This is a genomic window from Arthrobacter sp. NPDC058192, assembly GCF_042883665.1.
Classification (GTDB): Bacteria; Actinomycetota; Actinomycetes; order Actinomycetales; family Micrococcaceae; genus Arthrobacter.
This window is the reverse complement of the sequence record NZ_JBHVVJ010000011.1, coordinates 13933-70404: the sequence shown is the minus strand read 5'-3', so window position 1 is coordinate 70404 and position 56472 is coordinate 13933. Positions and strand designations below refer to the sequence as shown.

Annotated in this window: 48 protein-coding genes and 1 pseudogene (1 of these 49 only partly in view); 23 read left to right on the top strand and 26 right to left on the bottom strand. The window is 63.9% G+C overall.

Translation table 11 applies throughout. The features are described from left to right. On the top strand, window positions 1–791 hold the 3' portion of the coding sequence (locus tag ACFVVK_RS12510; protein WP_390267248.1) for a DNA cytosine methyltransferase. 622 nt of this gene lie to the left of the window's left edge; 791 of the gene's 1413 nt are visible here — the last part of the coding sequence; its start codon lies off the left edge, out of view; its stop codon occupies window positions 789–791. Window positions 792–984: 193 nt separating this feature from the next. Further along, a complete protein-coding gene (locus tag ACFVVK_RS12505; protein ID WP_390266998.1) occupies window positions 985–1392 on the top strand; it encodes a very short patch repair endonuclease in 408 nt (135 codons plus the stop codon). 86 nt (window positions 1393–1478) lie between these two features. Here ACFVVK_RS12505 and ACFVVK_RS12500 read toward each other — a convergent pair whose 3' ends face one another. Together ACFVVK_RS12500 and ACFVVK_RS12495 are read right to left on the bottom strand one after the other, a co-directional pair. Next, window positions 1479–2207 (bottom strand): YDG/SRA domain-containing protein, encoded by a 729-nt coding sequence (locus ACFVVK_RS12500; RefSeq protein WP_390266995.1) that lies wholly within the window; start codon window positions 2205–2207, stop codon window positions 1479–1481. Between the two features lie 353 nt (window positions 2208–2560). Next, window positions 2561–4321, bottom strand: coding sequence for a hypothetical protein (locus ACFVVK_RS12495; RefSeq protein ID WP_390266992.1), 1761 nt, complete (start codon window positions 4319–4321; stop codon window positions 2561–2563). Between the two features lie 508 nt (window positions 4322–4829). On the opposite strand from ACFVVK_RS12495, the gene ACFVVK_RS12490 reads away from it, so the two are divergent. Together ACFVVK_RS12490 and ACFVVK_RS12485 are read left to right on the top strand one after the other, a co-directional pair. Further along, a complete protein-coding gene (locus ACFVVK_RS12490; RefSeq protein ID WP_390266989.1) occupies window positions 4830–5426 on the top strand; it encodes an NYN domain-containing protein in 597 nt (198 codons plus the stop codon). A gap of 24 nt (window positions 5427–5450) precedes the next feature. Next, complete coding sequence (locus ACFVVK_RS12485; protein WP_390266987.1) at window positions 5451–5828, top strand: hypothetical protein; 378 nt, start codon at window positions 5451–5453, stop codon at window positions 5826–5828. Between the two features lie 127 nt (window positions 5829–5955). On the opposite strand, the gene ACFVVK_RS12480 is transcribed toward ACFVVK_RS12485, so the two are convergent. Genes ACFVVK_RS12480 through ACFVVK_RS12470 form a run of 3 tightly spaced genes read right to left on the bottom strand, consistent with a single transcriptional unit; the run spans window position 5956 to window position 12179 of the window. Beyond that, window positions 5956–9108, bottom strand: coding sequence for a DEAD/DEAH box helicase (locus tag ACFVVK_RS12480; RefSeq protein ID WP_390266984.1), 3153 nt, complete (start codon window positions 9106–9108; stop codon window positions 5956–5958). Continuing rightward, a complete protein-coding gene (locus tag ACFVVK_RS12475) occupies window positions 9098–10978 on the bottom strand; it encodes a phospholipase D family protein (protein ID WP_390266981.1) in 1881 nt (626 codons plus the stop codon). Before ACFVVK_RS12475 ends, ACFVVK_RS12480 begins: the two co-directional genes overlap by 11 nt. Then, window positions 10971–12179, bottom strand: coding sequence for a DUF6361 family protein (locus ACFVVK_RS12470; RefSeq protein ID WP_390266979.1), 1209 nt, complete (start codon window positions 12177–12179; stop codon window positions 10971–10973). The genes ACFVVK_RS12475 and ACFVVK_RS12470 overlap by 8 nt, the downstream gene beginning before the upstream one ends. 337 nt (window positions 12180–12516) lie before the next feature. On the opposite strand from ACFVVK_RS12470, the gene ACFVVK_RS12465 reads away from it, so the two are divergent. From ACFVVK_RS12465 to ACFVVK_RS12455, 3 genes are read left to right on the top strand one after another with little or no spacing between them, the layout of a single operon-like run. After that, a complete protein-coding gene (locus ACFVVK_RS12465) occupies window positions 12517–14082 on the top strand; it encodes a type I restriction-modification system subunit M (protein WP_390266976.1) in 1566 nt (521 codons plus the stop codon). A 5-nt stretch (window positions 14083–14087) separates the two neighbouring features. Beyond that, complete coding sequence (locus ACFVVK_RS12460) at window positions 14088–15329, top strand: restriction endonuclease subunit S (protein WP_390266973.1); 1242 nt, start codon at window positions 14088–14090, stop codon at window positions 15327–15329. Next, window positions 15326–18427, top strand: coding sequence for a type I restriction endonuclease subunit R (locus tag ACFVVK_RS12455; protein ID WP_390266970.1), 3102 nt, complete (start codon window positions 15326–15328; stop codon window positions 18425–18427). Before ACFVVK_RS12460 ends, ACFVVK_RS12455 begins: the two co-directional genes overlap by 4 nt. Before the next feature lie 778 nt (window positions 18428–19205). On the opposite strand, the gene ACFVVK_RS12450 is transcribed toward ACFVVK_RS12455, so the two are convergent. From ACFVVK_RS12450 to ACFVVK_RS12420, 7 genes are all read right to left on the bottom strand, one after another. Beyond that, window positions 19206–19688, bottom strand: coding sequence for a hypothetical protein (locus ACFVVK_RS12450; protein ID WP_390266967.1), 483 nt, complete (start codon window positions 19686–19688; stop codon window positions 19206–19208). Window positions 19689–19798: 110 nt separating this feature from the next. Beyond that, on the bottom strand, window positions 19799–20947 hold the full coding sequence (locus tag ACFVVK_RS12445) for a hypothetical protein (protein WP_390266964.1): 1149 nt from the start codon (window positions 20945–20947) through the stop codon (window positions 19799–19801). Between the two features lie 95 nt (window positions 20948–21042). Beyond that, window positions 21043–21249, bottom strand: coding sequence for a hypothetical protein (locus ACFVVK_RS12440; RefSeq protein WP_390266961.1), 207 nt, complete (start codon window positions 21247–21249; stop codon window positions 21043–21045). 266 nt (window positions 21250–21515) lie between these two features. Next, window positions 21516–22733: an MFS transporter gene (locus tag ACFVVK_RS12435; protein ID WP_390266958.1), complete on the bottom strand. Its 1218-nt coding sequence runs from the start codon at window positions 22731–22733 to the stop codon at window positions 21516–21518. 40 nt (window positions 22734–22773) lie between these two features. After that, complete coding sequence (locus ACFVVK_RS12430; protein ID WP_390266955.1) at window positions 22774–23760, bottom strand: aldo/keto reductase; 987 nt, start codon at window positions 23758–23760, stop codon at window positions 22774–22776. A 100-nt stretch (window positions 23761–23860) separates the two neighbouring features. Further along, a complete protein-coding gene (locus ACFVVK_RS12425) occupies window positions 23861–24283 on the bottom strand; it encodes a cupin domain-containing protein (protein WP_390266952.1) in 423 nt (140 codons plus the stop codon). Continuing rightward, the gene (locus ACFVVK_RS12420; RefSeq protein ID WP_390266949.1) at window positions 24280–25185 is read right to left on the bottom strand and encodes a helix-turn-helix transcriptional regulator; all 906 of its coding nucleotides are present in this window, start codon (window positions 25183–25185) and stop codon (window positions 24280–24282) included. Before ACFVVK_RS12420 ends, ACFVVK_RS12425 begins: the two co-directional genes overlap by 4 nt. A gap of 119 nt (window positions 25186–25304) precedes the next feature. Between ACFVVK_RS12420 and ACFVVK_RS12415 the strand changes: the two genes are divergently transcribed. Together ACFVVK_RS12415 and ACFVVK_RS12410 are read left to right on the top strand one after the other, a co-directional pair. Beyond that, window positions 25305–25679, top strand: a complete 375-nt coding sequence (locus ACFVVK_RS12415; protein WP_390266946.1) for a DUF2255 family protein — start codon at window positions 25305–25307, stop codon at window positions 25677–25679. 12 nt (window positions 25680–25691) lie between these two features. Next, window positions 25692–26036, top strand: a complete 345-nt coding sequence (locus tag ACFVVK_RS12410) for a carboxymuconolactone decarboxylase family protein (RefSeq protein WP_390266944.1) — start codon at window positions 25692–25694, stop codon at window positions 26034–26036. A gap of 58 nt (window positions 26037–26094) precedes the next feature. On the opposite strand, the gene ACFVVK_RS12405 is transcribed toward ACFVVK_RS12410, so the two are convergent. Together ACFVVK_RS12405 and ACFVVK_RS12400 are read right to left on the bottom strand one after the other, a co-directional pair. Next, on the bottom strand, window positions 26095–27948 hold the full coding sequence (locus ACFVVK_RS12405; RefSeq protein WP_390266941.1) for a glycoside hydrolase family 15 protein: 1854 nt from the start codon (window positions 27946–27948) through the stop codon (window positions 26095–26097). Between the two features lie 25 nt (window positions 27949–27973). Then, a complete protein-coding gene (locus tag ACFVVK_RS12400; RefSeq protein WP_390266939.1) occupies window positions 27974–28450 on the bottom strand; it encodes a hypothetical protein in 477 nt (158 codons plus the stop codon). Window positions 28451–29284: 834 nt separating this feature from the next. On the opposite strand from ACFVVK_RS12400, the gene ACFVVK_RS12395 reads away from it, so the two are divergent. Beyond that, window positions 29285–30040 carry an alpha/beta fold hydrolase gene (locus tag ACFVVK_RS12395; RefSeq protein ID WP_390266936.1) on the top strand — a complete coding sequence of 252 codons (756 nt, stop codon included), beginning with the start codon at window positions 29285–29287 and terminating at the stop codon, window positions 30038–30040. 37 nt (window positions 30041–30077) lie between these two features. Here ACFVVK_RS12395 and ACFVVK_RS12390 read toward each other — a convergent pair whose 3' ends face one another. Continuing rightward, window positions 30078–30641, bottom strand: a complete 564-nt coding sequence (locus tag ACFVVK_RS12390; protein WP_390266933.1) for a dihydrofolate reductase family protein — start codon at window positions 30639–30641, stop codon at window positions 30078–30080. Window positions 30642–30864: 223 nt separating this feature from the next. Between ACFVVK_RS12390 and ACFVVK_RS12385 the strand changes: the two genes are divergently transcribed. Further along, a complete protein-coding gene (locus ACFVVK_RS12385) occupies window positions 30865–31137 on the top strand; it encodes a DNA gyrase subunit A (protein ID WP_390266930.1) in 273 nt (90 codons plus the stop codon). A gap of 121 nt (window positions 31138–31258) precedes the next feature. Here ACFVVK_RS12385 and ACFVVK_RS12380 read toward each other — a convergent pair whose 3' ends face one another. Beyond that, a complete protein-coding gene (locus tag ACFVVK_RS12380) occupies window positions 31259–32623 on the bottom strand; it encodes a DUF2252 domain-containing protein (protein WP_390266928.1) in 1365 nt (454 codons plus the stop codon). A gap of 93 nt (window positions 32624–32716) precedes the next feature. Here ACFVVK_RS12380 and ACFVVK_RS12375 point away from each other — a divergent pair. The 3 genes and pseudogenes from ACFVVK_RS12375 to ACFVVK_RS12365 all read left to right on the top strand — a co-directional run. Continuing rightward, a pseudogene (locus ACFVVK_RS12375) lies at window positions 32717–32890 on the top strand (helix-turn-helix transcriptional regulator); the annotation flags it as partial. A gap of 72 nt (window positions 32891–32962) precedes the next feature. Next, a complete protein-coding gene (locus tag ACFVVK_RS12370) occupies window positions 32963–33415 on the top strand; it encodes a helix-turn-helix transcriptional regulator (RefSeq protein ID WP_390267245.1) in 453 nt (150 codons plus the stop codon). A 98-nt stretch (window positions 33416–33513) separates the two neighbouring features. Continuing rightward, a complete protein-coding gene (locus tag ACFVVK_RS12365; RefSeq protein ID WP_390266925.1) occupies window positions 33514–33921 on the top strand; it encodes a VOC family protein in 408 nt (135 codons plus the stop codon). Window positions 33922–34049: 128 nt separating this feature from the next. Here the strand turns inward: ACFVVK_RS12365 and ACFVVK_RS12360 are convergent, their stop codons facing one another. Beyond that, window positions 34050–35717 (bottom strand): phosphodiester glycosidase family protein, encoded by a 1668-nt coding sequence (locus ACFVVK_RS12360; RefSeq protein WP_390266923.1) that lies wholly within the window; start codon window positions 35715–35717, stop codon window positions 34050–34052. 266 nt (window positions 35718–35983) lie between these two features. After that, window positions 35984–37690, bottom strand: a complete 1707-nt coding sequence (locus ACFVVK_RS12355) for a phospholipase C (protein ID WP_390266920.1) — start codon at window positions 37688–37690, stop codon at window positions 35984–35986. 457 nt (window positions 37691–38147) lie between these two features. Here ACFVVK_RS12355 and ACFVVK_RS12350 point away from each other — a divergent pair, with 457 nt between their 5' ends. Beyond that, complete coding sequence (locus ACFVVK_RS12350) at window positions 38148–40895, top strand: alkaline phosphatase family protein (RefSeq protein ID WP_390266917.1); 2748 nt, start codon at window positions 38148–38150, stop codon at window positions 40893–40895. 159 nt (window positions 40896–41054) lie between these two features. On the opposite strand, the gene ACFVVK_RS12345 is transcribed toward ACFVVK_RS12350, so the two are convergent. Beyond that, window positions 41055–41297, bottom strand: a complete 243-nt coding sequence (locus tag ACFVVK_RS12345; protein WP_390267242.1) for an HNH endonuclease — start codon at window positions 41295–41297, stop codon at window positions 41055–41057. Between ACFVVK_RS12345 and ACFVVK_RS12340 the strand changes: the two genes are divergently transcribed. Both ACFVVK_RS12340 and ACFVVK_RS12335 read left to right on the top strand, forming a co-directional pair. Beyond that, window positions 41244–41495, top strand: a complete 252-nt coding sequence (locus tag ACFVVK_RS12340; protein ID WP_390267254.1) for a hypothetical protein — start codon at window positions 41244–41246, stop codon at window positions 41493–41495. The genes ACFVVK_RS12345 and ACFVVK_RS12340 overlap by 54 nt on opposite strands. 370 nt (window positions 41496–41865) lie before the next feature. Next, window positions 41866–42921: a 2,3-butanediol dehydrogenase gene (locus ACFVVK_RS12335; RefSeq protein WP_390266914.1), complete on the top strand. Its 1056-nt coding sequence runs from the start codon at window positions 41866–41868 to the stop codon at window positions 42919–42921. Window positions 42922–42957: 36 nt separating this feature from the next. Here the strand turns inward: ACFVVK_RS12335 and ACFVVK_RS12330 are convergent, their stop codons facing one another. Beyond that, window positions 42958–43827, bottom strand: coding sequence for an NAD(P)-binding domain-containing protein (locus tag ACFVVK_RS12330; protein WP_390266911.1), 870 nt, complete (start codon window positions 43825–43827; stop codon window positions 42958–42960). Window positions 43828–44000: 173 nt separating this feature from the next. Here ACFVVK_RS12330 and ACFVVK_RS12325 point away from each other — a divergent pair, with 173 nt between their 5' ends. Further along, window positions 44001–45242 carry a S8 family serine peptidase gene (locus ACFVVK_RS12325; protein ID WP_390266908.1) on the top strand — a complete coding sequence of 414 codons (1242 nt, stop codon included), beginning with the start codon at window positions 44001–44003 and terminating at the stop codon, window positions 45240–45242. 58 nt (window positions 45243–45300) lie between these two features. On the opposite strand, the gene ACFVVK_RS12320 is transcribed toward ACFVVK_RS12325, so the two are convergent. Together ACFVVK_RS12320 and ACFVVK_RS12315 are read right to left on the bottom strand one after the other, a co-directional pair. Next, a complete protein-coding gene (locus ACFVVK_RS12320) occupies window positions 45301–45711 on the bottom strand; it encodes a MerR family transcriptional regulator (RefSeq protein ID WP_390266905.1) in 411 nt (136 codons plus the stop codon). Window positions 45712–45720: 9 nt separating this feature from the next. Then, on the bottom strand, window positions 45721–46182 hold the full coding sequence (locus ACFVVK_RS12315) for a hypothetical protein (protein ID WP_390266902.1): 462 nt from the start codon (window positions 46180–46182) through the stop codon (window positions 45721–45723). 115 nt (window positions 46183–46297) lie between these two features. On the opposite strand from ACFVVK_RS12315, the gene ACFVVK_RS12310 reads away from it, so the two are divergent. The 3 genes from ACFVVK_RS12310 to ACFVVK_RS12300 all read left to right on the top strand — a co-directional run bounded on the left by ACFVVK_RS12310 (window position 46298) and on the right by ACFVVK_RS12300 (window position 48253). Beyond that, on the top strand, window positions 46298–46735 hold the full coding sequence (locus tag ACFVVK_RS12310) for a VOC family protein (RefSeq protein WP_390266900.1): 438 nt from the start codon (window positions 46298–46300) through the stop codon (window positions 46733–46735). 43 nt (window positions 46736–46778) lie between these two features. Further along, window positions 46779–47300, top strand: a complete 522-nt coding sequence (locus tag ACFVVK_RS12305; RefSeq protein ID WP_390266897.1) for a GNAT family N-acetyltransferase — start codon at window positions 46779–46781, stop codon at window positions 47298–47300. Between the two features lie 413 nt (window positions 47301–47713). Next, on the top strand, window positions 47714–48253 hold the full coding sequence (locus ACFVVK_RS12300; RefSeq protein ID WP_390266894.1) for a GNAT family N-acetyltransferase: 540 nt from the start codon (window positions 47714–47716) through the stop codon (window positions 48251–48253). Here the strand turns inward: ACFVVK_RS12300 and ACFVVK_RS12295 are convergent. Further along, window positions 48155–48517, bottom strand: a complete 363-nt coding sequence (locus ACFVVK_RS12295) for a hypothetical protein (RefSeq protein WP_390266891.1) — start codon at window positions 48515–48517, stop codon at window positions 48155–48157. The two genes, ACFVVK_RS12300 and ACFVVK_RS12295, sit on opposite strands and share 99 nt — an antisense overlap. 47 nt (window positions 48518–48564) lie before the next feature. Next, window positions 48565–49941: an FAD-binding oxidoreductase gene (locus tag ACFVVK_RS12290; protein WP_390266888.1), complete on the bottom strand. Its 1377-nt coding sequence runs from the start codon at window positions 49939–49941 to the stop codon at window positions 48565–48567. A 414-nt stretch (window positions 49942–50355) separates the two neighbouring features. On the opposite strand from ACFVVK_RS12290, the gene ACFVVK_RS12285 reads away from it, so the two are divergent. Continuing rightward, window positions 50356–50799 carry a YybH family protein gene (locus ACFVVK_RS12285; RefSeq protein WP_390266885.1) on the top strand — a complete coding sequence of 148 codons (444 nt, stop codon included), beginning with the start codon at window positions 50356–50358 and terminating at the stop codon, window positions 50797–50799. A 45-nt stretch (window positions 50800–50844) separates the two neighbouring features. On the opposite strand, the gene ACFVVK_RS12280 is transcribed toward ACFVVK_RS12285, so the two are convergent. Then, the gene (locus ACFVVK_RS12280) at window positions 50845–52137 is read right to left on the bottom strand and encodes a flavin-containing monooxygenase (protein ID WP_390266882.1); all 1293 of its coding nucleotides are present in this window, start codon (window positions 52135–52137) and stop codon (window positions 50845–50847) included. Between the two features lie 2 nt (window positions 52138–52139). Next, a complete protein-coding gene (locus tag ACFVVK_RS12275) occupies window positions 52140–52535 on the bottom strand; it encodes a TfoX/Sxy family protein (protein WP_390266879.1) in 396 nt (131 codons plus the stop codon). A 506-nt stretch (window positions 52536–53041) separates the two neighbouring features. Between ACFVVK_RS12275 and ACFVVK_RS12270 the strand changes: the two genes are divergently transcribed. Next, window positions 53042–56472, top strand: a 3431-nt coding sequence (locus ACFVVK_RS12270; RefSeq protein WP_390266876.1) for a beta strand repeat-containing protein, incomplete at its 3' end; no start/stop codon positions are given.

The window sequence follows — 56472 nt, the reverse complement described above, 5'->3', positions numbered from 1 at the left end:
CTGGGATCTGGAAGTCAGATTTCGCCGATCTTGCTGGCGATATCCCGCCGCTAGCGCCTGTTCCGACCACCCTTTCGGGTCGGGCATTCACCATCCGTGATGCCATCTCCGATTTGGAAGGTTGGGACGCCACCGACGTTGGCAGGAACGCGGAGTACCTAGCCAGTCTGAGGAAAGCGGAGGAGGCGGTACGACCCAAACGCCGTGACGACGCAAACGACCCTCCCAACCAAACTCCCAGGCGCCACACGGATACAGTTGTCACTCGGTTCTCTTTCTACCGGATGATGCACGGCAATGGCATTGACCAGCGACTGCTCAGCCAGATGAGCTCCTTGGATCTCGAAGGCCAGAAGTCGATGGCTAAGCGGGCATTGGCGAACGTCGAATTTCCTCTGCAACTCCAGTGTTCGGCACGGCCGGCAGCAGCAAGGACGATCACTTCATTGGACGAGCTTGTGGAACTCGGTGTTGAGCTTGTGACGCGGAAGCACAGCCAGAAAGTGCTCAGCGCCAGCGAACCGAGCCGGACCGTCGTCACACTGCCCGACGACTATGTACACCCCATGCAGTCCCGGATTTTTACAGTTCGAGAGCTTGCACGCTTTCAGGGTTTTCCTGATTCATTCGAGTTTCTCGGCAGGGAAACCACTGGTGCGCATCGGCGGAAGTTGGAAGTCCCCCAATACACCCAGGTGGGGAACGCGGTATCACCTTGGCAGTCGCTTGCAGTGGGCAGGCTTCTCTCAGGGCTACTGAAAGAGTACGGGCGGACCCCAGCCTCAAACTGAGCTTGCATATGGTCGTTGTGCCGTTACACATCAAGGGAGAGATGGCGGGCGGCGCAGTTACTTGTTCTGGCCGGCTCGTTCTCGATGACGGCCCAGACGCCCAAGCCTTAGGTCCCCCGACTGAGCATTTGGTCCGGAAGCACGCAGTTCCCGACGACCAGCTGTGCGAGCGAGGTGGAACTAGGATATGAACATGGCGGACTTCATGAGCCCCGACCGGCGAAGCGCCCACATGGCAAAAATCCGTTCGAAAGATACTAAGCCGGAGATCATGCTGCGGCGCGTGTTGCATCGCGACGGGCTTCGGTATCGCCTCCATGATCGCCGATTACCAGGGAAGCCGGACCTAGTATTTGCAGGTCGCAGGAAGGTTATATTTGTCAACGGCTGCTTTTGGCATGGGCATGACTGTCCGGTCGGATCACGGCTACCGAAAAGCAACACTGAGTTCTGGGCAGACAAGCGACTGCGGAATCAGGAGCGGGACGCCGTCCAGCGGAAACAACTTCTGGAGCAAGGGTGGAAGTACCTAGATGTCTGGGAATGTGAAGTGTTGACCAACGACGACATTATCCGCCGCGTCAAGCTGTTTTTGGGATAGGGCAGACATTCATGGACTGCCCTCCTCTGGACGCAGGGAACGGGTTGGCGGCGACTAGTTTCCAGGAGTATTTGTCGGTCGGCTGATCAGTAGGCACTCCTGAGATGCTTGGCGTAGCAATGCGTGCAGAGCACTCGCCAGACATCCTTTCGCCGGGTTGTCACTACCCGTAGAAGCGTTCCGGCCGCTGCATTCTGTCTGGCCGAGCACTGCTCGCATTTCCAGTCAGCACGTTCAAGTTGAACAAGCCGCTGGCGCGCAGCGCGGGAAGCACGGCTGTAGGTCAGGCGGGGTAATTCGCTGCAGTCCAGGGCATTGACAGGAGACGGACGTCCATGACGGTCCAGCTGTGGTTCAAACGCATAGCCGAGGTCAGACTCCACCGCGTCCAACTGGTACATGCAGACGTCATAGGGGCCCGTTCGATCAAGCCAGTATCTGCTGACTCGGTAGAGTCCGTCATACCGATAGACCTTGGCACCTTTCTTGGGTCCCCAGCCGCGGATAAGTCGAATGACAATCCCACTGGCCGATGAAGCGGCCAATCCGGCGTTGGGTCCTTCGAAACGCTGGTGGTCAATTTGCTGTCCGGTGTCCCTGTCCAACCCGCCTTGTCCGGCGTACCAAAGTGTGACTCCATGATCCTTGTCACCGCTATAGACGCCAGCTGCCACGATCGATCGTGTGACGCGCTCATCCCCATCAATGCCGTTGACAAGATGGCGATGAAGTCCGGCCGACTTGATGTCCCGCCTATTGTGGAAAACGCTACCCACGGGGACGCTTTCCACATGCCCCAGCTCATGTTCGGTCATACTTGCATCGTGTCACATCAATCCGCGTATTCTTTGTGACTCGTAACAGAACAAACGTGTCGAAACGGTGCCTTACTCGGAGCCCGAACGCTGATCTCGGGTGGCCATGGACGCCACCTCCCGCCGTCCCCTGAACCACCTGCAGTAGCAGCTACTTGGGCTGATGGCGACGCCGGAACGCGGCGACGGCGTCGAGGTCGCCCAGCAGTTCTTCGACGGACGCCCTACTCGTGCCTCGGGCAATTGGATTACGTCCAGCACAAGGGGGAGAAGCCGATCGCGATCAACTGGAAGTTGCACCGGCCGATGCCGGCGGATGTGTTTGCGACTGCTGCTGCCGTGGCGCAGTAGTGCTAAGTCGAGTGGGCGTTCATTTCTCGCATGATCGTGACCGTAGGCATGAATCCGATGTCGCCGACTTCGTAGCCGCCGCGAGTGTGCGCGCTTACCGGTACTGTCTTTGGCGCGTTCCATGAGGTGCCAGGCGCGCGACGCATGAATGGGCGAACTTCATGCGCGCTTCTGCCTCCGTAGTTCGAGAAGAACCCTTCCTGGAGACCGGCCGTGGCAAAACCGTCCTCGATGACCACGGGAATCAACCAGTCGCTGTGCGGTTTATAGGTGAGGGTGCGTTGAAGGGTGGCCCTGCGGACATCGAGGTAATCCCGTCCTCGGGGTTCAGGCAAAACTGGTGCGCTCCGGCGAATGTGGATGCCCTTCCGAAGCTTGAGTGCGGCCTCGACCATGAATTGGGCGTCCTCCCGGGCCACTTCGGTCAGCTTTGCATGGCGTGACACGGTGATCAACCGGCCGCGCAGGGGGACGTATTGGCCGACCCCCATTCCTTGAACCCAATCCGACATAGCCCCGAAAGTGATGACAGCCAGCTGCGTTCCGTCTTGCTCCACGTGCCAGAAGACGAAGCGGCTCTTGCCGGCGTCTGTCAGCACACCCGTGTCCATTGGCCGCAAATTTGTGAGGGCATTCTTCATCGCAACCGGTGACGCGTTCGCGCTGTTCCTCCGGGCGGCCGAACGGAGATTGTTGCTGACATCGTGGTAGGCGAATAGACCGAACTTCGCATTGCAGACGAGGCGGATCAGGCTGCGGAGAGCCCGGTCTGTGAGATTGGGTGAATCCCCGTCGACTGACAACGTTCTGACATTGCGCTCGTCCAACTCCAAGGCGGCAGCCAAGCTTTCGAAAAAGACGGGGTGGTCTTTCGGGGCAAAAGCGCTAAGCGTCAGCTGCAGTTCTTCCAGAGCCGGGTTTCCGGGCCCGATGGACGTGGGTATGGGTTCCGTGGCTGGTGTCGCGAGCTTGATGCTAGCAGGTTCAGGCTTGGCTTCGGGGTCGATTTCTCGCCGATGCCGGCGGGCGTCGAGTTGACGTTTGATATCTGCCGCCAACGGGCTCGACACGACAGTCGTCATCACTGTGGACGCCTTCGGCTGCGGCGTGGTGACAGCCTTTAACTGAGGCGCTGCCGCTGTAGCGGCATCGGATGGTGCACCGTTCCGCTGCATTTCAGAGGCGTGGGCACGATTTCGTTCAGTCTGCTGCACTACAAGCCTGCGGTGATGATTCATAATCTCTGTCCAGGCGCCGTTCGGGAATCGCTTGACGTCCCGGCGCGCCGGCAAGTAGCCGAGTGCCTTGAGGCGGCCCGCATAGCCCTGCTCGAGCCGGTCGTAGTCGTAGAGGCTGATACGGCCCAACGGATCCGGCCGGTAGTTGGCCCGAGTCAGTGGTTTCGGTTTGGGCGGCCCGGCAGCAAAGCGCCGGAGATGCGCCGCCTCTTCCGGAAACAGGCGCGTCTGTCTTGGTTTAAAAGCAAGTTGGATTCCCGCGCGACGTGACTCGCGGATTAGGTCCTGAACCTTCAGCCCGGTCTCTTGGGCGATCTCGCTTAGCAGAATTGCTGGGCCGTACTTTCCGGGACTCCCTGGGCCAGTTTCTCGCTTGCGGCGGGATGTAGTGTCCTGCCGGACGTGAATTTGCGACGGTGGCAGCACTTCAGCCGCTGCCGCCACCCCCTCGTCGGGTCCAAGACCCAACACCTCCTGCTTGAACTTCCGCAGCGCCGCCTGCTGCTCTTCGTCGAGCGTGCTCATTCTTCCCCCGCAGTGCAAAATTGGTTATTGGGAAAGGCTACCCAGAAGCCCCGACATTCCTGCGTTAGCCCACGACCGAATTGCCCCGAGCCGCACCAGCGCCAACGCACCCTCTTTCCGGCGCTGGTTCGGTGGCGTAATGAGCGACCCGACGTGTGGGCCCGGCTTTGGAAAGCCCTCAACTGGCGGTACATTTCGGAACCCCTGACAACCGAATGAGGCGACCCACGGCTGCCGGGGTGTCCGAGCAACAGTCATAGGCCCCCGCGGATTTGACAAATTGCAAACCGAAGCGCACACTCATATCAACAGGACTCCCTGCACCTCGAAGGTGTAGGGCTTCTTTTGTATATAGGGGAAATATCTATTCGAGATATGCTCCGGATGATATTGGAAGACACGCCGTAGTTCGAACCAGGATTTGAATCTCGTTTCACCAAAAACGTCATAGATCTAAATGCCGTCACGTTGACCGTGGCGGCTTCACCTGTTAAAGGAGATAAAAGCTATGGATAGAATCGCAGTTTTTCTCGATTATTCGAACGTCCACCTTGTGGGGCATGATCTCTTCGCCAGAGATTTTGAGAAGTGGACCACGCATGTTTCGCCGCGCCGCGTTGCCGAATCAATCATGTCAAAGCGCACGAAAGAGGGCGAGCTCGCGGGAATCTTCCTTTTTCGGGGTAGCCCAGAACGGTTCTCGGATCCGGAAGCCACGAAGATCTTTCGGGATGAGCAACGCCGGTGGGCTGCAGATCCGTTGATTCAGGCCACGTACCTGCCCCTCCACTATGCGAAGTATCGCGTTCAGCCTAAGGAATCCGGCGTTGATGTTCGTCTAAGCCTGGATCTCGTAAAGACGGCCGAGTCTCATCGCTTCGACACGCTCATTCTCTTCTCGGGGGATAGCGATTGTTTCCCGGCTGTGCAGGACGTAGTTAAGACCACCACTCATCTGGAACTGGCAGCGTGGTCCGACGGCAGGGGATACCCGGGAAATCGCATCGCCCAGCAGGCCGCAAAGCATTTTCGCCTGTGGACGCATCGTCTCTCCGAGGATGACTTCTGGGACTGCCAGGACAACCAAGACTTCATGGCGGCATAGCCCCAATCGAGCAGGAGGAACGAAATGTACCAGTATTCAGAATCATGCAACGGCTTCGTGACCACGCTTCGCGGACAGACGGTGACGATGACAGGCAAAGTTGTTGTGCGCGGAGAGCACGTCAAACGGGAGAACCTAGCAAAGATCATCAAAACCAAGGGCGCGAGGTTCAAGAATGACCTGACAGGCCAGATATCTCTCCTCGTTCATGGTGACCTGACCGGCCAAGTCGTTACGAATATGAAAATTCAGTTCAGCGACAAACTACTCGATGTCATCAACCAGGATCGCCGCCAGCACCACGTGTGCGTGGTCTCCTCCGCAGGGTTCTCCGAGTTATTGAACGGCGGAACTGCAAAGTGCCTCCATGACGTTGTTGCCGAGCGTGCGTCTGCGGTCTGAGCTGGCAGTGTCAAACGCCTGCGGTGTCTCCACCCGCCGCAGTCAAACGCCTGCGGTGTCTCCACCCGCCGCAGTCTGCCTGCGGGGCATGGAGACATCGCGCCGTCGGCCTCGGCACTCGACCGAACTAAGGCCGCAAATTCAGCGGCTTAATCTCAGTCCCATCCTTGATCAGCCCTAACAAGTCATCCTGCCGGGCCTGCCCCAGTGTCAGCCGGTACTTCGCGAGTCCTGCAAGCATCTGCTTGGTCCTGGGCACGTCCCGGCTCAAAGGGTGGTCCAGCAACCGCCGCTCGATCTTGTGTGCACCCGGGTAGATCCAGTGCGGAGCGAACTCCGTGTTGGAATTCTCCGGGTGCGCGGCGACATCAGCGGCAGCAACGACAAACAGCGACTCCCACGGGTCCGTGACCCCGGGCTTCAGCACCTCGGCGCCGTGGGCTTCGGCGACGTTCTTACGCACCGCATGTCCCAGGTAACGGTGCACCCGACCTTCGCGCTGTTCAAAATCAACAGGGTTGCCGGGCACATTCCAATGGATCACCGAGTGCGCCCACCAGTGGAAGTCGATGCCTTCCTGCCCGACGGACGTCGACGCCAAAACGAACGGCCAGAACGGGCTGTTGAAGGCCCGGCGGACATCGGGCATACGGTTGCTGTCGCCGTCGTCCGTCTTGGCGTTGCTGTACCGGACCGCGAAACGGCTGCCCATCCGCAGATCCTCGTGCGAACCGTCGGGATATTTGGCGAGCAGCTGCGTCGGCTTGAGGGACAGTGAACGCCGAATGTCATCGGCCAGCGCCCACAGCTGCTCGGTGGTGATCTCCCCAGGGGCCTGCTGGCTGCGGAGCTGGAAAGCATACTCGTCGAACACCGCCTGAAGGTTTCCGGCTTCGCAATAGCGCAGGACCTTCTGCCAGTAGTCGCCTTCGGGGTAGAGCTTGTCTAGCAGCTCGGTTGCATCGAGCCGGTTGAACAGCGTACGCAGGCCGCTTGCCGCAAACACGGCAGCCTTCCACAGCTCAGTGCCGTCGAATTCGTCCGGGACTACGCGCTCCAGGGCACGGTAGAGGCAGTTGGCGGGGGAGTTGACGGCCAGGTCTTCAATCCCGTCCTCCCAGCCCGCCGGTTCACCGGCCGCGGCCTCCAGCATCCGGTCAATGTGGGCCAGGTAGAGTCCGGCCTCGGAGCCTCCATCCTGATCGGCGTCAGCGGCGTCCGAAGCCTTGCCGAGCTGCTGGGTGTACTCGTCCAACTGCCGAAGTTCACGCGTGACCAGTTTGGCATCGTTTTTCCACTCTGCCGGTAGAGCGCCGGGCACCGAGAAGTAGGACGCCCAGGTGCCGAGGCGGCTGGCCGTGTCGACGACGGCGCCGCCCACCATCGCGGTGCCAGACGCTGCCGCGGCTGCCCGCACAGTTTCGCCCGGCACCACGGAATTACTCAAGGAGGCACTCTCCAACGGGTCACCTGCCAGTGCCAGGGCCGCGTGGGGAATGAACAGCGCCAGCGTGGACATAGCCTGGGGCTCACCGTCGCGGACGCGGAACCGCAGCCTGCCGCGGAAACGCTTGCGGGCCGCGGCCGTGTTTTCACCGTGCAGCGGTGACCCCTCGAGGATCTGCCGCTCGGCCTCGTAGGAGAGCATCGTCGTGATCGCCGTCGGGGCCGCGTTCCACGCCGAGAAGACCAGCTGCTTGGTGACGTTCGAACCCACCTCGGCGAAGGCGCCGGAGGGCTTCACATAGGGGAGCGATGGTGGCATCCACAGCAGCTTCCACCAGCCCTGGCCGACGGTGTGATCGCGCACGGCCCGGAATTTGGCGTTGTCGGTCTCCACGGCACCGTAGCTGCGATAGGCATCGGGGTCGATGGTCGCGAGGGCCGGCAACACCGGGTCAACGGCTTCGCGGTCACAGTGGATCCTGCCGTCCAGCATCCTGCCGACCTTGTAGTCGGTGAGGAAGTGCGCGAACATCGGCACGGACTTCCAGTACTCCATCGGATTGCCGGTGCGGGCGGCCCGGAACAACGCGGAGAGGGACTTGTAACTGGTGAGGTCCCCGGCGCGGACATCCGTCGGTGCCATCTCGATCACGGACAGCATGTCGTCTTTGCCGAGCTGGGGCCGCTCGGTGCGGCTCATGAACAGCTTCAAGCCGTTCTCGATGCGGTGCGTCAGAGCATCGTCAGGGACCTGCTTCAGCAGCTGGGTCCTTCGCCCGTCCAGATCTGCTTCGAGGTCTTCCATGTATCCCGGCCGCTCACTGCTCAGGAAGCGCAGCAGTTGCCGGAAGTCCGCAGCGTGGTCGTCGCCGTCTTCCTCGTTCGCCCCGGTGTGCGCCTTGTACGGCGTGGCCGAGAGCAGGATCAGCTTGGCGCCGTCGTAGTTCAGGAACTGCCGCGCGAGCTGGGCAGCGGGATCCTCGTCGTCGGGCGCTGTTCCGGGGGAGTAGAGCAGATCGCGGAATCGCTGGAACTCGTCCAGGATGATCAGGTCGGGTTCCAGACAATCCAGCCCGGCCTGGGCCAGGTCACCGCGAAGCCCGCCAATGATGGCGCTCATGCGCGGCCGAACGGTCTCCGCCCCGTCGCGCGCCGCCTCGCGCAGGGCCTTGCGGAACGCCGGAAGGTTGCCGCTTTGGTGCGCTAGCGTGCGGAACCGGTTCCGCACGGGGACCGAGAAACCGTTGGGGAACTGCTCATGCATGTACTGGACGCGGCGCGCGAAGTTCTGCGGGGAGGCGCCCGCGCGCAGGAGCTCGACGGCGTCGTCGTGCTGTTCTTCGCCGATCACGCCGAGCTGCGTGATGATGCGGAAGAGAACAGCCCGCTCCCTGGCCTGGCCCGTCGCCCCGCCGACGTTGAACGACGTTCCCGGGGTCAGCGAAATGAAGTTGACGCGCTTGCGTGTTCCAGGCGCGGCCGGAGCGTTGAGCTTGGCCAGTTCGGTGGGCAGCAGTGTGAGCCGGCCGGATTCAATGATGTCCTTCTGCCCGGTAACGTTCAGCCGGCTGAGGTTCTGCTTGGCCAAGTCAGCGTTGGAGCAGACGTAGACGACGTCGATGCGGTTCACCCCGGAGTCGGGCCGGTCGAGAAGCTCAATGGCTTTGGCAATGACGCCGCGGGCAACCATGCTCTTGCCCAGCCCAGTTTCATCCGCGACGAGGAAGCGGTCCGCCGGCTGGTCGTCCAGATAGAGGCGCTTGAAGACGTGTTCCACGGTGCGGTGCTGAAAGCCCCTTAGTCCGTCCAGCGCCGGCGTTGCATCAAACCCCATGAAGTTCCCCTATGTCCAATGCCTCGGTCGCTGCCGTCCAGAGCACGTGCAGCTGCTGAATCTCCGGGTCGTCGCCTCGAAGGGCGAGCAGACGGTCCATGACGACCTTCAGATCCGGGAAGACCGAGGCGGCGTCCGGACCCGCCATCGCGCCCACCATCGCTTCGAAGAGTCCCGCGGTGGATCCGTCGCCGAACCCTGAACCGGCGAACCAACCTGTGCCCGTCCCCGACCCTGGCAGGGCATCTTCCGGGGTGAGGAACAACAGCAGGAACTGGCGAAGCTTCTGGGGGTCGTCCAGCTGGCGGGCAATGATCTCATCAAGCCGTCCTGCAGGATCGGTACGCAGACTGCCTTGGATCACCGTGCTCTTGGACAGCCCGGCCGCCGGGTCCTCCAGCGTCAGCACCAGATACGGCGTCACGTCAGCCAGCGGTATGACGTGGAAGACATGTTCGCGCTGACCTTTGGAAGGCTCGACGACGGCGCTCGGCTGGGGGAGCGAGAGGAGCCGCAGCTTCGCGGTGAATTCCGGCTTCGGTGACCAGTCGTGCGAGACCGTCACGGCGAAGTTGTTTTTGGCGTCGCCCTCAGGGACGGCGTCGAGCAGGAACCGTTGCGCGGCAGCTTCGCGCAGGGCGTTCTCAAGTCGGAAGGCCGCCACGTCTTCTTCGGAGCGGGCTGCGCCGCCAGTGCCCAGATAATCGGCGAAGGGCACGCCCTTGAGACTGTCCCGGATGCGCTGCACCCCCAGGCGTTTCTTGGCCCCCCGCATTTCCAGCAGGAACTCCACGTTCCTTGTGAAGCCCGCTTCGGTGGCGTTGGTGGACCCGAGAAGCGCGTAAGTATGGTGGTCAAAGTCGCAGAAGTAGGCCTTGGCGTGCAAGCCTCTGAGATCGTCGGCAACGCGCTGGAGTCCGGACTCGTCCACATCGCTTTGCCCTGACTCCGACGATTCGGGGATGCCGAGTTCGTCAAAAGCCTTGAACGACGTTGCGGAATCACCCACCGTTGTCTCGTTGAGGAGATCCAGCTGGTCGCCGCGTGAGTAAACGTAGAGGTTATCCGTCCACGGATCCCGCAACCGGCCGAGCATCCTGTCATCGAGGAAAGGCGAGATGACCAGCTTCTCTCGACCGAAGTGGGCCCCGGTACCGGTCTTGCCGTTGAGTGCCTTGAAGTTACCCGGATCGCGCAGATGCGCCACGATTGATCCGTCTTCGAAGTCTTCGCCCATACCCATGGGCCGGAATGCCAAGCGGTGGATGTCCTCGGGCAGGTCCCAGCGAACATCCGCCAGGCGGGAGGCGAGGCCGCGCACCCTAGCGAGCCGCCCGGCGTCGGGCGTTACCGTGCAGAGGCCGGGGAGCCCGGCGATGAAGCGTGCCAGCGGTCCGCTGTCCGGGCCGGCATCCCCGCCGTCCTGCACGGGTTCGCCGTCCAGCCGGACGAGGAGGTCCCAGCTGGCGTCGGTGGTGAGGTTGCGGCTGCTGCACAGGAAGCGGTAGCGGCGTTCGGTGTCGTTTTCGAATTCGAGGAGCCAGATTTTGGGGTGGAACAGCCCGCGCTTGACGCTGACCTGATGGACCATCGGCTCCAGCAGCGCGAGCAGGTCCGAGGCATTCGAAGGCGCTTTGATGTGGCCCGCCTGGCAGAAGATGTCCACGCGGTCAGAGACTTTGCGCAGGGCGCTGAGCGCGGCCACCGGATTGGTGAATTCTTCCCCGGAGCCCGCGACAAAACTCAGCGGCACGGAAAGGGCGCTGGTCATGTCCAGCGTGAAGGTGGTGCCCACGGCGTGGGAGAGCCGGAATCCTGCCGGCGGGCGCAGCTGCTGGGTGAGTGCCTGCCTGTTTGCTGCCTCAAGCATTCGACTGCCCTTCCAGTGCGAGTCCTGCATGGATGTCCAGGACGTTACGGCGTACCTGCGCCCAGCGGAACGTCAGGGCTGCCACCCGGTCCGGCGGCTGCCAGGCGCGGAGCCGGCGTTCGTTGCGGAACCGCGAATTGGACTTCTTCATGAGCTTTTCCCGGGTTTCGACGGCGGCACGGAAGTCCTGGTTGTCGGTCAGTTTGCCGGGGCTTGCGGCCGCCTCTGCCATCTGCTGGGCGAAGCCGGCGGTGTTGCTGTTGATGCCGCGGTTCAGTGCCGTGGCGCGGGCGATGAAACCGGCGACGTCCCATTCAGCGAGGAGTTCGCGCTTACTGTCCCGCTGTTCCTCCCACGCTGCGAGGAGTTCCATCGTGGGCTTCGAGGTGTCCTTACCGGCGGAGAAGACCTTTGCCGAAAGTTCCGCGAGCACGTGCTGGTAGAGGATGGTAGCGCCGTTGTGTATGAAGGAGAACGCCTCGGCGTCCTTGAGCCACTGCGCGGGGTCGCCCTCCGCGCTGCGGCACGCCGGGTCCAGCCAGGGTGCCCAAAGTCCCGGGGTGGGGCTGACCTCTGATCCGACGACGTGGGCCAGCATGGTGCCGGGGCAGGTGCTCAGGATGCGTTCCTGGAGCCAGCGGGCTTCGTCGTGGGACAGCTTGAGTCCGCGATCTTCGGCCTGCGGAAAGCCGGCCGGCGGCTTGGGGAGGGTCTGGTTCCAGACCGAGTAGCTGCTTTCGCCGTCTTCAGGCGCCGGGGCATCAGCACACATCAGCTGGGCTACGGCGGAGCGGTCGGTGTCGGGGCTGACGATGCCGTAGGTGCGTAGCGCGGTCCAGTACGCGGCGGAGGGAAGCTGCTGGACGTTTCGGCCGGCGTCGCGCCCGATGTAGCTTTCCTCCCCGATTTCCTTGAGCCTACCGATCAACTGCCGCTCGGATTCCTCGGACCGCTTGCTCAGGTCGTCGGGGTTTCGCGTGCTGCGGTGGGCGGTTTGGTAGGCCCACGGGACGAGGAGCATGTACCGCGCCCCCAGGTGCAGCACGGAGGTCCCCGGGAACAAGCTGTTGCTGATCGCGTCGCGCAGCTGGCCCATGCCGAGGTCATCGGTGGTTTCCGGCGTGCCGAAGAGCTTCACGAGCTCGCGCATCCTTGAGTTTTCCTCGGTGGACGCGTCGAGCCAGGAGATGAGGGAAGTCATATGGGCTGTTTGCTCGCTTTGCCTGTCGAAATGATCTCGTCGTTCGGGTGCCGGCGCGGATAGGAGTTTCCTCCCTGTGCACAGGTAGGATACTCGGACCATGTTTGCTGGCGACCGCCGACCCTGTGCATGACTCTATCGATCAACTTGTCGATCGAACCCGGCCCGTCGCGCAGCCCCGTCCCTCGCCTTGACAACACGATGACACCAATTCAGCCTCATTTCCCTCCAACGTCGCGCCGCTATCCGACAGCGTCGGCGCTCGCTGCTAAGTTGAGAGCACTGCCCTGGGAGACCAACGTAAGCGCGCCAAGCGCGAAGGAGTAAACGCACGGATATGGCCGGAACAACTAAAGAAGCGCAACGCGCGGAGCTGCACAAGACGATCTGGCGGATCGCGAACGACCTCAGGGGATCGGTCGACGGGTGGGACTTCAAGTCGTACGTACTCGGCATGCTCTTTTATCGGTTCGTCTCCGAGAACCTTGCCACCTATATCAACAAGGGTGAGCACGATGCAGGTGAGGCTGGCTTCGACTACCTGCGACTGCCCGATGCTGATGCGGAGTTCGGTCGCGAGGAAACTGTTGCCGAGAAGGGCTTTTATATTCTGCCGTCTGAGCTCTTCCAGAACGTCCGAGAGCGCTCCCCGCATGACGAGAACCTCAACGAGACGCTCGAGCGGGTGTTCAAGAACATCGAGGGGTCCGCTGCCGGCACCGACAGCGAAGACGACCTCAAAGGCCTGTTCGACGACCTGGACGTCAACAGCTCGAAGCTCGGCAACACGGTGGCCAAGCGCAATGAAAAGATGGTCAAGCTGCTCGATGCGATCGGTGATTTGCCGCTCGGGAACTTCGGGGACAACTCGATCGACTTGTTCGGTGACGCCTACGAGTACCTGATGCAGATGTATGCCTCCCAGGCTGGTAAGTCTGGTGGCGAGTACTACACGCCGCAGGAAGTCTCCGAAGTGCTCGCGAAGATCACCGTCCAGGGCAAGACTCGTGTCAACAAGGTCTATGACCCCGCCGCCGGTTCGGGCTCGTTGCTGCTGAAGTTTGCCAAGGTGCTCGGCCGCGAGAACGTGGGCGGCTTCTTCGGCCAGGAGATCAACCTGACCACGTACAACCTCGCAAGGATCAACATGTTCCTGCATGACGTCAATTACGAGAAATTCGACATTGCTCACGGCGACACCCTGATTGACCCGCACCACTGGGACGACGAACCGTTCGAGGCTATCGTCTCAAATCCGCCCTACTCCATCAAATGGGAGGGCGACGCCAACCCGCTGCTTATCAACGACGAACGCTTCGCGCCTGCTGGTGTGCTCGCACCGAAGTCTAAGGCTGATCTCGCCTTCACTATGCACATCCTAAGCTGGCTGGCGGTCAACGGAACCGCCGCGATTGTCGAGTACCCTGGCGTGCTCTACCGTGGCGGAGCGGAACAGAAGATCCGTAAGTACCTCATCGACAACAACTTCGTCGACGCTGTCATCCAGCTGCCGCCGGACCTATTCTTTGGCACCACGATTGCCACATGCATTATCGTGCTCAAGAAGTCGAAGACCGACAATGCGGTGCTGTTCGTCGATGCGTCGGCCGAGTTCAAACGCGTGGGCAATAAGAACAAGCTGCAGCCCGAGAATCAGCAGCGCATCCTCGACGCCCTTACGACTCGCGATGATGTTGACCATGTCGCGAAGGTCGTAGCCAATGAGGACATCGCCGCGAACGACTACAACATTGCTGTGTCCAGCTACGTCGATCAGGAGGACACCCGTGAAGTCGTTGACATCACAGAGCTGAACGCGGAGATCGCACGGATCGTGGACCGTCAGGCCGGGCTGCGTGCGTCGATTGACGAGATCGTCGCGGATCTGGAAGGCATGAAGTGAGTCGGGTGGATGAGCTGATCGTGGATTTGGCTTCGCATGGGGTTGCGCTCAAAGCACTCGGAGAAGTCGGCGAGTTCGTCCGCGGCAATGGACTTCAAAAGTCGGACCTGACCGACGAAGGCTTTCCAGCAATTCACTACGGTCAGGTGCATACCTACTACGGAATCTGGACAGAATCGACTAAGTCCTTCACGAACCCCACGCTCGCGGCACGACTGCGCAGGGCTGAGCCGGGCGATCTCATTATCGCGACCACAAGCGAAGACGACGAAGCCGTTGCCAAGGCAACTGCGTGGCTCGGCTCCGAAGAAGTAGCTGTCAGCGGGGACGCCTACATCTACCGCCACAGCCTTGATCCTCGCTACGTGGCCTACTTCTTCACCTCGGAACGCTTCCAGGAGCAAAAGAAGCGGTACATAAATGGCACGAAGGTCAGGCGCGTATCTGGCGCCTCGCTCGCAAAGATCCGGATACCCGTGCCGCCTCTCGAAGTGCAGCAGGAAATCGTGCGGGTACTGGATCAGTTCGCTGAGCTGGAAGCCGAACTGAAAGCAGAGCTAGAAGCAGAGCTGGATGGCCGCCGCCGCCAATACGAGTACTACCGCTCCAGTCTTCTTGCATCTACTGCCCAGGAAGGAGCCGTGTGGTCGACTCTGGGGCAGGTTTCGTCCCATGTGTCGTCGGGAGCAACCCCCACGGCACGCAAATCCGAGTACTACGAAAACGGCACAATCCCGTGGCTGCGCACTAGTGAAGTCAGGTTCGGCGAAATCTGGGACGCTGAGATGCGAATCACAGACCGCGCTCTCCAGGAGACTGCCGTTTCCTGGATCCCGGAGAACTGCGTCATCGTCGCGATCTCTGGTGCAACTGCCGCGAGATCCGCAGTCAACAAGGTTCCGCTGACCACAAACCAGCACTGCTGTAATCTCCAGATCGACGAGACCCGTGCTGACTACCGGTACGTCTTCTACTGGGTGAGTTCCAAGTACGAAGAGCTGAAAGCGTTTGGTCGCGGTGCACGCGCTGATCTGAACGCCAAGCTAATCAAGGATTTTCCGATTCCGGTCCCTCCTCTGGAGGACCAACGCCGGATCGTAGCGCTGCTTGAAAAGTTCGACGCTCTCGTTGACGACCTCAGCGCTGGCCTTCCTGCCGAGCGTGCTGCCCGTCGGAAGCAGTACGAGTACTATCGTGACAGCCTCTTTGCTTTCGAGGAGCTTATTTTCGAGGAGGCTGCCGCATGAGTATGGCGACACCGCGAAAGTACGATCCGATCGCGGTCTCTGCGGAGAGCACGGTCGTCGCCGAGCACGTTCTGGGCGCGAAAGCTGAAGCGGCGTATCAGTCCGAGTCTGCCCTGGAGGGTGAGCTGATCCGGCTACTGAAGTCGCAGGCGTATGAGTACGTGCCGATCACCTCAGAGGAGCAGTTAGTCGCGAACCTGCGCGTCCAGCTCGAGACGCTGAATCACGTCACGTTCTCGGACACAGAGTGGAAAGACTTCTTCGAGAACAAAATCGCGGGCAAGAACGACGGGATCGTCGAAAAGACGGTCCGCGTCCAAGAGGACCACGTTCAGATTCTGAACCGTGATGACGGTACGACGAAGAACATCAGGCTGCTGGACAAACAGAACATCCACAACAATCGTCTGCAGGTCATAAACCAGTACGAACTCGAGCGCGACGAAGGCGGCGCAAATTACGCCAACCGCTACGACGTAACAGTGCTGGTCAACGGACTCCCGATGGTTCACATCGAGTTAAAGCGCCGCGGAGTGGATATTCGCGAGGCGTTCAACCAGATAGACCGTTACCAGCGTGACAGCTTCTGGGCAGGTTCCGGCCTCTTCGAGTACGTGCAGCTGTTCGTCATCAGCAACGGCACGCTCACAAAGTACTACTCCAACACCACCCGTAGCCAGCATCTCAAGGAAGGCCAGAAGCCCGGCAAGGGTCGAAAAACGTCGAACAGTTTCGAGTTCACGTCGTGGTGGGCGGACGCGCAGAACAAGCCGATCCAGGATCTGACATCCTTTGCGAAGACGTTCTTCGCCAAGCACACGCTGCTGAATATCCTCACCCGCTACTGCGTACTCACGGCTGATTCGCTATTGCTGGTGATGCGGCCCTACCAGATCGTGGCGACCGAGCGCATTCTGCAGAAGATCGACATCTCCACGAACTACAAGCAGCTCGGTACCGTCGCCGCAGGCGGCTACGTGTGGCATACCACCGGTTCCGGCAAGACCCTGACCAGCTTCAAGACGGCGCAGCTGGCGTCCAAGCTTCCGAGCGTGAACAAGGTGCTGTTTGTCGTGGACCGCAAGGATCTCGACTACCAGACGATGCGCGAGTACGACCGCTTCCAGAAAGGCGCGGCGAACTCGAACACCTCCACAGCGGTACTAAAAAAGCAGTTGGAGGATCCGGGCGCGCGGATCATCATCACGACGATCCAGAAGCTCTCTACCTTCATCAAGGCGAACAGGGCGCACTCCATCACGAGCGATCACGTTGTGATCATTTTCGACGAGTGCCATCGCTCTCAGTTCGGTGACATGCACGCCGACATCACCAAGGCATTCAAGCGGTACAACCTGTTTGGCTTCACCGGTACCCCGATCTTCGCCGCCAACGCCAGCAGTGGAGGCAGCCCGCAGCTGAAGACGACTGAGCAGGCGTTCGGGGAGAAGCTCCATACGTACACCATCGTGGATGCGATCACCGACAAGAACGTGCTGCCCTTCCGTATCGACTACGTTAACACGGTAAGGGTCGGTTCGGTTGTCGACAAACAGGTCCCTTCGATCGACACCGACAAGGCACTGTTGGCCCCGGAGCGCATCAGCAAGATCGTGAAGTACACGCTGGAACACTTCGACCAGAAGACGAAGCGCTCATCCAGCTACGAACACTCCGTCGTCGCGAACGTGGTAGAGGCGACCCGTGCCCGCCGCCAGGCGGAGGCCGTGCGCGAGCGCAAGCGGGTGCGTGGGTTCAACGCAATCTTTGCTACGGCGTCGATCGACGCCGCGCGCCGTTACTACAACCACTTCCAGATTCAGCAAGAAGAGTTGCTGCCAGATCGTCGCCTCAAGATCGGCCTCATCTACTCATATGGCGCAAACGATGCTACTGATGACGGCATTCTCGACGACGAGGCGTTCGACACCGACGCTTTGGCTGCGGACGCTCGAGGCTTCCTGGAAGACGCGATCCAAGATTACAACGACATCTTCGGCACAAGCTACGACACGAGCGCAGATAGGTTCCAGAACTACTACAAGGATCTCTCTCAGCGCCTGAAGAACCGTGAGCTCGACCTCGTGATCGTCGTCAACATGTTCCTCACCGGCTTCGACGCCACAACGCTCAATACCCTGTTCGTCGACAAGAGCCTCCGCGCGCACGGCCTAATCCAGGCGTACTCACGCACGAACCGCATCCTTAACTCGATCAAAACCTACGGCAACATCGTTGCCTTCCGGAATCTTGAGGAAGAGACCAAGGCTGCGCTCGAACTGTTCGGCAATAAGGATGCCCAGGGTATCGTGCTCCTCAAGCCGTATGCCGAGTACTACGGCGAGTATGCCGACAAGGTCGGCCAGCTGCTGGTGTCGTTCCCTCTCGGACAGCCGATCGTCGGGGAGAGCGCACAGAAGGAGTTCATCCAGACGTTCGGGCAGATCCTGAGGCTCGAGAACATCCTCACCTCGTTCGACGACTTCGCCGGCTCGGAGATCCTCACTGCACGCCAGGGGCAGGACTACCGCAGCGTCTACCTCGACCTGTATGCGGAGTTCCGCAAGGACAAAGCCGCGGACAAAGAGATTATCAACGATGATGTGGTCTTCGAGATCGAGTTGATCAAGCAGGTTGAGATCAACGTCGACTACATTCTGATGCTGGTCGCCACGTTCCGTGAACAGTACGGCGATGGTCAGGACAAGGAAATCCGCGTTGAGATCTCCCGTGCCGTGGATGCCAGCCCGACGCTGCGGAATAAGAAGGACCTCATTGAGGACTTCGTTGACTCCGTCTCCGTCGACGGTGCGATCGACGAGGAATGGCAGGCCTTCATTGCAGCCAAGCGCGACGCGGAGCTGGAATCTATCATCGCAGAGGAGAACCTGCGTTCCCATGCCGTCCACTCATTCGTTGAGAACGCATTCCGCGACGGCACGCTCCGCACGACGGGGACTGCAATCACGGAGGTATTGCCGCCCGCGTCGCGTTTTTCCAGTAACGGCGGACACGGGGAGAGGAAGCAGCGGGTGATTGCAAAGCTGGGTGCATTCTTCGAGCGCTTCTTCGGGCTAAGTTCCAGTGAGGGTGAGTGATAGGCGCCGTCCACAATCCGAGTCAGACCGAGTCTTTCATGGTCAAGATCGTCCGTTTCTGTGAGGAATGACAGCGGACTTCTTCACGTCTCGGCTGGTGGCACATCGGCCTCGACCAGTGAGCACATCTAGCAACGTGCCCGGGATATGTAGGATCGAGTCCAGACAACCTAGCCGTGAAGCGCAGCTTGCTTCCATTCGTTGGTGCATTGACCGGGACCAGCGCTGGGTGGAGACTCCGTAGCAAGGTTCTGGACAACGCGATTTTGGCTGACTAGCTGTATTGACCATGGACGTTAGTGATGCTCGGCGTACAATCGCCACCGAGCCCACGCCGCACTCAACGGTCAAACACCCGCCGGTCTCGTCACCAACCTCTCAGGTCTAAACAACTAGCTGGGACTGCCCCAAGTAGTGTGACTCTGACCTTGCCCTCGCTGCCCCGTTCACGATGAACGGCTGCCCATCGCGGACGCGCCGTCCGCCGCCCCGGCAACCGCAACTCGTTAGAGTTCGGCGACGCCGTCGCCGACGTCGGAGCCATTCAACAATTCATCAAGCCCTACTACACCCTGAGCCAACGCCGAAGCTTCAACCGGACTTTGCAGCCCGGTTGGGCCTACCGGCGAGTTTTCAACAGCAGCAACTAAAGTCGTCTCACTCCAACGCCTTGACGCCAGCACTACAACAACACCAGGGAATCCAGGCCGGCATCGGAAACCACATACATCACCCGACCATCAACAACCTCTGACCCAGTAAGCGTTCGGCAGGCGCCTTATGCCTTCGATTTCGCAGAACTTTTTGACTGAGCCCCGTTTTCCACAGCGTCCCTAGCTCTCCAGTAGGGGGGAAACGTATCTGTATACAGGACGTGGAGACGTCGAACCGATAACAGGAAGTACAGGGCAACGAGTGAACTGAGCCCGACAGTGACTGCGGTAGCAATGACGCTAACCTGATCCTCTTTGGCGGTTGTTGCCGCAACTCCGCTCAGCCACATGGCATCGATACCCGCCAATAGTCCAGCGGCCAGTAGTGTCAGTGCGCCTTCATCCATGAGTTTTGAAGCTAATAGTTTCATGTTGCTAGTTGGTCTATTGGCCAACGTAAGTCGAAGTGAAAACACGATGGCGAACGCTGAGATGAAAACACCTGCCATTAGTCCCAGTCCGGATGCGAGCTCGCCCACGCTTTGCATGCGCCACCCAAGATGGTAGGACACACCCGCGGTAACCGGGCCGGTGAGGAGAACAAGCATTCGCACGACTCGTGCGGGCTTGCCATTCCCAGCGTGACGTAGGAATCTGAATTGATCAGATAGCAATGCGAATACGTTGACCCGTGCCAGGCTCATAGTTAAACCTACGCTCACTCTATTGGTTGGTGTAAGTACCAATCTGCTTCCATGTCCATCTGATAGTTGCTGAAGAGCAACCGTGCGGCGTCGTTCACCCTCGTGCAAAATTCGTCATCTGAGACAGGCCCCTCGCCCAGGTCATAAATAAACCCTTCCTTGAAGTCAAGAGGCTGAAGAGTGCGTTTTTGCTTGGCGTTAATGACTTTGACCTTCACATCATCGAAACTAGCTCCTTCCAGTTCGGACCAGAGTATGGACGCCAGCGAGTGGGCCTCTGCGCTGGGGTCTATGTCCGCGTCACGCGTCGCGTCCTCCGCATCTTTCGGTAACCAGCTGCTTACCCTTTGGAGAATACGCCGGACCTGTGACTTTTTGTGGCCTATCTTGAAGGTCAGCACCACGTCTTCTGCGAGGGGGGTTTGTGAGTCGCTAGGTATGAACTTCTTGAACAGCTGGACCTCTTTGACGCTTCCGTCCTCGACCAGTTTTTTCACTGCGCCAGAGTCCGCGATCGGCCCCAGAGGCTTGATCTTGTAGCGGTGGCCGACCGCCGCCTGAAAGAGTCGTCTCGGAAACTGCTTTGCAGCGTGCGAGCGCGAAATTACCTCGACCGCGAGGAAGCCCTTCGTTCCGGTCTCAGGCGCAATGATCAGGATTCTGTAAGAGCGTGTCGTCGCCAGCTTCTTGAGGTCCGCGTCTTTCAGCCTGCCTTCTGGGTCAACGCCCTTTTCATGGTCCCCAATAACGCCATACTGCACGCGGAGAAGTGCTGCGGAGTTCAGACGAATAGACTCTTCGAAGCGTATGACTGACGGTCGTCGTGTTGATTGCCGCAGGGTCGGCTCGTCCTCGCTATCGCTCACAACGTCCTCCGATGAGGCAATTGAAACGACTCCGCTGGAGGCGTCTTGAACTAGGGTGCCCCCCGGTTCTGCCTCAATAAACTCCTCCGCTGGTGGTTCGGCTTCGGAGGCGGATCCGCTCTCCAGCGCCGCCTGACGAGCTTTCTCCGCAGCTCTAAGCGCCTCCTCGGCGGCCTGTATCTCCTGACTACGGCGCTCGATCGCGGCCGTTACGTCCTCATGAACAAGATCGAGATAGCGAGTCTTGCCGAAGTCCATCAACGGCTGACGCTGCCCCTCACGCAGTTCGATCTCCAACAATTTAAACCCGTGCGCGGCCAAACGTTCCCCAATTCCCTCCGATACCAACTTGGGCATCATATAGGAGGGGACGTAACCCTAGATGCATTGGCCTACTGAGGATCCTCCGTCCAGGGTTTCACGCTGTCCTCGTCGTAGTAGGCGCACAGTCCATCCAACGGAAAACGAATAGCAAGTGGCGTGATATTGATAGTCCTGCCGCCGAACGTAGCGACTTGTCCCAGTACCTCGCCGGGGTCAGTTCTCCCGATGACCTTCACTAGGCGGCGCGTGTTTTCCGGTGCAATGAATTCACTCATGCCCTAGTTTGACGCACTAAGATCCGGAATCAGCGAAGGTCGGAGACGAATGTATGCATGGCCGCGTAGTAACGGTCAGCTATAGGGCCTGAAGACGGCCCCGTAGGATCGTGACCAGCGCCGAGGTTTCGAGTGCGCAGCCCGGTCTCGCCCACCGTGGTGACCAGTTCGTCGTCGTAGGCCACCAAAACTTCCGTCGGCTAGCGAATAGCGGCGGCGAGAAGGATGTCATCCGCGGCGGACGGCTGCCCCCTCAACCGGCAGCCTCAAACCCTGCCGGGCCCACCCGGGTTCCTGGCCGCGACGAGTACCGCGAGCCAGACCAGGCAGGCGAGGACGGCGTAGCCGGCCGTGATGGCGGGGAGGCTGAGGACCCGGCTGGCCTGTCCGGCGATGAGGCTGGGGACCGCCGACCCGGTGTACGAGATCGCGTAGATCACGGCGAGCAGGCCGGCGCGCTCCCGGGGGAGCGCCGCGGGCAGGAGCGTGTTCATGCTCCCGGAGGTGGCGAGGCCCATCCCGATGCCGCCGAGGACGCCCGCGCCGATGAACAGGCCGAGGATGCCGGCGGCGCTGGCGACCGTGAGGCCGATGCCCGCAGCGGCGACCAGAGTCATCCCGGTGCGCTGCGCGGCCGCGGGGGTGAAGCGTCCGGCGAGGAACCCGCCGAGGAAACTCGGTGCCATGTAGGAGGCGAACACGGCGGCCGCGACGAGGGGGCTGTGCGAGCCGAGGTTCTCGGCGGCGATGGAGGGGCCGAACGAGGTGAAGTAGCCGCCGAACGCCCAGGTGGCGACAAAGATGCCGGAGGCCAAGGGCAGGTAGGGGCGCGCCGCCGTCGGGACGGCCAGCCGCGGGATCAGGGAGGACCAGGCGCCGGCGGTGCCGGGGACGGTCTCGGGGCGGGTGGCGAGCGCGGCCGCGCAGCCGAGCAGGAGCACGGCGAACACGCAGAAGGTGAGGACGCGCGGGGCCGGCGCGAACTCGACGAGCAGTCCGGAGAGGAAAACCCCGAGGGCGAGGCCGACGGTGGCGGCCGCTGTGGTGACGGCCGGGACCAGCCACCGCGGGCGGCGGGGTGCGGTGTCGACGATGTAGGCGCCGATGGCGCTGGAGGCGAGGCCTGCGGCCAGCCCCTGGAGGGACCGGCCGACCAGGAGCGGGAGGAAGCTGTGGACCCACAGCAGGGTGAGGCAACCGGCGGCGGCGATCAGGAGCGCGGCGATCGAGACGGGGCGGCGCCCCTGGTGGTTGGAGAGCCGGCCCAGGACGAGCAGGGCGAACACGGCGCAGACGAAGTAGGCGACGGCGACCAGCGAGAACTGATCGTTGGTCAGGCCGTCGGCGCTCCGGTACGTGTCGTAGAGGGGAATCGCCGCGGCGCCGGCGGCGAACACGGTGACGAACGAGACGGTGGCCGCGACGAAGCCGCGCCCCTGGACGGGGGCGGCGGCACGGGCGCGGCGGGGGTGTGTTTGGGTCATGGGCTTTCTGGATTGGGACGGATCGGGACGGGCCCGGGCGTCAGCGGTTGACGTATCCCAGGTGGAGGTCGTTGTACCGGGCGCCCTTCACGCCGATCCGCTGAGCGAGCGCGTCGAGATCGGCGACGTCGTCCGCCGACAGGGCCACCGCCGTCGAGCCGGCGTTCTCCCCGATCCGGGCGGTGCTGCGGGTGCCCGGGATGGGCACGATCCACGGCTGCTGCGCGAGCAGCCACGCCAGCGCGATCTGCGCCGGCGTGGTGCCCTTGCTGTGGGCGAGGCCGGCGACATGCTCGACGAGCGCGGCGTTGGCGGACCGGTTCTCCTCGGTGAAGCGGGGGATGGTGGCGCGGACGTCGCCGTCGGCGAAGGTGGTGGCCGTGCTGACGGTGCCGGTGAGGAAGCCCTTGCCGAGCGGGCTGAACGGCACGAACCCGATGCCCAGCTCGGCGAGCGTCGGCAGCACCTCCGCCTCGGGGTCGCGGGTCCACAGCGAGTACTCGCTCTGCACCGCCGTCACCGGATGCACCGCGTGCGCCCGGCGGATGGTCCCGGCCGAGGCCTCCGACAGCCCGAAGTGCCGGACCTTGCCGTCCGCGATCAGCTCCCCGACCGTGCCGGCGACGTCCTCGATGGGAACGTCGGGATCGACGCGGTGCTGGTAGAACAGGTCGATGACGTCGGTGCGCAGGCGCTTCAGCGAGGCGTCGGCGACGCGGCGGATCTGCTCGGGCCGGCTGTCCAGGCCCACGCTCTTGCCGCCCTCGATGCGCCAGCCGAACTTGGTGGCGACCTGCACCTGGTCCCGGATCGGCTCCAGGGCCTCACCCACCAGCCCCTCGTTCACGTACGGCCCGTACACCTCGGCCGTGTCGAAGAAGGTCACCCCGAGGTCGTAGGCGGAGCGGATCACGGCGATCATTTCCTCGCGGCTGCCGGGGTTGGGCCCGTAGCTTTGCGACATGCCCATACAGCCCAGGCCGACGGCGGATACGGTCAGGCCTTGTCCGAGGGTACGTGTGTGCATGGGTGAGTCTCCGTTCGTTGGGCTGGGTGCGGGGTGGGTGCGTCGATGGGTTTTAGGGGATCCCGACGGCGGGGTCAGGGCCGGGGTCAGGACGCGTGGATCAGGACACCGTGCCGATGTATTCGGTGCCGTTGTATTCGTCGTCGGTGATGTGCTCACCCCAGATGGTGGTCTTGGCGGGGTCGTCACCGTTCTCCAGCATGGCGATGTGCTCCATGAAGCAGCCGGGCGCGGCGGCGTGCCAGTGCTCTTCGCCCGGCGGGGTGTACAGGGTCTGGCCGGGGTGGACCTCGATGATCTTGCCGTCGCGGCCGCCGAACCGGGCGACGCCCTGGGTGACGCGGAGGTACTGTCCGCGGGCGTGGGAGTGCCAGGCGGTGCGGGCGCCGGGGGCGAACCGGACGGTGGCGACGACCATCCGCTGGTCGCTTTCGTGCGGCAGCGCGATGGGGTCCAGCCACACGTCCCCGACGAACTGCTCGGGCGGGTTCTTGCCGGTGGGCTGGGTGGGTTCGATGTTCATGCGTTCTCCTTGTTCTTGGCGTTCTTGGCGTTCTTGGCGTTCTTGGCGTTCTTGGTGGTCGTATCGGTCGCCGCCCAGCTGGCGAGCAGCCGGAGCCCGTCTCCGGACGGGGTGCCGGGGTCGGCGCTGTAGGCGGTCAGGGTGAGCCCGGGCGCGTTCGGGAGCTCGAGGGCGTCGAACGCCAGGTGCAGGTCCCCGACGGCGGGGTGCCGGAAGTCCTTGTAGCCTCCGCTGTGGAGGCGCACGTCGCGCTGCGCCCAGCGGGTGCGGAAGTCCTCCGACCGGGTGGACAGCTCCCCGATCAGCTCGGTGAGGGACTTGTTGAACGGGTCACGGCCTGCCTCGGTGTGGAGAATCGCGACGGCGGTGCTGGCCGCCTTCTCCCAGTCCGGGTACAGGACGTGCGAGCGGTGGTTGAGGAAAGCGAACCGGGCCAAGTTAACGTTGGCGGTGCCCTGGGCGTACGCCGCCGAGTACAGGGCCCGCCCGAGGCCGTTGATCGCCAGGACGTCCAGCCGGCCGTTGCGGACGAACGCCGGCACGCCCACCATGGAGTCCAGCAGCCGCTGCACGCTGGGGCTGACAGCCTCGCTGGGCTTGCGCCGCGGCCGCGCCGAAGGTGACGCCGCACGCGCCAGGTTGTGCAGGTGCTCGCGTTCGGCCTCGTCCAGCTGGAGCGCCCTGGCGAGCGACTCGAGCACGCTCTCGGAAACCCCGCCGAGCGAGCCGCGCTCGAGCTTGGTGTAGTACTCCACTGAGACGCCGGCCAGCAGCGCGACCTCCTCGCGACGCAGCCCGGGGACCCGCCGCCTGCCGCCGAACGTGGGCAGCCCCGCCTGATCCGGTGTGAGCTTCGCCCGCCGGGTGGCGAGGAACTCACGGATCTCGTGGCGGTTGTCCATACCGACCACGCTACGTGCACGTCAGGGTCCCGAGGGAGTCTCTGTCAGTACCCTGTTCGGCCAACCCACCCATAAGCAGGGTCTCCCGGGCGCGGATAAGGTGCGTGTTGACTGGTGTCATGACCGATTGGACCCCTGCTGAGCTGACGAGCATCGGCTCCACCGACGACTTCCACATCTCGCCCTTCCGCGCGGACGGAGCCACTTACGGGACGCCGACCTGGATCTGGTCCGTCGTCGTCGACGGCGCCGTGTACGTCCGCGCCTACAACGGCACCTCACCGCGCTGGTACGGCTCCGCCATGTCGCAGCGCGCCGGCCGCATCACCGCCGGCGGCATCGCGAAGGACGTCTCGTTCGTTCCCGCCCACGAGGCGTCGTTGAACGCCCGGATCGACGCCGCCTACCGCGCCAAATACGCCGGAAGCCCCCATCTGCCCACGATGATCACCGACCGGGTCCGCGCCGCAACCGTGCGCGTGGACCCCTTCTGAAAGGACAACAGCATGACCGACGAGACAACCGGCTGGACCGGCGGCCAGCGAGCCTTTGGAAACTTCGCGCCCGGCCTGGTCCACTACACGGACCGCGTCCTCTTCGACGAGGTGTGGGAGCGGCCCGAGCTCTCCAAACGCGACCGCAGCCTCATCACCGTTGCGGCGCTGCTCGCCGGCGGCAACACCGAACAGCTGAACTTCCACTTCGACTTCGCCAAGAAGAACGGCGCCACCGAAGAGGAGCTCATCGAGGCGATCACGCACCTCGCCTTCTACGCCGGCTGGCCCAAGGCGATGTCCGCGATGGCCGTCGCGAAGAAGCTGTTCGCCTCAGAGCCGAGCCAGGAGAACTAGTTCCGGTGCCGCTGGTCTCTCGCGCCGCCTGGCCGTGGCAAGTACGACGGCGTGTGGCTCAGCCTGCGCCGTGCGCGCCGCCGGCGGGCTCCGTCTTGGCCGGCTCAGCCGGCGGCTCCGCGGAGGCGACGTCCCGGAGGGCCAGCGCTGCCTGGACCAGCGCGGCGTGGGTCAGTGCCTGGGGGTAGTTGCCGAGGAGGGCCCCGGTGACGAGATCGGCTTCCTCGCTGAACAGGCCCAGCGGCCCGGCGAACCCGAGCAGCGCCCCGAACAGTTCAGTGGCCTCGTCTGTCCTTCCCGTGAGGGCGAGGGCCTGGGCGAGCCAGAACGAGCAGGGCAGGAAGGCCCCCTCATCCCCGGGGAGCCCGTCCTGGCCGGGCGGGTAGCGGTAGAGGAAGGGGTAGCCGGCCGACAGCTCCGCCCGGACGGCATCCACCGTGCCCCTGAGCCGCGCAGGGTCCGGTTCGAAGCCGGTCACGGGCAGGATCAGCAGGGCCGAGTCCAGGTCGGCGGATCCATAGGAACGGGTGTAGGTGTTCCGGGCCGTGTCGAATCCCCGGGTGGTGATGTCTGCGGTGATCGCGGCTCGTGCCGTTTCCCACCGGCGCCGGCGCTTGGCGCTGATGCGGTGGGTCTCGGCGATGCGCAGTGCCCGGTCCAGCGCGAGCCAGCCCATGATTTTGGAGTGCACATGATGCGCGGGATCGCCGCGGATCTCCCAGATCCCGGCGTCCGGTTCCGGCCAGCGCCGCGCCACGAGGTCCGTGAAGCCGCGCATCGCCCGCCACGTCTCCGAGTTGAGCCGGTGCCCCTGCCGGACGAGGTTCCACGCGGCGTCGAGGACCCAGCCGTAGCCGTCGAGCTGGTGCTGGTGGGCGGCGCCGTTGCCCGTCCGCACCGGGGCGCTCCCCGCATAGCCCGGCCAGTGCTCCAGCGTGCGCTCGCGGGGGACATGTCCACCGGTCAGGGTGAGCAGGGCCGGCAACCGGGGCCGCTGCAGCCTGCTGGCGTGCAGGAGCCAGTTCAGGAAGTTCAGCGCCTCGCCGTCCTTGCCCAGCCCGAGGAACGCGGCGATCCCGATGCTGGCGTCCCGCGGCCAGGCATACCGGTAATCCCAGTTGCGGATGCCGCCCGGGTCCTCCGGCAGGGACGTCGTGGGGGCCGCCACCGGCGCACCCGACGGGGAGTAGGTCAGAAGCTTCAGCGTCAGCAGGCTCCGCAGCACGGGTTCGCGGAACGGGACGTCCTGGCTGATGCCCGACGTCCACTCCCGCCACCGGGCCTCGTCTTCTTCCACCAGGTCCCACGCGGCCTCGGGGTCGACCCAGACCAGCGGCTCCGCGTACGCCAGGGCGAGCACCATCACCACCGGACGTCCGGGCACCACGGCGACAGCCGCCGTCGTACCCGGCTCCACCCGCAACCCGCCGCTGCAGCCGAGCGACATGGCCAGGGCGCCCCACTCGCAGACCAGGTGCTGTCCCTGCCGGATGCGCGGGCGAAGATGGCGCTCGCCGAGTCGCGGGTCAAAAACGACGGCGGCGGCCGCCGCTGCGCCGTCGGCCTCCAGCCGCCGGATGAGCAGAGTGGTGGGCAGCAGCCGGCCGGACACCTCCGCCACCATCGCCTCGGTGAGGGTCAGTGTGCCGCCGTCGGTGGCCCAGACCGTCTCGAGCGTCGCGGTGTGCGGCCGGTACCGGCGGACGAGCTGCCTGGCGGGCAGGGCGGGGCCGGCGCGGAAGGTGCCCGCTTCGGGACCGCCGAGCAGGGCGCCGAAGACGGGGTCGCCGTCGAAGGCGGGCGCGCAGAGCCAGTCGATGCCGCCGTCGGCCGAGACCAGGGCGGCCGTGCGCGTGTCGCCCAGCAGCCCGTAGTCCGCCAGGGCGGGGGAGCGGGCCTTTCCGGCTTCCATGGTGCGTTCGCCTTCTCTCGCTGGGTCAGTTGGCGGTGAGGAGCAGTCCGAGCAGGGACCCGTAGACCAGGTGGGCCGCCACGGCGACCGCCGGCGTCTGGAACCCGTAGTTCAGGCCCAGCAGGCCGGGCGGTTCCAGGGCCGCGCGGCTGGCCGGGCCGGCCCGGGTGCTCGCCATTCTGGGGTGCATGCCGGGCAGCAGCGGCAGGATGACGGTCAGCGCGACGGCGACGTGCAGGAGCCCCAGCAGCGCGCCGATCCACCACGTGGCCCGGCCCAGCAGCGCGAAAGCCGCCGCGTAGCCGAGGGCGAAGGCCTGTCCGGCCGCGAGGTGGATGAAGACCCCGGCGATCCGCGCCTTGTCCGGATCCGGCGTGACGAGGCTGCCCAGGACCAGCGGCAGGTCGAGCCGGGTCCAGCCGGCCATCTGGCAGGCGATCATCACCGCGGTCAGGGCCGTGGTGGCGAGCAGCCCGAACAGCGCCCAGCCTTGCCAGTCCATCTCAACCGCCGCCCCGCTGCGTGAGGGGGCGATCCGTCTGTGCCGGTTCCATGATTCACCTTCTAAAAGTAGATTAGCTAATTTTAGAAGATGCGGCGGGCGGCAGGCAAGGCCTGTATGGCGTCATGGCTCAAGGCAGCTCTCGGCGTGCGTCCGTTTGTGCCTGCTGCTTGGGCCGACGGAACTTCCTCGTGCTCGCGGAGTCCGTCCGTCTGACGAGGGGCAGAGATGGTCCCGGGCTGACTCTGTTAGGGGAGACCTGCTGAAACTCTGATGGCTGCGATCACGAGAAGTGCTGCGATGAGGGGCAGGGACATTATCGCCTTTTTGCGTCGTCGCTCACGGCCGGCCTCGCGGGGCAGCACAAACGCGTATACCAAGGCCGGTATTAGAAGGGCACAACCCAAAACGAGGACACCGATCGAAAACGGTGTGCTGGACCACGAAGCAGCCAGTACGGGTTGCTCAGCCGTTCTTTGGCCGAAAAGACGAGGCGTCAGCCCGACATAGTTACGAATCATCTCTGACAACACGCGTTCCACCTATCCCCAGTTTGTGGTCTATATCAGCTCGCAGACGCTGGCAGCACTTGCATAGGCCTAGCGGCTACTGTAGCCGCACATTTGCTGTTTGCGGCGACGGGACAGGCCCGACTTCCATAGGTTTACGCGCGTCTGCGCCTCGCCGACACCATGCGGGGGAGACATGCGACGGGGGAGCGGCCCGAGGGTGCCGCGGTGGGGCACCGGCTATCGGGCACGGTTGAGGTCGGAGAGAATCCAGCCCTGGACCTCTATTGCCGGCGTCCACCCCTCCAAATGACATGATCGGTGCATGAGTGTTGCTTCTCCGTTTGTTTTCGTGCACGGGCTCTTCGGACCTCTGGAAGACGACGCGATATTCCGCCAGCTCGCCGGGGCCCCGTGCTCGGCCCCCGATTTGGACGGCTACGGGGACAGCGCCGGTCATCCGGTCACCCTCGCCGGGCAGGTGAAAGCATTGCGGAGCCACATCATGCAGCGTTACCCGGGCTTTCGTGTCAATCTCGTCGGACACTCGATCGGTGCCGTCTACGCGTTCACCTTGGCCGACGAGTCGCCTGAGCTGATTGCGACTATCACAACGGTCGAGGGCAACTTCAGCTTGGCGGATGCATTCTGGTCATCCTCGATTGCTGCCCTTGACGACGGCGATGCGAGACTCTCAATCGAGGCCCGATTGGCGGATCCGGCCGGATTCCTCGAAGGCGACGGGATCCTGCCAACGCCAGACCGCCTGCGCAAGGCGGAGGAGGCGTTGGCCTACCAGCCGTGGCGCACGGTTTGGGAATCGGCGATCGCCGTGGTCAAGGCAACTGGTACGCCTCACTACCAAGCGATGCTCAAACGAGCCTTCGACCGGCACGAGGTGTATCTCGTCGCTGGGGAGCGAAGCGTTTCCAACTGGGATGTACCCGTCTGGGCCAGAACGGCTGCCCGTGGGTCGGTGATCCTGCCCGGGGCCGGCCACCTGATGATGCTCGACCAGCCCGAGGCCTTCGGACTGCTCATCGGCGAATTGATCACAGGAACAACAACCAGCATGCACTGACGAGCGAGCTGCGGTAACCCGTTCGGAGGAATCGCGCTCAGCGCCTCGTCTCGTATCTCGTCATGACCACTCCGCCGGGAAACGTCCGCGTCTCCACCAGGTTCAGGTTCACCCAGCTGTCCAGCGCAGTGAAGAACGGCGTGCCGCCGCCCACCAGGACCGGAAAGGTGGCCAGCATGTACTCGTCGATCAGCCCGGCCCGCATGGCCGCCGCGGCGAGCGTTGCGCCTCCGACGCTCATCGGGCCACCGTCCTCGGCCTTGAGCCGGGTGATCTCGGCGATCGCGTCGCCGCAGACGAGGCGGGTGTTCCAGTCGACCTTGTCGATCGTCGAGGAGAACACGACCTTAGGGGTGTCCCGCCAGTTCCGCGCGAATTCGATCTCGGCCGGTGTGGCGTTGGGCTGCTGGTCACCGGTTGGCCAGTAGGAGCTCATAGTCTCCCAGAGCTTGCGGCCGTACAGCGTCAGGCTGCTAGCCTGCTCCTGCTCGAGCCACCACTGGAAGAGTTCGTCGCTCGGGCCGCCCCAGCCGATGTCATCGCCGGGCGCGGCGATGTAGCCGTCCAGGGTCAGGTTCATGCCGTAGATCAGTTTCCGCATGGCGCCAGCCTTCCGTCAGTCCGTCTCCAGCTGGTTGACCAGCGCGGCGCGGTAACCTCTGTTGTCCGCAAGTGATCAGCAGCATCCTGTCCCTGAAAGCGCCATCGTAACGGCAATGATCTGGATGCCATAGCCTTCGGTCCTCGTCTCAACTGGGCTGTCCGGTGAAGGATCCTGAACTGGACGCAATGCCCCACGACTTCTGTCGTGGAAGAATCGCCGCATGGATGAGGATGAGCGGCGGATAAGGGACGAATTGATGATCCTCGATGCCCTGCTACGGGCGATGGATCGGCGTGACGAGGTCTTCCAGATGATTGAGGATTCAGAGGACGAGGACGAAGCCAGACGTCGGGTGGGTCAGCTGTTGGATGTGGATGAGCTGGGCAGCCGGGCAGTCCTCGACATGCAGGCTAGAAGACTCACCCGGGACCAGCGTCAGAGGCTCGCTTCCCGGGCAGCAGAACTTAGATCAAAGTTGCCTGATGGCCGCTGAGGACTTCGTTTTCTCCGTCGATTCATGGTTCCCTCGCCGATGAACAGCAGCAGAGGCAGAAACATCAGCAGCGCCGTCGGGTCGGGAAGAATTGATAGCGGTCAGTGTCCGTGCCTGACGGTCAAGGCGCAGCGCGAAGGGCCTCATAGTCGAGCAGCGATTGCCGGGCGTAGCTGAACGACCAGTCGACAACCGCTTCGGTGGCGGCCTCCGATTTGCCCAGGTAACCGAGGATCTGGCCTGCCGCGGGGCTTTGCGCGTGGGCGCGTGCGAGCAGGAGTGCGCACGTGCGGACGTAGTCGAAGAACGGGACAAAGTCGAGTCCCGTCAGGTCGATCGATCCTTTCATGTCATGGAACTGGCGCACGTAGTAGTCACGATCGTCGTATTGCAGATGGCCTAGGAACGGGTCCGACACTGCCTGCAGCACCCGTTGGAGCTGGACCACGCGTGTACCCTGACCATGCTCTGCAACATCCTGCGCGCTGCTGCTCGGCTGCGGGATGCCGCCGTAACGCTGCAACACTGACTGCCCGGCCTCCTTCACCTGGAGCAGCAGCGCATCCCCATCGGGGGACTGCAGCAACTGCAGGAAGCAACGGGTCCCGACGCTCCCGACGCCGACCACACGGCGGGCCAGATCGGTGGGGGTGTACTGGGCCAGAACGGTACGGACGTCGAGACTGACCGTGCGGCGGTATTCGGCGAACAGGCGCGGTACCACGTCGGTGTTCTGCGCGGGCGCAGCCGTCATTGCCGGAGGCCGTTCAACGAAACGCAGGCGACCGTGGTGGTCTATGTGCGTGGTGCGACGCACGGCCCGCTGGTTGGTGCGCTTCCTGGCCGCCCTGATCGCGTGGTGCAGCACCTTCTGGGCGTCCGTGCTCAGGAGGCTGCGGGCGAATTTGATGTTGCTATGCATGTAGTAGCGCTCGTACGGGTTTCGTTCCAGCATCGTGGTCAGCGCGCTGCGGTACGCCCTTACGGTGCTTTGCGCTGCCTTGCGCACCTCGCGTTCCGTGTACTCGGCGTGCATTCCGCCAACCACCACGCTCGTGACGAGCCGTTTGAGGTCCCAGTCCCACGGGGCTGCGCCGGCCTCGTCGAAGTCATTGAGGTCGAAGACGAGTTTGCGTTCCGGGGAGGCATAGAAGCCGAAGTTGCTGATGTGCGCGTCACCGCATGCCGCGACCACGATCCCCGAGTGCGGGTCGCGGGCGAGGTCCATGGCCATCAGCCCGGCCGTCCCTCGGTAGAACGCGAAGGGGTTCTCGAGCATGCGCTCCATGCGCAGGGGCACCAGCTCCTGGTTGCGGTCTTCGTTCTGTTCGCGGATATGAGCGACGGCGTCACGCTGCGCCGTGCTCCGCTCGGCCAGTGCACTACGCGGCGTGGTCCGGCGCAGCTGGCGGCCGCGGGCATACGCATCGGCACGGCTCAACTGCAGCTCTTCGTGAACCTGTGCGGAGGAGGACTCGGCAGGCATGAGGTCAGTTTGGACGCCCGCACCCGGTTCCGCAACAGGCCAACGAGACGCACCCCCTCGGTGCACGGCGTCGGGGTGGCTTAGGCTCGTTCCATGAACCGCACGGATCGCTTGTACGCACTCGTGGAGGAGTTACGTGCTATCGCCCCTCGCCCACGTAGCGGCCGATGGCTGGCTGACCGGTTTGAGGTGAGTGTGCGGACCGTCGAGCGCGACGTCAGCGCTCTCCAGCAGACGGGAACGCCGATCTGGGCGGAACCTGGCCGGAGAGGCGGCTACTGTCTAGATCCGCTGAGAACACTGCCACCGGTCAATTTCACCGCGACGGAAGCCGTTGCCATGGCCGTAGCACTGGAGTCCATGGCGGGCACCCCGTTCCAGCAGGCTGCTCATACCGCACTGCGGAAGTTGGTCGCTGCGATGCAGGCCAGCGACGCCGCCGCTGCGCGGGAGCTCGCGGCACGTGTGCATTTGCTCGGACCTCCCGCTGATCTTCCACCGATACCGTCCGTGATCGCCGATGCGCTCTCCGCCGGGCGGGTGCTTCGGATCAGCTACCAAGACAGGGATGGCGCGATGACATCGCGCGAGCTCGAGCCCCTCGGCTATGTCGGGAAACCGACCAATTGGTATCTGGTCGGGTGGTGCCGGCTACGTGACGGAATCCGAGTCTTCAGGACGGACCGCATCACCTCCAGTGTCGTGACGGCGGAAACTCCTGCGCCGAGGGTGCTCCGAGCGGAGGATCTGGCCATCCCTTACGGTGACGTCCGGCAGCTGACTGTGCTGTGAATCACCTGCCTCCGCTGCCAAACTCCGACAGGGGGTTGTCGCCGCCGTCCTTCACCATTGGAATGGCCGGGATCGTCCCAGCAAGAAAGCGACCTCCAATGAACCTCGTATCTATCCGCATCATTACCGACGACGTCAGCGCGCTGGCCAGCTTCTACGAGCAGGTCACCGGCGGCATGGCAGTGCACCTGAACGAGCACTTCGCCGAGGTCAGTACTCCCTCCGGAACGCTCGCGATTGGGAGTACTGCCACCGTCGGTCTCTTCGGGCCAGGATCCGCGCGTCCGGCGGACAACCGCACAGCCATCCTTGAATTCCTCGTGGACGATGTCGATCTCGAATATCAGAAGCTGCAAGGATGGACCACCACATTCGTGAATGAACCAACGACGATGCCGTGGGGCAACCGGTCGTTGCTGTTCCGCGACCCCGACGGCAACCTCGTTAACCTGTTCACACCGGTCACGGCAGCGGCGATCGAGAAGTTCGCCTCTTACGTCCGATAGTTTCGATGCTGAGCGCCGCGAGCAGGGTGGTGCCGCCGTCGTCGTCCATTTCCAACGGCGCCGGCGTAGCGGAACCGCCGCCCGGTCCGGATTGACTTTCCCGGATGATCTGGCCGCCGGTTAGGCTGCTATTCCTTGCGTCCCGGAAGCAGGAGGAGCGCGTCTCCGATGGGGCGTTCGCCAGCAGCGTCCGAGGGGGAATTCACAACACGCCCGTTCTGGACCATGGTGGTTGATCCGCCGCCGTCGAGGTTGATGGCATTGACCATGCCGAGGGAACGGGCGACGTCGGCTGCTTCCTTGATGCTGAGGCCGAGCGACGTGGTCTGCCTACCATCGGCGGTGACGATCAGGGTGCGGCCCTGGGCGTCCACGCCTGCAATTGTGCGGGGATTGCGCTTGTGGACCCACCCGTAGAAGAAGGAGTTGCTGTCGTCGGTGCGGGCCATTCCGTCCCGCTTGGCGGTCACGTTGAGCTTGCCGTGTTGAACGAGTGTGGGGCCGCCGTTGACGACGTCGGTGGTGGCGCTTGTCTTGAAGAGTTTTCCGTCGCCGGTGAGGAGGTCCGTGTCGACCTTCAGCTTGGAGCCGGGCTTGGCCAGTGCGGCGAGCTTGCCGACGTCGGTTCCGGTGGCCTGCAGGGTGTGGCCGCCGGCCGGGACGGCGGTGCCCCTAATGTTGTTGACGGCGGTGACCGTGCCGCGGGCGTCGAGCACGGCTTCCAGCCCCGGCCCGGACGGAGTCGAAGCCCCAAACTCGGGAGTGAAGGCGACGATCTCGTTTGCGTCGGTGCAGGTGAAGTCGTGCAGCGGCAGGTTCGTTGGAGTGTCGTCGGTGCCGCCGCAGTTTCGGATAAGGCCCGGCACGCGGTTCAAGCCGTCCAGGGCGAGTGCCGCGGTGTTCCCGGGGGCAGTCACTGTGCCGTGCCAGTGCAGGCGCTGGATGGACGTGTTGTTCTTGGCGCCGATGACGAGGGAGGGCCGGTGCCCGACGGGTTCGCTGAGGACCTTTCCGTCGTGAACTGCCGCGCCTGCGGGATCGCCTGGGGCTCCGGCGGCGGGGTCCATGACGAAGTAGCCCCCGTTGGTCGCAGCCAGGGCGCCCGAGGCGGCGGCGAGCTGGCTGGTGGTTTCCCGGTCCTCGAGGTTGGGGCCGAAGGAGGAGGTAAGGTCGCCGCGGAATTCTTTGGGGTCGATCGTGAGGACCTCGAGCTTCCAGGGTCCGTGGTCGTTCTCGCTGGAGCCTTCGTCGCCGTCCCAGCCGGTGTAGATCACAGAGGATTTGTAGCCGGCCGCCTGAATCTGAGCGACTGTGGCGGCGCCGTCGGCTTTGGCCGTGAAGTGTCCGGCACGCACGCGGTAGCCGAGATCCCCTCCGGCGTCGGCCAGCCGTGGTGACTGGACATGTTCGACGCGGGCAACGACGCCTGCGGCGTTGAGCTTGTCGGCCACTTTCTCCGCCTGGGCTTGGGTGGACAGCGCTGACGCCGGCGCGTCCGGATCCGGGGAGGTGGAGGGCACGGCGACCTCGGCCGTCCAGAAGAAGTCCTGGTTGGGCGTTCCGCGGGTGATGGCGGTCCGGGTCAGGCCCGGGGCCAGGGCGGTGACGGTGCGCGTCTCGGGCTGATCTGCTGCGCCGAGGTCGAGAGGGCCGGGCTGTGATGGTGCGCCAGTCTGCTGGGCCGGGGCCGTCGGCGCCGCAGTGGAGGCACCTGCAGGGGCAAGGAAGGCGAAGGGGAGAGACACGGCCAGTGCGGTGATAACCGCCCGGCGGTGACGATGATTGGGGTTGATCATGGTTAGGACGCTATGGCGCCGCGGGGCCGGAGCTGGCACCCCCACGCCGCCGTTCAGTTTGCTTTGCGCAACTGTTCACCGCCCGTTGGGCCGACAGTGTCCGGCTGTTCCCCGCGGTACTGACCCACCCGCAGGGTCGATACCGGCGACGGAACTCATCGATGCGGGCCTGACAAAAGAAGCGCCGCCGGGCGGGTATGCCGGGCGGCGCTTCCGTTGTCCATATTCCTTACAGCCGCCCCGAATAGAGCAGCAGCAAGGGGTACCTAGTCTCTCGCGTTGCCGTGACCGTTGTGGGTTACGGAGGCGACGGCACCGGTCTGCTCGTTGAGCAGGACCTTGTCGTTGCGTTCGTGGTGGAAGTTGAACATCGAGGCCATGTTGCCGGCGGTGGCGTCCGCCGAGGAGTCACCGATCTGGCCGGTGTGCCAGTTGTCCTCGATGAAGCGGAGGATGGAAGCTTGGTCGGTTTCCGTGTGGTCGACGAAGTTCTTCTTCGCGTAGGGCGAGATGACCACCAGTGGCTGGCGGGGGCCGGGTCCGCAGCGGTCAGCGTAGCCGCCGGCCATCGGGACGCCGTTCGCGGCCGCGTTCTGGCACCATGCGGCGTCATCGGCATTGTTGGATGAATTCTTGGGCTGGGCGGCCACGTGGTCGTACCAGCCATCCGAGTCGTCATAGGCAATGACGACGGCGGTGTTATCCCAGTTCTTGGACTGCTGGATCTGGTTCACGGTCTTGGTGATGAAGTTCTGTTCGTCGACGGGATCCGAATAGGCGGCGTGGCCGTCCTGAAACTCCGAAGCCTTCAGGAAGGACACGGCCGGCATGTTGTCGCTGTCGACGACCTTGCTGAAGTCGGTGAGGTCGTACTGGTGGTTGGCCTGGCCGTTGTGCCCGATTTCCGCGTCGTTTACCGGGGGAAGGTGGTGCGGGTTGGCCGTGGAGGCGTAGTACTGGAACGGCTGGTGGTGCGGGGAGTAGTCAACCACGGAGGCGCCGGCGGCGTTGGTGTGGCTGGCCAGGCACGAGGCCGGGGCGGCGCCGGTGGCCGCGGTGGTGGGTGCGAAGCCGCCCTGGAACCAGCCCCAGGAGGTGCCCTGGGCGTTGAGCAGGTCACCGATGTTTTTGCCCGTCATGCCGGCCAGGTTGTTGGCCTTGGCATGGCTGTTGTTGGAGCAGTCGTCGTACACCGGGTCAGGGTCGTTGATGACCGTGCCGGCACCGTTCGCGTCCGGCTGGCGGACCGCGCTGCTTCCGGCAGCGGGTGTGGCAACCGGCGCTCCGGCTGCCGTGAACTCCTTGACGCCGTGGGTTTGGCCGGAGATCAGGTTCAGCGCACCCGGCGTAGAGGGGCCGAAGACGGTGCTGAAATGGTTGTCGCTCATGGCATAGTTCTGGGCGTAGTTCCAGATGCCAGTGACTGTGTTGCCGTCGTAGTAGTCCATGGTCAGGCCTGGTCGGCCGTACTGGTTGGTCCCGCACGCGTCGCGGCTGGTGAACTGCACGAACTTGTCCATCAGGCCGCCGTTGTAAGCGTTTTGCTCGGCCTTGTAGCCGTGGTCCTGGTCGCAGGTGACAGCCTGCATGGGGGAGAGCCTGGAAGGCTGGGCCGAATTGGGGTTGTTGGGAGCCAAAAGTCCTGCGCTGGCCAGTGTGTTGATGTCCTTCGGAGTGTCCGCAGATGCCCTAAAGGCTGCCGCCGGGGTGCCGGAGCCCTGCTGGGTTTCCCCGGGGGTGTTGGCAGCCTTGGGGTACGTGGCGAAGTAGTGGTCGAAGGAGACGTTCTCCTGAAAGAGCACCACTACATGCTTGATCGGTGTGGCTGTGCCCGAGCGGCTTTCGGCGGCTGTCGCGGTGTCCGTGGCGAGACCGAACAGGCCCGACGTCAGTGCCGAGGCAGCGAGGACGGCTGCGCCGGCGACCGCGGCGCCTTTGCGGTTGAATCTGCGTTTTGCCTGGAGATGAGGCATGGGGGATCCAGTCTTTCGTCTGTGAAGGGAGTGGCTGCTGTAAAGAGCCCTCCAATTTGTTACTGACCGGTTATTAACCCCCGGGGGTGGCTTCGTGAACACGAGGTGAAGGGCGCACGGCGGTCTTTGGCGGCGGTCCCTTAGGGCGGTCGAGCTCTGACCATGTTGGTCCTAGTTCGAGAGGAGCGGCATAGCGAAGTACTTAAACCCCCGGCAAACACGGGCGTCCATTCCACGCCAAATGGTTGCCTAAATTAACCAAACGCGTCACTCGGATTTAAGCCCGGGCCCATAGGTTCGCTGTGTGAAAAAACCCACGAAAATCGTCCGTAGATCCGCAACCGAGCAGAAAGGAAGCCCCTCCCCTTTAGGAAAGTTGCCCTCATTTGTACGTGGCCATAAGCCGCTGGCAATTGTTGCGGCGAGCTGCACTCTGGCTGTTTTGGGCGGCGCTGGCATGGCGGCCGCCTCAACGATCCCATTCGGCCAACAGCAGGTCGGCTCCCAGAGCGACAAGGGGGAGCAGATTTCCTCCAACCAAGTGATCAAGCCCATCGGCGATCGCCTGATGACACCCTTCGGTAAGATCATGGGCTCGACTGTCAGCCCGGACGGCCGCTACCTCGTCGCGACCAGCGCTGACCGCTCGGTCGACCTGCAGGTCTTCGACCTGGCAACGTACAAGCCGGTCGCCGCGGCAGGCACCCTCGCGAGCAGTTCGTTTGCCACGGCGGCGGGCAGCGCCGGTTACGCGAACATGGCGTACCAGCACATCACGGATGGTTCCGTGGGTCAGGAAGGCCCGGTCTTTTCGCCCGACGGCAAGTTCCTGTATGAGCCTGTCGCGACCGGCATCGTCCGTTACCCCTTCAACCCGGACGGCTCGCTGGGGGCCGGCACGACGATCAGCATTCCGAACGCGGGCAGCAAGCAGGCCCTGACTGCGGGCATGGCGTTTTCCCCTGACGGCTCAACCCTGTACGCCGCCGTGAACGGCCAGAACACCGTCGTCGCGATCGACCCGGCCGCCGGCACGATCAAGCAGACGTTCAGCACCGGTATCGCCCCGCGGCAGCTGAAGTTCGTCGGCACCAGGCTGTACGTCTCCAACGAGGGAGGCCGCCAGGCCCGCCCCGGGGAACCGACCATGGAGTCCTACGGCACGCAGGTTCCCGCGGACCCCAAGCTGGGCACCTCCACGACCGGCACGCTGAGCATCATCGACACGGCCAACGCGACGGCGGCGGTTTCTTCCATTGACGTTCAGCTGCACCCGACCGCGATGTACCTTCAGGGCGCCACGCTGTACGTGGCGAACACCAACAGCGACAGCGTCTCAGTGGTGGACACGGACACCAACAAGGTCCTTCAGACCATCGGCACCCAGCCATGGGCCTCATCCCGGGTGGGCTATGAGCCGACAGGCATCACCATGCAGGGCGACCGCCTGCTGGTCTCGCTGGGCCGCGCGAACGCGGTCGCGGTCTACAAGGTCAACAAGCAGGACCCGAAGGACCCTGCGAGCTACATTGGCCTGCTCCCGACCGACTACTACCCTGGCAACGTCACCGCGGTGAAGGACCAAATTGTGGTCACCAATATCCGTGGCATCGACGCTCTTGGCCCCGAGCAGACGATCAATGAGGGCCCGGGCACCACGGCTGCGACCGGCCACGGCACGCACTCCACCACGGCCTCACTCACCAGGTTCACCCTGCCCGGCGATGATCAGATCCGGCAGTACACCGACACCGTATTCCAGCAGAACGGCTGGGACCGCGACTCCGTCAAGCAGGCAACCGAGGGCCAGGCCGAGCACGGCCCGGCCGTCGCCGTTCCGAAGCGGATCGGCGACCCGTCGGCGATCAAGCACGTGTTCCTGATTGTGAAGGAAAACCGCACCTACGACCAGGTCTACGGCGACATGAAGCAAGGCAACGGCGACGCATCGTTGGCCCAGTTCGGCGCGAAGATCACCCCGAACCAGCACGCGCTCGCCAGCCAGTTCGGCCTGTACGACAACACCTACGACATCGGCACCAACTCCGCCGAAGGCCACAACTGGATGATGCAGGGCGACGACCCGGCCTACACCGAGACGAGCGCCGGTGAGTACAAGCGCTCGTACGACACCGAGAACGACGTCCTGGGCCACCAACGCTCCGGGTTCCTCTGGACCGCGATCCAGGACGCGGGGAAGACCGCCAGGAACTACGGCGAGTTCGACTCCGACGAGGGCAAGCCGGCCGGCGCGACCTGGCAGAACTACTACTGCGCGGCCACGAGCACCATGGGCGGCGGCGACCCGGCCCAGCTCTTCACCCCGGCACTGCAGATGCACGCGAGCTCGGCCATTCCCTCGCTCAATGCGATCACGGACCCGAACGCGGCACCGTTCGACACCTCGGTGCCGGACATCTACCGCTACGCGACCTGGAAGCAGGACTTCGAGAAGAACGGGCCGAAGAACTTCCAGATGACGTGGCTCTCGAGCGACCACACCGGCGGCACGGCCGACCCCAGGGCACAGGTCGCCGACAACGACCTCGCCGTGGGCAAAATCGTCGACGAAATCTCCCACTCCCCGTACTGGAAGGACTCGGCGATCTTCATCGCCGAGGACGACAGCCAGAACGGCACCGACCACGTCGACGGCCACCGCGCCCCGGTCCAGGTCATCAGCCCCTACGCGGCGCATGGCAAGACCGTGAGCACCTTCTACTCGCAGATCAACATGGTCCGGACCATCCAGCAGATCCTCGGCGCCCAGCCGCTGAACCAGAAAGTCGCCGCGGCCACCCCGATGTTCGACGCCTTCACCAACAAGGCCGATCTGACACCGTTCAACGCCGTCCCGAACCAGGTCCCCCTCACCGAGGGCGTCAAGACCGCCCCGTCCTGTGGCCTCGACACGCTTGGCCAAAGCGGAGCCTCCGCCGCCGCGGTGAACGCGGCCGCAGCCAAGGCCGCGGCTGCCCCGGCCTCGATGCAGGCAACGGCGGCACAGTGGGACGACTGGTCCGAGCAGCAGCACCTGACCGGCAACGGCGCGAAGGAAGACTACGCGAACCCGCACCTGTTCAACCGCTGGACCTGGTACCAGACCCACGACTGGTCCGCCCCCTACCCGGGCGACGCCAAGATCTATGGCCCGAACAACGTGCCGGGCATCCCCGCCGGCTCGACAAACCACGAGGACGACTGACCGGCCGTTGGTCGGCCCGATGACCGCTGGTCGCTGATGGGCCGCATGGGCCGGGCGCGGGGGACAACCCACGGGCCCGGCCCATGCCTGCTCGTGCGAAGGCTCTTCGGTCCAGCGCCGGAACCGGGACGGCCGTAAACGCCGTTGTAGGCGGAATACTTAGGGGAGTGGCTGCCGTGCGCCGACGCTCACGGAACCGGCAGGCGCAACGGACTCCCGCCGTCGTCGTTCTATCCTTGCTTGCTGACCGGGCGAGGGAATCCTCGCGCCTTTTACCCGGTTGCATCTGGCGCAGGCGGCGACAAAGTTGTCCAGGCTGGTGGATCCGCCCTTGGACCAAGGGAAGAAATGGTCACCATGCTCGGCTGGTCGGGGGCACCGACGCCCGAGTCCGGCCTCCATCTCGCACTGGCCCCCAGCTCGCGCCATGCCCTCCACGCGCTGTTGGCGACCGAAACGCCGGACCGGGTCCCTGCGTCGGACATCACGGGCGCGGATGACGGTCGCAACAATGAGCAAACCAACGATCAGCAACCCCGGGAGGGTAACCGCGGCCAGAACGCTGTGAACAAGGCCACTAAGGACCCCGCTGACGGTTGAGGCGCCGGTCCCTGCGCCGCCCTTCCCCTTCGGGATCAGCGCCAGGACAACCGCGATGGCTAACCACACCATCACAGCGGAGTAAGCGAGCCGCAAAGCCTGCCGGCTCCAATAGATGCGCTGCAGGTCCACCATCAGTCATTCCCCCAAAAATGAGCTTCATAGCAGCGGCGCTGCTAGTGCAACAGATCGTACCGCCCCCAGACCGGCCAGATGGTCGATGACGGACGCGCGTGGAGCGGCCCTTTCGGGTGCAGGGCCCGACGCCCCTATCTCAGCAGGCAGCCCGGGTGGAAGGATGAGCGGGCTGGAACCGGGCACGCCAGGTCTTGCAAGGATCGGCGTATGTTCACAGAAAGGAAGGGTCATCATGAAGGCAGCGCGTTTCCACGCCCGCAAGGACATCCGGATCGAGGACATCCCCGAGCCGGAGCTGCGGGCCGGGGCGGTGAAGATCGACGTCGCGTGGTGCGGCATCTGCGGCACTGACCTGCACGAATACTTGGAAGGTCCCATCTTCTGCCCTCCTCCGGGGCACCCGCACCCGCTCTCCGGCGAGGAATCACCGGTGACCCTGGGGCACGAATTCTCCGGGACCGTGTCCGAGCTCGGTGACGGCGTGGAGGGGCTGGCGGTGGGCGACGGCGTCGTCGTCGAACCGTACTTTGTGGACGGCGACTGCGACATGTGCCAGGCGGGCAGCTACCACCTGTGCCGGCAGATGGGCTTCATCGGACTCTCCGGCGGCGGAGGCGGGCTCAGCGAAAAAATCGTGGTGGACCAGCGGTGGGTGCACGCCATCGGTGACGTCCCCCTAGACGAGGCCGCCCTGATCGAGCCGCTGTCCGTGGCCCACCACGCGGTGGCCCGCAGCGGCGCCAAGGCCGGCGACGTCGCCCTGGTGGGCGGGTCCGGCCCCATCGGGCTGCTGACCGCGGCCGTCCTCAAGGGGATGGGCGTGACCACGATCATCAGCGAACTGACCCAGGCGCGCAAGGACAAGGCCGTCTCCAGCGGGGTGGCGGACCACGTGCTGGACCCCAGCGACGAGGACGTCCCGGCCCGGGTGCGGGAACTCACCGGCGGCACCGGCGCCGACGTCGCCTTCGAATGTGCCGGCGTGAACGCGGTGCTGGACACCATGCTCGACGCCGTCCGGCCCGGTGCGGTGGTGGTCAACGTTTCCATCTGGGGCGCGCCCGCCACCGTGGACATGCAGAAGCTGGTGCTCAAGGAGATCGACCTCCGCGGCACCATCGCCTATGTCCGCGACCATCCCGCGGTGATCAAGATGGTGCAGGAGGGCAAGGTGGACCTCAAGCCGTTCATCACGGGCAGGATCGCGCTGGAGGACCTGGTTGAGCAGGGCTTTGACACCCTAATCAACCACAAGGACACGGCCGTGAAGGTGCTGGTGCATCCGTAAGGCCACCATCCCAAGAAGCCGGCGTTACGGCCCGGTTCATTCCTGGCGGCCCCGGGACATCCGATCGACCAGGAATTCGGCATCGTCGCCGACTCCTGAGAGCAGGCCTGACTTGAAGGTGTGCATCCAATGCAGCGCAAGGAAGTAGAGGCCCGGAACTGCGGTGACGCCGTGCTGCTGGGCAGGGCGGCCGCGGGCATCGAACACGGGAATCCTGACCCAGCCGTAGTCGTAGGTGTACCCCGTCGCCCAGATGATGGTGGTGATGCCTTCATCCACGAGATTGAGCGACTCGACCTCCTGCACCCCGGGAAGAGGCTCCGGTTCCCCCGGATCTGCCTCGGTGGGCTCATCCTCACCGGATCTTTGGATGAAGTCCCGTGCCGCCGCCAAGAAGCCGGCGTACGCCTCCGGCAGGGTCTCGGGACTGCGGTAACGCGTGGGGTCGAGCTGCATGACCGATCGTGGGACCTGGTGCGCCAGGTCGGGGATCCGGGGGAGCTGAAAGGGCCCGGTCGCAAGGACCACGTTCCGCGCGTGGATGGATGCGTCAGCCAGGGACAGCTCGAAGCCCTCATCCCCGGCCAGCGCGGTGAGACCCCTGACTTCGGTATGCTCACGCACGGGAGCTGCCGCGTGCCCCGCGTAGTCCTCCAGGAACCGCAGGATCTCACGGTAGCGGGCGAACCCCTCCGGATCGGGCCCCTGATATGTGTAGTCGGGCAGCTGCACGGTCCAGTTCGGGAACTGGAAGCGAAGGGAGTCCCAACGCTCGGTCCTCCAGCGCTCGCCGACGCGCCCACGCTCCAAGACGACATGCTCGCGACCTTGCCGCTGCAGCACCCGACTCATGGCGAGCCCGGCCTGACCGCCGCCGATGACAACGATGTCCTGCTGTTCCCGCATGCTCAGCTCCTGAGAACCGGTGACACACCCAGCGTAGCAACGCATACACCCGCCCGGCAGAGCTGGAACTGACCGTTCAAGCTCAGTTGCCAGCGTCTGTCCAGATGACCGGCGGGAGTAATTTTCCGGCAGACGCTTCCTGGCCGGTGCACATTCAGGCCAAGATGCTCCGTATGAAAAATCTCGTTATTGCCAGCTTCGCTGCGGTAGCCCTGGGGTTCGGTGCGCTCACCGCAGCAGTCCCGGGCAACGCGGCAACGGAGCCGCAACGAATCACAGGCCAGATCATCGTCAAGTTCCGCGATAACAGCGCGGCAGCCGCCGTACTACGCCAGCATGCCCTGAGTGAGGGCGCTGGTATCGGCAGCACCGGCGCCCATGTCGTCAAGGTACCGGCCGGCAAAGAAACCCAGCTCATCGAGGCTCTGAGCCGCAACCCGGCGGTCGAGTACGCCGAGCGGGACGAGCAGGTCGGTGCCGCGACAAATGACCAGTACTTCCCCCGGCAGTACGCCCTGCAAAACACGGGCCAATCATTCACTAACACTGCCGGCACGCTTACGGTGGCCGGGTCCAAACCGGACGCCGATGTGGACGCCGTCGAAGCATGGAACATCACCACCGCGACCGGCATCAAAGTGGCTGTCCTCGATTCCGGTGTTGCTAGCGACAACCCCGACATCAACCCGAAGGTTGTGCTGCGGGCCAACTTCAGCAACGCGGCCACCAATGAAGACAACTACGGTCACGGCACCCACGTGGCCGGGATCGTCGGCGCCAGCTCCAACAACACCATCGGTGTCGCGGGAGTGTGTCCGGGTTGCACGGTCCTGGCCGGAAAGGTGCTCAACGACAGCGGAGTTGGATCCAGCTCGGGCCTGGCGAACGGGATCAACTGGGCGGTCAGTAACGGCGCGAAAGTGATCAATATGAGCCTGGGAGTGCGCGCCTCACGCACCCTCGAGACGGCCATCAATAACGCCTGGAGCAAGGGTGTGGTGCTCGTTGCGGCGGCAGGCAACGGCGGCAACCAGAGCAAGATCTACCCCGGAGCGTACCCCAACGTCATTGCCGTCGCCGCTACCGACAACGCCGACGCCAAAGCATCGTTCTCCACCTACGGAACCAGCTGGGTGGACGTAGCAGCGCCCGGCGTCAACGTCTACTCAACCTTCCCGAACCACACATTTGTCCTCGGGACGCAGAACCAGCGCTCCTTCGGCTACGACGTCGGAAACGGGACCTCAATGTCCTCAGCCATCGTCGCTGCAACGGCCGCGCTTGCCTGGAGCTCCCACCCCGGTGCCACGAACACGTCAGTCCGCGCCAACGTCGAATCAACGGCCGACAAGATTTCCGGCACGGGCACCTTCTGGGCGAAAGGCCGCGTGAACGCAGACAGGGCCGTCCGGTAGTCAGAGCCTTGGCACGAGTGCTCCGCCAGAAAAACTGGCGGAGCATTCCTGCTACGAGTCAAAGCGTCGACGAATCGACTCCGAGTGCTTGCACGATCGGACATTCCTCAGTCGGATCGATGCACTGCTGGTGCAGGAGCATCTGGAGAGCGTCCCGCGTGCGCTGCAGGTCCTGGATCCGGGCATCGATTTCCTGGAGCTTGTCGACCGCGGCGGCGGTTACCGAGCCCACATCGATAACTCCGGACCGCAGCCCGGCGGACATCGCGGTGAAGTCTGTCAGCTCAGTGAGAGTGAAGCCGAGTTCCTGGCCGCGTCGAAGGAACCGCAATTGGCTGAGCGCCTTGTCGTCATAATCTCGATACCCGCCCGTGGTACGCGGGGGTTGGGCAAGAACTCCGCGGCGCTCATAGAAGCGCACGGTGGAAACCTTCACTCGTGCCCGCCCGGCAAGTTCCGCAATTCGCATACTCGAAGCCTAGGACCCCGCCGCGATTGGTGGAACTTTGTCGGCGGACGACCGATTCAGGGTTCCGGCACGACGGGCTGCGAGAAGCGCAATACCCTGAGCCAGAGCCCAGACAATCTCAAGGATGAGCATGAGGAGCAGGAGCGGTGACGCCCCCTGCACGAGGGCGGCAGACATCCCGAGCGAGAACAGCACACGTGCTCCCACGTCAGCCGCTCCCGCTGCCAGTGACGGACGCAGGATGCGGAAGAGCGCCCATACGGTCACGACGCTCCCCATCAGGTTCGCGAACATCACCGTAAACGGGTCGCCAGGGTCCGGTGTTGAACCGGCCAGGCCGAGGTTGTTATGGAGCGCACCGAGACCGTCGAAAATGACCGTGGCCGTCACGGCGAAGGCGAACCCCGCGGTGACGACAAGGTCGTAGAGAGCCGATAAGCGAACGACGCGCAAGGCGTTGAGAAGTGTCATAGCGTCATCTTCAACTATGAACCATAGTGCGGAGTCAAGCCGTCCCGTGGCGGTCGTCAGCCGGGAGCTCCGAGACCTCTGGAGCTATTCCGCCCGGCTCGGTAGCATGCAACGCATGGCCATCAAACTTGAGAACGTCGGCATCGCCGTCCGCGACCTCGAAGCAACGATCTCTTTTTTCACCGACCTCGGCCTCACGGTCGTCGGCCGTGACACGGTCAGCGGCGAGTGGACCGACACTGCCGTCGGCCTTGACGGCAACCACGCCAACATTGCGATGCTCCAGACGCCAGACGGCCACGGTCGTCTTGAGCTCTTCGAGTACATTCACCCCGAAGCGATCGAGTCGGAGCCCACTCGTCCCAACGAGATTGGCATGCACCGCGTCGCGTTCTCAGTAGACGACATCGACAAAGCCCTGGAGATAGCCGCGAAGCACGGATGCCATCCGCTACGCGGCGTGGCGACCTATGAGGACGTTTACAAGCTCACCTACGTCCGCGGTCCCAGCGGCATCCTCGTGATGCTCGCCGAGGAACTGAAGAAGAACTGACCGCCGCCTTGGCGCAAGACGAGCACCGGCCAGAAGCAGCGAAGTGGATCTCTTGATCAGACCGGCGAGAAACGACGACCTGCCCCGCTTGCGCGACATCGAAACCGCTGCCGGCGAAGCATTCCGGCAGATTGGCATGGCTGCCGTCGCAGACGATGCACCGCCGTCGTTGGACGCCTTGGCCACTTACCAGCGCGACGGCAGGGCGTGGGTCGCAACCAATTCCTGCGGCGAGCCGATCGCATACATCTTGGTTGAGATCGCGGACGGGCACGCCCACATCTCGCAGGTCAGCGTTCACCCTGACCACGCCCGGCAGGGTGTTGGAGGGGCGCTGATCGAGGAGGCGGCCCGCTGGGCTGTAGAACGTAAGCTACAAGGGGTGACCCTGACAACCTTCCGAGATGTTCCGTGGAATGCCCCTTACTACAGCCGCTTAGGCTTCGTGCAGCTACCCGAACAACAGTGCATGGAAGACATTCGCCAGATCCTGGAAGCGGAGAAGGCTCATGGTTTACACGCCTGGCCTCGCGTCGTCATGAAGAAAGCCGCGACCGACAGTTGAAACCATGCCGGGACGAATGACCTTCGGTGAAGTGAAATCCGAGTTATCCACGACGAACGTGGCACGTTCCCAGGGCCGTGCAGCGTCGAAGTAGAGGCGCTGTCCGCCGACGTACCGGCGCATCGTTGGGTGCTCGGGGTCGGGGTTGCTGCCGTTCCGAACTGCCATTCGTGCCGCGGTTTCGGTGAACGGAACGTCCAGGAATACCGAAGCATCCCAGTAGGAGGCGAGTTCATCCGGTGCAGGAACATGCCTTCCACAACGACCAGTGCATCCGATGGAGCGCGAACGACTTCCACCGCTCCCTCAGCGTGCATTCCCGTGCCTGCGAGCAGGTTCCCGAACTGGCACGACCATTGAGAGACGGCCCGGGTGCGGATAATCGTTGCTTATGCGCGTCCATAATTATCGCTATGGACCATGCGCGAGTGCCTCGGATCGAGGTCGTCTTCGAAACCGATCGACTGCTGCTTCGGCCATTGCGTGTATCTGATGCTGCAGTCCAGCGCGAGCTGTGGACCGAGCGCGATCCTCGCGTCCCTCCACATCGTCGCATCAGTCCCGATGGTCACCCCACGATCGAAGATCTCGCGGACCGAATCCGCCGTGACGACCGGCACCCCTTCCCGGGGTTGCTGGCCGCCGAGCAGAAGAGTTCGGGGCAGGTCATCGGCTACTGCGGGCTAATTCCCAGCGGGCAGGGACGAGCTGCAGAGCCGGAACTCGCCTTCGAGTTCCTCCGCAAGGTCTGGTGCCAGGGGTTTGCGACCGAGGCCTCGTGGGCCGTCCTCCAGCGGGCGCGGGCCTCGGGCTACCCACGGCTTTGGGCTACAGTCCGCGACTGGAACACCGCTTCACGCCGTGTGCTGGCCAAACTCGGATTTGTCGAAACCGGGCAAATAGAACCTGACGAAGTCCACGGCGATTCTCTCTTCACGACGAAGTCGCTCTGACCGCAATCCGGTTGCAACGGCGTCCACCAGATGAACCAGATGCCGTTTGGCATCCTTCACCACGGGCCGCTCAGACCTGCCCAGCACAGCCGTCCACGGCACGACGTAGCCGAGCACCACCCAGGCGAGCACCGCAAGAACGAGCAGCACCGCCGTCGTACCCGGCCATCCCGCCATCCCCAGGCGGACGCCGAGCACATTCGTTCCGGCGATGAAGGTGAAGAAGCCGAACGCGCGGGCCGGGCCCAGGAAGTCGTGGCGCATGTCAGCGGGGAACCGGACCAGCCGGACGAGGCTGAGCGTCAGGCGTGTCAGCCTGCAGGCTTGATGTTTTGGTTGATGTGGAAGAGGTTGCCGGGATCGTACTTGGCCTTGACTTTGGCGAGGCGGGCGTAGTTCCCCGCGTAGGTGTCCTCGATGTTCGACTGGTCATCGGCGTCGAGGAAGTTCACGTAGCCCGCCCCGGATCCGAGGGGGTGGAGCTCGGCGTAGTAGTCGCGCACCCACTTCTTATTGGCCTCGTTGTCGGCTGGATCCTCCCAATGGCAGGCAATGTCCACGGCGAAGTCGGCGTCGCGGTACGGGAACGCGGTCTCGTCGCGCCCGACTCGCTGGACGGCACCGTTAATGGGATAGAAGTGGTTGGCCGTCTGGACGCTCGGAACGCCAGCGCCGAACTTCTCGGCGACCCGGACGACGTCGTCAGTTAGGCGGGGCAGGAACGCTGACTTCCAGTAGGCCTGCAGGCCCTTCGTATACATGGGGTCGAAGAGTGTATTGAGAACCGGGTAGGGGAGGGGGCCCAGGAAGGAGCCGGCGACGGGCGCAACGTCAAGGAACGGCTGCCATTGACGCTCCCCTTCGTCCTGTGGGCCTGCCCAGCCGCCCACCAGCACCACCACGGGCTTCCCGTGATACTCCTCGGGCAGGAAGGGGACGGGCGGTCCCTGGTGGAAGCCCAGGAACACTCCCATTTCCTCCGGTGCGGTGGCGATGTATTCCCGGTAGAGCCGTGCCACGGCGTCGGCGTGCTCCAGAACGTAAATGATCACTCCGCCGTAGAGAACATCCACAGGGTGAAGGTTGAACTCAAAGGAAGTCACGACGCCGAAGTTGCCGGTCCCGCCGCGAAGGGCCCAGAAGAGGTCCTCGTTTTGCGTGTCGCTGGCGACCAGAAACTTCCCGTCCGCGGTCACCACGTCGGCGGATTTCAGGTTGTCGCACGACAGCCCGTACTTGCGGGCGAGGTAGCCGATGCCTCCGCCGAGAGTCAGTCCAGCAACCCCCGTTGATCCGATGATGCCTCCAGTGGTGGCAAGGCCGAATGCGCCTGTGGCGTGGTTGAAGTCCGCCCATGTCACGCCGGCTTCGGCCCGTGCTGTCCCGTTGGCAGGATCCACACGCACGCCCCGGCAGTCTGTGAAGTCGATGACGAGCCCGCCGTCGCAGGTCCCGAACCCGGGCGCGCTGTGGCCGCCGCCGCGCAGCGCCAGGTCCAAGCCGGTGTCACGGGCGAAATTCACCCCTGCAATGACGTCAGCGACTTGCGACACACGCAGAATGGCTGCGGGGCGTTTGTCGATCATTCCGTTGAAGACGGCCCGCGCGGTGTCGTAGTCCGCCTGATCGCTCGTGATGACTTGGCCCCGCACTTTCTCCTGGAGGGCCTGGAAAGAGCTGTTGTCCACCGTGTACTCCGATTCACCCAGGCGGGCATGCCCGGGCAACTGGGCGCGGCCGCTGGGGTCGTGCCGGCCGATTGGTTAAGCAGCCGATGGGGCCCAGCATCTTGGCGGGCAAAAGCCTATGCCGCAGGCTTCCACAGCGGCGGAGACCGGATGCACCTTGGCAACGCAGCATCGTCGCGCGGTTTGCCTTGGCGTGATTCAGAAACGAGGTTCGCCCCTCGCCTCAACGGGTTACAGCACGGCTATTCGTAAAGTACTCCGGCCCCAAACGGGGGTCAATAACCTAATGCGCGGCTCCCGACTCGGGCGGCCTGAGGCCACCCCACCGTTGACGCCGTACCGGGGAACTGCCAGTGTGACCGCAAACCCTGTATTGCTCGAGGCTGCGCCTCGATGGCGGCGGAGGAGACGGACATGGGCGAACTCGAGGATTTCCTGACCGACATGCTGGACCGGCAGATAGCAGCCGAGACCGCGATCCACAACGGTGACGTTGAGCCTCGGATGGCGCTGTGGTCCCGCAACGAACCCGTCACGCTGCTTGGCGCGATGGGCATGTCCGAGGCGGGGTGGGACAAGCTCAGCCGGACGTTCCGCTGGCTCGCCTCCCGCTTCTCCGACTGTACCTCCTACAGCTTTGAACTCCTCGCGGCTGGAGCCAGCGGGGACCTCGCCTACACGGTGGGCTTTGAACGCGTAGACCTGTCCGTGGACGGAGGCCCGCCCCATTCCACCAAGCTCCGCGTTACCCATGTGTACCGCCGCGAAAACGGTGAATGGAAGATCGTCCACCGCCACGGAGATTACGTTCCCCTGGATGAACCGGCGGCTGAGGGAGCATCCGAACCGGACGCCTGAACCCGGGCACGCGGAATCGCGGCGCCCGCCGCCGACCGCCGCAACTCACCGGGCGGCGATGTGCCCTGCCACGTACTCCGCGTCCGCCCCGACCAGCGCCACCGTTGACGACGCGTGCCGGGTGAGCCACGGCAGCCCCACGGTGTAGAGACCGGGGACTTCGGTGACGCCGCGGGTGTGGCGGGGGTAGTTCCACGCGTCGAGCACGGGGATTTCCAGGAAACTGAAGTCCAGGCCGTAGCCGGTGGCCCAGATGACGGAAGTGACGCCCTCGGCGTCGAGATTGAGGCGGGCTCCTGACTCGGCCGGCAGCCAGCCGTCGGCGGTCGCAGCCTCCGCGGCGGGCGCGTCGATGCCGGCCGCGGCGATGTAGGTGTCAAGCATCGGCTTCATCCGCTGGCCGAACGCCGACTCCACCAGCGCCAGCCGTTCGGGGAGGTCGTCGCTAAAGACGAGTGCGCCGTCGTCCGTTCCCTCGAAGTGGCCGTGCAGCCGGACGCCGCGGCGGCCCAGTTCGCGCAGGTGGATGCTGTGGCCGCCGTCGTTGCCGGAGATCAGCGGATTGCACAGGAAGCGCGCGGCGGGGGAGGGGAGTTGCTCCCGCTGCAGGCCGTTGATGCCGTAGCCAGGCCCGTGCAGGTTGACCTGCAGGAGCCAGTAGAACGTGTCCTGGCCGCGGTAGCGCCGCGGCGCCTCGGGGCAGGCCGACATGGACAGGTGCACCTGCCGGCCGGCGGCGAGCAGGTCCTCGGTGATCTGCCCGCCGGACTGCCCGGTGCCCACCACCAGCACCGCTCCGTCGGGCAGTTGCGCGGGGTTGCGGTAGTCATGGCTGTGCAGCTGGCGGATGTGCCGGGGGAGTTTGGCGGCCGACGCCGGAATCCGCGGCCGCTGGTAGGCGCCGTTCGCGAGGACGGCGTTCCGTGCCAGCCACTCTCCCTGGCTGGTTTGGACGGCAAAGCCGCCTTTTGCCCCGGCGAGGTCCGCGGCGCTGTCCGCCCGGGCAACCCGCGTCACCTCGGTGCCCAACTGCACTGGTGCCGCGATCCGATCGGCGTAGTCGCGGAACAGCTCGATCACCGCATCGCGGTGCAGGAACGCGTCAGGCTCCGGACCGTCGTATGTCTGTCCCGGCAGCAGGAACGCAAAGTTGGGCGTGTTCAGGTAGAACGAGTCCCACCGGTCCTGCCACGCGCCGCCCAGTTCCGGCCGCTGCTCCAGCAGGAGATGTTCGACGCCGGCCCGGCTCAGCCAGTAGCTCGTGGCCAGCCCGGCCTGCCCCGCGCCGATCACCATGGTGTCGACCACGTTGTCCGGTCCTTCGACGGGGGAGGGCATGGCTACTGCTTCGCGGCGTTCGCCTTCGGAGGCTTAGCGGCTTTGGGCGCCTTCGGGGGGAGCCCGGCCACGTGCTCGAACGCCTTCTCCACCCAGGCCTTTTCCCGTGCCTCGTCGCCGTCGCCCTCGGCGTTCCAGATCTCCGGCAGTCCGGTGTAGCCGCCCATGGGCCGCTCGGCGGGGCCGAACGGCACAGTCCGCTCGGTGCTTTCAAGTTCCTCTTTGTCCGACTCGGCCAGCTTGACGCCGATGGTGGGGCCGAAGAGGCCCGCGAACATGTTGCCGTTCACGAACGCCCCGAGGTTCCCGAACATCGGTTTGATGACCACCTCGGGGTGGTCGGGCAGCACGGAGCGGAAGTGCTCCTTGTCGGCGTCGGACGCTTTCGGCATTTCCATGGGTCTTCTCCCGGTGCTGTCGGTCAGGGACGGTCTTCCTGCAGGATATGCCCGCGGCTGGGAACGGTACAGGCGGTCTGCCTTTAGGCGGTCGGTGCACGCTCCGGGCGGCCCGCAGTGGATGGGCGACCGACGCCGACTCCGCCGTCGGTTACAACGTTCCCGGCAACGGTCATCAGGCCGCCCATGAACCTTTTTAGACTCAGTCGAATTTGCGGCGCATGCCGATGTCGTCCGGGAGCCAACGGTTTTTGGTGGGCGCTTTATTCACCCTGCAAGCGGGCACCAGAAATCAGCTCATAAGACTTTTACTGCCTGCTGGCCGTTGCACCGTAGCAACGGATAGTTAATTCTCAGATCCCGAGTTAGTATTTCCAAAGTCTGGTTCAGCAGACTTTGGTTGCGCCGCTTTTGCTGGCGCATGAACTTGGGGGAAATACATGCTCGCAACGACGAGTAGATTCCGCCTGCCTGCCTTTATCAGCGCAGTGCTGGCGATACTTTTGATGCTGGGTACTGTCCCAGCCACCGCGGCCGATACGGCCACGGCTTCCATTCAGGGGACGGTAACTGCTCCCGCCGGAGTTAAAGTCGACGGCACATATGTTTACGCCCTGACGACGGCGTTTGAAAGCCAGGTGGGCCAGTCCAGCGTCGGAGCCGATGGCAGCTACAAAATCGACGGCCTCCCCGCGGGATCCTACAAGCTCCGGTTCTCCGGCTTGAATACCGGCGCCCAGGAGCAGTGGTACAAAAACGCAGCCTCCTATGACACCGCCACTGCTGTGACCGTCACCGCCGGACAGGCCCTCGCCGGCATCAACGCCACGCTGGTCAAGGGCGCCACGGTCGGCGGAAAGGTCACAATTCCGGCCGGCGCAAGTTCATCCAGCCTATCTGTGGTTGCCACGTCGACGGCCTTGCGGCGCGAGGCGGGAATGTCCAGCGTGGCAGCGGATGGCAGCTATAAAATCACGGGCCTGGCGGCGGGATCCTACAAACTCCAGTTCACGGGCTGGAATTCTGGCACCCTGGACCAGTGGTACAAAAACGCAGACTCCTTTGACACGGCCACGGCCGTGACCGTCACGACCGGACAGGCCATCACCGGCATCAACGCCACTTTGGTCAAGGCCGCAACGATCAGCGGCAAAGTCACCGCACCGGCAGGCGTCACCCTCTCCAACGTTTCAGTCAGCGCCTCTTTGGCGGCCTCACAAAACCAGGTGGGACGATCTTCCACGGTGGCGCCGGACGGCAGCTACAAGATCATCGGCCTGCCGGCAGGGTCCTACAAGGTCGGGTTCTCCGGCTGGAACTCTGGCACCTTTGACCAGTGGTACCCGAAGGGGGCCTCCTTTGAGACGGCCACCGCAGTCTCCCTCACCGCCGGTCAGAACCTCACCGGCATCAACAGCACCCTCGTGAAGGGCGCCACCATCAGTGGAAAAGTCACCGCCCCGGTGGGGGTTGACCTTTCGAACGCCTACGTCGGCGCCTCTCCGGCGGCTCAAGAAGGCAGCCGAGAGACACGGACGGCAACCTTCGCTCCGGACGGCAGCTACAAGATCACGGGGCTGCGGGCAGGACCGTACAAGCTCCAGTTCTCCGGCTGGAACACCGGCGCCCTGGACCAGTGGTACAAAAATGCCGCCTCCTTCGATGCGGCCACGGCCGTCACCGTAGCTACGGGCCAGGACCTAACAGGGGTTAACGCCACATTGGTGAAAGGCGCCACGATCAGCGGGAAAGTCACCGTCCCGGCAGGCGTCACGGTTTCCACCATCCAGGTCTCGACCTGGTTGGCCTCCTCAATGACACGCGTGAACCAGTACGTGAATGCGGCACCGGACGGCAGCTACAAGATCGTCGGCCTGCCGGCGGGATCCTATCGGCTCCAGTTCTCCGCCTGGAACACGGGCGCGGTTGAACAGTGGTACCAGAACGCAGACTCGCCCTACAAGGCCCGTCCTGTGACTGTGACGAACGGCCAGGACCTCACCGGCGTGAACGTCACCCTGGCCAAGGGCGCGACGATCAGCGGAAAAGTCACCGCCCCGGCAGGCGTCAGTCCTAGCGGCATGTTCGTTCTGGCTTCTCCGGCAGTCTCCCAAGACCAGAACCCAAGCTATTACGGCTCGGTTGGCCTGGACGGCAGCTACAAGATCATCGGCCTTCCGGCGGGATCCTACAAGCTGGCCTTCAGAGCAGGCTCCGGCGGAGCCACCGACCAGTGGTACAAGAACGCATCCTCCTCGGACACCGCCACCTCGGTGACCGTGACTGCGGGCCAGGACCTGGCTGGCATCAATGCCACCCTGCTGAAGGGCGCGACCATCAGTGGAAAAGTCACCGCCCCACCCGGCGTCGAACTCAGTAAGGCACCAATGAAGGGCGGTGCCGTGACGGCGACGACCGTACAGGTCTACGCGGCGGGCTCCTCGACGTCGATGGTGGCCCAGGGGAACGTGAATCCAGACGGCAGCTACCAGGTAGCTGGGTTGGCTGCCGGATCCTACAAGTTGTTCATTTCCAACTACAATACGGGCGCGGCCGACCAGTGGTATGACAAGGCGGCCTCCTTCACGACTGCCCGTATCCTGACGGTGGCGGCGGGGCAGGCCCTGACAGGCGTCAACCCTGTCCTGATCAAGGGCTCCACCGTCAGTGGCAAGATCGCGGGCGGAGGCGCCACGGGCACCCCCGTCAGTATCCTGAACTCCGCGGGAACCGTCGTCAAGAACGGCTACGCCGACGCTGCTGGAACCTACAGCATCAACGGTCTGGCGGCGGGATCCTACAAAGTGGCATTCAACCGTGCCAGCGGCTCCTCTCTCGGGGAGGCACAGTTCTACAACAACAAGCCCGAATCCGCAGGGTCAAGTGCAGCCCAGTTCGTGACCGTCGGCGCAAACGCATCGGTATCGAACATCAACGCCACCCTCGTCACGGGCGGCCGGATCACCGGGACACTTGCAGACAAGGCCGGAAAGCCCCTGCCCTACACCGGAGTGCAGGCGTACACCCGGGATGGAAGCCTTATCACCCGCATAGGATCCACCGACGCTAATGGAAAGTTCAGCATCCCGGGCCTCAGCACCGGGAAATACATTGTCACCGCGAGGTCCGGCGCGGACGGGTCGAAGGTCTACTCCGGAAACGTAGCCACCGAGGCCGGCGCAACGGCGGTCGCGGTGGCTGTCGGTAAAACCACGGACATGGGCGCGCTGTCCTTCGGCACCTCGCCGCTGGCGTTGACGGCCGCGCCGGTTCCGACGGTCACGGGTACGACCGTGAGCGGGCAGAAGCTGACGGCGGTTCCCGGCACGTGGGGTCCGGCACCAGTGGGCCTGGCATACCAGTGGAAGCGGTCCGGCGTAAACATCTCCGGGGCGACCGCCGCGACGTATGTCCTGACCTCCGGTGATGTCGGCAAGACGATCACGGTGACGGTGACCGGGTCCAAGACCGGGTACGCGACGGCGGCGAAGACCAGTGCGGCCACCAAGGCCGTCACGGCGCCGCTGGCGTTGACGGCTGCGCCGGTTCCGACGGTGACGGGTACGACCGTGAGCGGGCAGAAGCTGACGGCGGTTCCCGGCACGTGGGGTCCGGCGCCGGTGGGCCTGGCGTACCAGTGGAAGCGGTCCGGCGTAAACATCTCCGGGGCGACCGCCGCGACGTATGTCCTGACCTCCGGTGATGTCGGCAAGACGATCACGGTCACGGTGACAGGGTCCAAAACCGGGTACGCGACGGCGGCGAAGACCAGTGCGGCCACCAAGGCCGTCACGGCACCGCTGGCGTTGACCGCTGCGCCGGTTCCGACGGTCACGGGCCGTACCGTGAGCGGGCAGAAGCTGACGGCGGTTCCCGGCACGTGGGGTCCGGCGCCGGTGGGCCTGGCGTACCAGTGGAAGCGGTCCGGCGTAAACAT

Bases quoted from the DNA above. Each gene is read 5' to 3' on its own strand.
- ACFVVK_RS12505 (WP_390266998.1), top strand. From the start codon at position 985: ATGGCGGACTTCATGAGCCCCGACCGGCGAAGCGCCCACATGGCAAAA.
- ACFVVK_RS12500 (WP_390266995.1), bottom strand. From the start codon at position 2,207: ATGACCGAACATGAGCTGGGGCATGTGGAAAGCGTCCCCGTGGGTAGC.
- ACFVVK_RS12495 (WP_390266992.1), bottom strand. From the start codon at position 4,321: ATGAGCACGCTCGACGAAGAGCAGCAGGCGGCGCTGCGGAAGTTCAAG.
- ACFVVK_RS12490 (WP_390266989.1), top strand. From the start codon at position 4,830: ATGGATAGAATCGCAGTTTTTCTCGATTATTCGAACGTCCACCTTGTG.
- ACFVVK_RS12485 (WP_390266987.1), top strand. From the start codon at position 5,451: ATGTACCAGTATTCAGAATCATGCAACGGCTTCGTGACCACGCTTCGC.
- ACFVVK_RS12480 (WP_390266984.1), bottom strand. From the start codon at position 9,108: ATGGGGTTTGATGCAACGCCGGCGCTGGACGGACTAAGGGGCTTTCAG.
- ACFVVK_RS12475 (WP_390266981.1), bottom strand. From the start codon at position 10,978: ATGCTTGAGGCAGCAAACAGGCAGGCACTCACCCAGCAGCTGCGCCCG.
- ACFVVK_RS12470 (WP_390266979.1), bottom strand. From the start codon at position 12,179: ATGACTTCCCTCATCTCCTGGCTCGACGCGTCCACCGAGGAAAACTCA.
- ACFVVK_RS12465 (WP_390266976.1), top strand. From the start codon at position 12,517: ATGGCCGGAACAACTAAAGAAGCGCAACGCGCGGAGCTGCACAAGACG.
- ACFVVK_RS12455 (WP_390266970.1), top strand. From the start codon at position 15,326: ATGAGTATGGCGACACCGCGAAAGTACGATCCGATCGCGGTCTCTGCG.
- ACFVVK_RS12450 (WP_390266967.1), bottom strand. From the start codon at position 19,688: ATGCTTGTTCTCCTCACCGGCCCGGTTACCGCGGGTGTGTCCTACCAT.
- ACFVVK_RS12440 (WP_390266961.1), bottom strand. From the start codon at position 21,249: ATGAGTGAATTCATTGCACCGGAAAACACGCGCCGCCTAGTGAAGGTC.
- ACFVVK_RS12435 (WP_390266958.1), bottom strand. From the start codon at position 22,733: ATGACCCAAACACACCCCCGCCGCGCCCGTGCCGCCGCCCCCGTCCAG.
- ACFVVK_RS12430 (WP_390266955.1), bottom strand. From the start codon at position 23,760: ATGCACACACGTACCCTCGGACAAGGCCTGACCGTATCCGCCGTCGGC.
- ACFVVK_RS12425 (WP_390266952.1), bottom strand. From the start codon at position 24,283: ATGAACATCGAACCCACCCAGCCCACCGGCAAGAACCCGCCCGAGCAG.
- ACFVVK_RS12420 (WP_390266949.1), bottom strand. From the start codon at position 25,185: ATGGACAACCGCCACGAGATCCGTGAGTTCCTCGCCACCCGGCGGGCG.
- ACFVVK_RS12415 (WP_390266946.1), top strand. From the start codon at position 25,305: ATGACCGATTGGACCCCTGCTGAGCTGACGAGCATCGGCTCCACCGAC.
- ACFVVK_RS12410 (WP_390266944.1), top strand. From the start codon at position 25,692: ATGACCGACGAGACAACCGGCTGGACCGGCGGCCAGCGAGCCTTTGGA.
- ACFVVK_RS12405 (WP_390266941.1), bottom strand. From the start codon at position 27,948: ATGGAAGCCGGAAAGGCCCGCTCCCCCGCCCTGGCGGACTACGGGCTG.
- ACFVVK_RS12400 (WP_390266939.1), bottom strand. From the start codon at position 28,450: ATGGACTGGCAAGGCTGGGCGCTGTTCGGGCTGCTCGCCACCACGGCC.
- ACFVVK_RS12395 (WP_390266936.1), top strand. From the start codon at position 29,285: ATGAGTGTTGCTTCTCCGTTTGTTTTCGTGCACGGGCTCTTCGGACCT.
- ACFVVK_RS12390 (WP_390266933.1), bottom strand. From the start codon at position 30,641: ATGCGGAAACTGATCTACGGCATGAACCTGACCCTGGACGGCTACATC.
- ACFVVK_RS12385 (WP_390266930.1), top strand. From the start codon at position 30,865: ATGGATGAGGATGAGCGGCGGATAAGGGACGAATTGATGATCCTCGAT.
- ACFVVK_RS12380 (WP_390266928.1), bottom strand. From the start codon at position 32,623: ATGCCTGCCGAGTCCTCCTCCGCACAGGTTCACGAAGAGCTGCAGTTG.
- ACFVVK_RS12370 (WP_390267245.1), top strand. From the start codon at position 32,963: ATGGCCGTAGCACTGGAGTCCATGGCGGGCACCCCGTTCCAGCAGGCT.
- ACFVVK_RS12365 (WP_390266925.1), top strand. From the start codon at position 33,514: ATGAACCTCGTATCTATCCGCATCATTACCGACGACGTCAGCGCGCTG.
- ACFVVK_RS12360 (WP_390266923.1), bottom strand. From the start codon at position 35,717: ATGATCAACCCCAATCATCGTCACCGCCGGGCGGTTATCACCGCACTG.
- ACFVVK_RS12355 (WP_390266920.1), bottom strand. From the start codon at position 37,690: ATGCCTCATCTCCAGGCAAAACGCAGATTCAACCGCAAAGGCGCCGCG.
- ACFVVK_RS12350 (WP_390266917.1), top strand. From the start codon at position 38,148: ATGGCGGCCGCCTCAACGATCCCATTCGGCCAACAGCAGGTCGGCTCC.
- ACFVVK_RS12340 (WP_390267254.1), top strand. From the start codon at position 41,244: ATGGTCACCATGCTCGGCTGGTCGGGGGCACCGACGCCCGAGTCCGGC.
- ACFVVK_RS12345 (WP_390267242.1), bottom strand. From the start codon at position 41,297: ATGGAGGCCGGACTCGGGCGTCGGTGCCCCCGACCAGCCGAGCATGGT.
- ACFVVK_RS12335 (WP_390266914.1), top strand. From the start codon at position 41,866: ATGAAGGCAGCGCGTTTCCACGCCCGCAAGGACATCCGGATCGAGGAC.
- ACFVVK_RS12330 (WP_390266911.1), bottom strand. From the start codon at position 43,827: ATGCGGGAACAGCAGGACATCGTTGTCATCGGCGGCGGTCAGGCCGGG.
- ACFVVK_RS12325 (WP_390266908.1), top strand. From the start codon at position 44,001: ATGAAAAATCTCGTTATTGCCAGCTTCGCTGCGGTAGCCCTGGGGTTC.
- ACFVVK_RS12320 (WP_390266905.1), bottom strand. From the start codon at position 45,711: ATGCGAATTGCGGAACTTGCCGGGCGGGCACGAGTGAAGGTTTCCACC.
- ACFVVK_RS12315 (WP_390266902.1), bottom strand. From the start codon at position 46,182: ATGACACTTCTCAACGCCTTGCGCGTCGTTCGCTTATCGGCTCTCTAC.
- ACFVVK_RS12310 (WP_390266900.1), top strand. From the start codon at position 46,298: ATGGCCATCAAACTTGAGAACGTCGGCATCGCCGTCCGCGACCTCGAA.
- ACFVVK_RS12300 (WP_390266894.1), top strand. From the start codon at position 47,714: ATGGACCATGCGCGAGTGCCTCGGATCGAGGTCGTCTTCGAAACCGAT.
- ACFVVK_RS12295 (WP_390266891.1), bottom strand. From the start codon at position 48,517: ATGCGCCACGACTTCCTGGGCCCGGCCCGCGCGTTCGGCTTCTTCACC.
- ACFVVK_RS12285 (WP_390266885.1), top strand. From the start codon at position 50,356: ATGGGCGAACTCGAGGATTTCCTGACCGACATGCTGGACCGGCAGATA.
- ACFVVK_RS12280 (WP_390266882.1), bottom strand. From the start codon at position 52,137: ATGCCCTCCCCCGTCGAAGGACCGGACAACGTGGTCGACACCATGGTG.
- ACFVVK_RS12275 (WP_390266879.1), bottom strand. From the start codon at position 52,535: ATGGAAATGCCGAAAGCGTCCGACGCCGACAAGGAGCACTTCCGCTCC.